General features: G+C 36.8%; 57 protein-coding genes, 1 other RNA gene and 2 other annotated features (2 of these 60 running past the window's edge). Of the genes, 7 read left to right on the top strand and 51 right to left on the bottom strand.

The genetic code is table 11. From position 1 onward, the window contains the following. The 12 genes from RUH95_RS05265 to RUH95_RS05210 form a co-directional block, all read right to left on the bottom strand. Nucleotides 1–1,726, bottom strand: partial view of a DNA internalization-related competence protein ComEC/Rec2 gene (locus RUH95_RS05265; RefSeq protein ID WP_313891785.1) — the 5' portion only. Its footprint begins 434 nt before the window's first position; only the first 1,726 of its 2,160 coding nucleotides appear in the window; its start codon is at nucleotides 1,724–1,726; its stop codon lies off the left edge, out of view. Between the two features lie 122 nt (nucleotides 1,727–1,848). After that, on the bottom strand, nucleotides 1,849–2,412 hold the full coding sequence (locus tag RUH95_RS05260) for a ComE operon protein 2 (RefSeq protein WP_313891784.1): 564 nt from the start codon (nucleotides 2,410–2,412) through the stop codon (nucleotides 1,849–1,851). 74 nt (nucleotides 2,413–2,486) lie between these two features. Further along, complete coding sequence (locus RUH95_RS05255) at nucleotides 2,487–3,116, bottom strand: helix-hairpin-helix domain-containing protein (RefSeq protein WP_313891783.1); 630 nt, start codon at nucleotides 3,114–3,116, stop codon at nucleotides 2,487–2,489. Between the two features lie 70 nt (nucleotides 3,117–3,186). Continuing rightward, nucleotides 3,187–3,924, bottom strand: a complete 738-nt coding sequence (locus tag RUH95_RS05250; protein WP_313891782.1) for a class I SAM-dependent DNA methyltransferase — start codon at nucleotides 3,922–3,924, stop codon at nucleotides 3,187–3,189. Then, nucleotides 3,924–4,277: a ribosome silencing factor gene (gene rsfS / locus RUH95_RS05245; RefSeq protein WP_313891781.1), complete on the bottom strand. Its 354-nt coding sequence runs from the start codon at nucleotides 4,275–4,277 to the stop codon at nucleotides 3,924–3,926. Before rsfS ends, RUH95_RS05250 begins: the two co-directional genes overlap by 1 nt. Further along, a complete protein-coding gene (yqeK, locus tag RUH95_RS05240) occupies nucleotides 4,274–4,849 on the bottom strand; it encodes a bis(5'-nucleosyl)-tetraphosphatase (symmetrical) YqeK (protein WP_313891780.1) in 576 nt (191 codons plus the stop codon). The genes rsfS and yqeK overlap by 4 nt, the downstream gene beginning before the upstream one ends. Then, nucleotides 4,839–5,411 carry a nicotinate-nucleotide adenylyltransferase gene (locus RUH95_RS05235; protein ID WP_313891779.1) on the bottom strand — a complete coding sequence of 191 codons (573 nt, stop codon included), beginning with the start codon at nucleotides 5,409–5,411 and terminating at the stop codon, nucleotides 4,839–4,841. Before RUH95_RS05235 ends, yqeK begins: the two co-directional genes overlap by 11 nt. Further along, nucleotides 5,408–5,713 (bottom strand): ribosome assembly RNA-binding protein YhbY, encoded by a 306-nt coding sequence (yhbY, locus tag RUH95_RS05230; RefSeq protein WP_313891778.1) that lies wholly within the window; start codon nucleotides 5,711–5,713, stop codon nucleotides 5,408–5,410. Before yhbY ends, RUH95_RS05235 begins: the two co-directional genes overlap by 4 nt. After that, nucleotides 5,700–6,530 carry a shikimate dehydrogenase gene (gene aroE / locus RUH95_RS05225; RefSeq protein ID WP_313891777.1) on the bottom strand — a complete coding sequence of 277 codons (831 nt, stop codon included), beginning with the start codon at nucleotides 6,528–6,530 and terminating at the stop codon, nucleotides 5,700–5,702. Before aroE ends, yhbY begins: the two co-directional genes overlap by 14 nt. Nucleotides 6,531–6,543: 13 nt before the next feature. Next, entirely contained in the window at nucleotides 6,544–7,647 is a 1,104-nt protein-coding gene (gene yqeH, locus RUH95_RS05220) for a ribosome biogenesis GTPase YqeH (protein ID WP_313891776.1), read from the bottom strand. Further along, nucleotides 7,644–8,165, bottom strand: coding sequence for a YqeG family HAD IIIA-type phosphatase (locus RUH95_RS05215; protein WP_313891775.1), 522 nt, complete (start codon nucleotides 8,163–8,165; stop codon nucleotides 7,644–7,646). The genes yqeH and RUH95_RS05215 overlap by 4 nt, the downstream gene beginning before the upstream one ends. A gap of 37 nt (nucleotides 8,166–8,202) precedes the next feature. Next, on the bottom strand, nucleotides 8,203–8,985 hold the full coding sequence (locus RUH95_RS05210; protein ID WP_313891774.1) for a phosphatidylserine decarboxylase: 783 nt from the start codon (nucleotides 8,983–8,985) through the stop codon (nucleotides 8,203–8,205). An 86-nt stretch (nucleotides 8,986–9,071) separates the two neighbouring features. On the opposite strand from RUH95_RS05210, the gene pssA reads away from it, so the two are divergent. Together pssA and sigK are read left to right on the top strand one after the other, a co-directional pair. Continuing rightward, on the top strand, nucleotides 9,072–9,611 hold the full coding sequence (gene pssA / locus RUH95_RS05205) for a CDP-diacylglycerol--serine O-phosphatidyltransferase (protein ID WP_313891773.1): 540 nt from the start codon (nucleotides 9,072–9,074) through the stop codon (nucleotides 9,609–9,611). Nucleotides 9,612–9,694: 83 nt separating this feature from the next. Then, nucleotides 9,695–10,423, top strand: coding sequence for an RNA polymerase sporulation sigma factor SigK (sigK, locus tag RUH95_RS05200; RefSeq protein ID WP_313891865.1), 729 nt, complete (start codon nucleotides 9,695–9,697; stop codon nucleotides 10,421–10,423). 6 nt (nucleotides 10,424–10,429) lie between these two features. On the opposite strand, the gene RUH95_RS05195 is transcribed toward sigK, so the two are convergent. The 18 genes from RUH95_RS05195 to cymR form a co-directional block, all read right to left on the bottom strand. Beyond that, a complete protein-coding gene (locus RUH95_RS05195; RefSeq protein ID WP_313891772.1) occupies nucleotides 10,430–10,558 on the bottom strand; it encodes a hypothetical protein in 129 nt (42 codons plus the stop codon). A gap of 79 nt (nucleotides 10,559–10,637) precedes the next feature. After that, on the bottom strand, nucleotides 10,638–11,330 hold the full coding sequence (gene mtnN / locus RUH95_RS05190) for a 5'-methylthioadenosine/S-adenosylhomocysteine nucleosidase (protein WP_313891771.1): 693 nt from the start codon (nucleotides 11,328–11,330) through the stop codon (nucleotides 10,638–10,640). Between the two features lie 60 nt (nucleotides 11,331–11,390). Next, complete coding sequence (locus RUH95_RS05185) at nucleotides 11,391–12,095, bottom strand: YrrS family protein (protein ID WP_313891770.1); 705 nt, start codon at nucleotides 12,093–12,095, stop codon at nucleotides 11,391–11,393. A 773-nt stretch (nucleotides 12,096–12,868) separates the two neighbouring features. After that, complete coding sequence (gene greA / locus RUH95_RS05180) at nucleotides 12,869–13,342, bottom strand: transcription elongation factor GreA (RefSeq protein WP_313891769.1); 474 nt, start codon at nucleotides 13,340–13,342, stop codon at nucleotides 12,869–12,871. 112 nt (nucleotides 13,343–13,454) lie between these two features. Further along, complete coding sequence (udk, locus tag RUH95_RS05175; protein ID WP_313891768.1) at nucleotides 13,455–14,093, bottom strand: uridine kinase; 639 nt, start codon at nucleotides 14,091–14,093, stop codon at nucleotides 13,455–13,457. Beyond that, nucleotides 14,093–15,352: a peptidase U32 family protein gene (locus RUH95_RS05170; protein ID WP_313891864.1), complete on the bottom strand. Its 1,260-nt coding sequence runs from the start codon at nucleotides 15,350–15,352 to the stop codon at nucleotides 14,093–14,095. Before RUH95_RS05170 ends, udk begins: the two co-directional genes overlap by 1 nt. 85 nt (nucleotides 15,353–15,437) lie before the next feature. Continuing rightward, nucleotides 15,438–16,367: a peptidase U32 family protein gene (locus tag RUH95_RS05165; protein WP_313891767.1), complete on the bottom strand. Its 930-nt coding sequence runs from the start codon at nucleotides 16,365–16,367 to the stop codon at nucleotides 15,438–15,440. Nucleotides 16,368–16,372: 5 nt separating this feature from the next. Beyond that, a complete protein-coding gene (locus RUH95_RS05160) occupies nucleotides 16,373–17,008 on the bottom strand; it encodes an O-methyltransferase (RefSeq protein WP_313891766.1) in 636 nt (211 codons plus the stop codon). Between the two features lie 109 nt (nucleotides 17,009–17,117). Beyond that, the gene (gene mltG, locus RUH95_RS05155) at nucleotides 17,118–18,236 is read right to left on the bottom strand and encodes an endolytic transglycosylase MltG (protein WP_313891765.1); all 1,119 of its coding nucleotides are present in this window, start codon (nucleotides 18,234–18,236) and stop codon (nucleotides 17,118–17,120) included. 98 nt (nucleotides 18,237–18,334) lie between these two features. Next, nucleotides 18,335–18,631: a DUF1292 domain-containing protein gene (locus tag RUH95_RS05150; RefSeq protein ID WP_313891764.1), complete on the bottom strand. Its 297-nt coding sequence runs from the start codon at nucleotides 18,629–18,631 to the stop codon at nucleotides 18,335–18,337. A gap of 12 nt (nucleotides 18,632–18,643) precedes the next feature. Then, entirely contained in the window at nucleotides 18,644–19,063 is a 420-nt protein-coding gene (gene ruvX, locus RUH95_RS05145; protein ID WP_313891763.1) for a Holliday junction resolvase RuvX, read from the bottom strand. 2 nt (nucleotides 19,064–19,065) lie between these two features. Beyond that, a complete protein-coding gene (locus RUH95_RS05140) occupies nucleotides 19,066–19,332 on the bottom strand; it encodes an IreB family regulatory phosphoprotein (RefSeq protein WP_313891762.1) in 267 nt (88 codons plus the stop codon). Nucleotides 19,333–19,409: 77 nt separating this feature from the next. Next, nucleotides 19,410–22,043 carry an alanine--tRNA ligase gene (gene alaS / locus RUH95_RS05135; protein ID WP_313891761.1) on the bottom strand — a complete coding sequence of 878 codons (2,634 nt, stop codon included), beginning with the start codon at nucleotides 22,041–22,043 and terminating at the stop codon, nucleotides 19,410–19,412. Between the two features lie 48 nt (nucleotides 22,044–22,091). Then, nucleotides 22,092–22,302, bottom strand: a binding site (T-box leader). A 36-nt stretch (nucleotides 22,303–22,338) separates the two neighbouring features. Then, nucleotides 22,339–24,756: an SF1B family DNA helicase RecD2 gene (gene recD2 / locus RUH95_RS05130; protein ID WP_313891760.1), complete on the bottom strand. Its 2,418-nt coding sequence runs from the start codon at nucleotides 24,754–24,756 to the stop codon at nucleotides 22,339–22,341. Nucleotides 24,757–24,780: 24 nt separating this feature from the next. Further along, complete coding sequence (locus RUH95_RS05125; RefSeq protein WP_313891759.1) at nucleotides 24,781–25,437, bottom strand: tetratricopeptide repeat protein; 657 nt, start codon at nucleotides 25,435–25,437, stop codon at nucleotides 24,781–24,783. Between the two features lie 14 nt (nucleotides 25,438–25,451). After that, nucleotides 25,452–26,564 (bottom strand): tRNA 2-thiouridine(34) synthase MnmA, encoded by a 1,113-nt coding sequence (gene mnmA, locus RUH95_RS05120; RefSeq protein ID WP_313891758.1) that lies wholly within the window; start codon nucleotides 26,562–26,564, stop codon nucleotides 25,452–25,454. A gap of 29 nt (nucleotides 26,565–26,593) precedes the next feature. Continuing rightward, nucleotides 26,594–27,727 carry a cysteine desulfurase family protein gene (locus RUH95_RS05115; protein ID WP_313891757.1) on the bottom strand — a complete coding sequence of 378 codons (1,134 nt, stop codon included), beginning with the start codon at nucleotides 27,725–27,727 and terminating at the stop codon, nucleotides 26,594–26,596. Nucleotides 27,728–27,737: 10 nt separating this feature from the next. After that, a complete protein-coding gene (cymR, locus tag RUH95_RS05110) occupies nucleotides 27,738–28,160 on the bottom strand; it encodes a cysteine metabolism transcriptional regulator CymR (protein ID WP_313891756.1) in 423 nt (140 codons plus the stop codon). 137 nt (nucleotides 28,161–28,297) lie between these two features. On the opposite strand from cymR, the gene RUH95_RS05105 reads away from it, so the two are divergent. Further along, nucleotides 28,298–29,581, top strand: a complete 1,284-nt coding sequence (locus RUH95_RS05105; RefSeq protein ID WP_313891755.1) for a replication-associated recombination protein A — start codon at nucleotides 28,298–28,300, stop codon at nucleotides 29,579–29,581. A 358-nt stretch (nucleotides 29,582–29,939) separates the two neighbouring features. Here the strand turns inward: RUH95_RS05105 and RUH95_RS05100 are convergent, their stop codons facing one another. Then, complete coding sequence (locus tag RUH95_RS05100; protein WP_313891754.1) at nucleotides 29,940–30,995, bottom strand: LLM class oxidoreductase; 1,056 nt, start codon at nucleotides 30,993–30,995, stop codon at nucleotides 29,940–29,942. A gap of 557 nt (nucleotides 30,996–31,552) precedes the next feature. Between RUH95_RS05100 and pdxR the strand changes: the two genes are divergently transcribed. Continuing rightward, the gene (gene pdxR, locus RUH95_RS05095; RefSeq protein WP_313891753.1) at nucleotides 31,553–32,947 is read left to right on the top strand and encodes a MocR-like pyridoxine biosynthesis transcription factor PdxR; all 1,395 of its coding nucleotides are present in this window, start codon (nucleotides 31,553–31,555) and stop codon (nucleotides 32,945–32,947) included. Nucleotides 32,948–33,184: 237 nt separating this feature from the next. Here the strand turns inward: pdxR and RUH95_RS05090 are convergent, their stop codons facing one another. From RUH95_RS05090 to hisS, 5 genes are all read right to left on the bottom strand, one after another. Beyond that, entirely contained in the window at nucleotides 33,185–33,376 is a 192-nt protein-coding gene (locus tag RUH95_RS05090) for a hypothetical protein (RefSeq protein ID WP_313891752.1), read from the bottom strand. Nucleotides 33,377–33,454: 78 nt separating this feature from the next. Continuing rightward, nucleotides 33,455–34,216 carry a tRNA threonylcarbamoyladenosine dehydratase gene (locus RUH95_RS05085; protein ID WP_313891751.1) on the bottom strand — a complete coding sequence of 254 codons (762 nt, stop codon included), beginning with the start codon at nucleotides 34,214–34,216 and terminating at the stop codon, nucleotides 33,455–33,457. 93 nt (nucleotides 34,217–34,309) lie between these two features. Continuing rightward, nucleotides 34,310–34,497, bottom strand: a non-coding RNA gene (ssrS, locus tag RUH95_RS05080) — 6S RNA. A gap of 59 nt (nucleotides 34,498–34,556) precedes the next feature. Continuing rightward, on the bottom strand, nucleotides 34,557–36,329 hold the full coding sequence (gene aspS / locus RUH95_RS05075) for an aspartate--tRNA ligase (protein WP_313891863.1): 1,773 nt from the start codon (nucleotides 36,327–36,329) through the stop codon (nucleotides 34,557–34,559). Beyond that, nucleotides 36,326–37,618 (bottom strand): histidine--tRNA ligase, encoded by a 1,293-nt coding sequence (gene hisS / locus RUH95_RS05070; RefSeq protein WP_313891750.1) that lies wholly within the window; start codon nucleotides 37,616–37,618, stop codon nucleotides 36,326–36,328. Before hisS ends, aspS begins: the two co-directional genes overlap by 4 nt. Before the next feature lie 58 nt (nucleotides 37,619–37,676). Beyond that, nucleotides 37,677–37,914: a binding site (T-box leader), on the bottom strand. A gap of 114 nt (nucleotides 37,915–38,028) precedes the next feature. On the opposite strand from hisS, the gene RUH95_RS05065 reads away from it, so the two are divergent. Next, entirely contained in the window at nucleotides 38,029–39,603 is a 1,575-nt protein-coding gene (locus RUH95_RS05065) for an N-acetylmuramoyl-L-alanine amidase family protein (RefSeq protein WP_313891749.1), read from the top strand. A 272-nt stretch (nucleotides 39,604–39,875) separates the two neighbouring features. After that, nucleotides 39,876–40,172 (top strand): hypothetical protein, encoded by a 297-nt coding sequence (locus RUH95_RS05060; protein ID WP_313891748.1) that lies wholly within the window; start codon nucleotides 39,876–39,878, stop codon nucleotides 40,170–40,172. Nucleotides 40,173–40,851: 679 nt separating this feature from the next. Here RUH95_RS05060 and dtd read toward each other — a convergent pair. From dtd to RUH95_RS05025, 7 genes are all read right to left on the bottom strand, one after another. After that, nucleotides 40,852–41,289 (bottom strand): D-aminoacyl-tRNA deacylase, encoded by a 438-nt coding sequence (gene dtd / locus RUH95_RS05055; protein WP_313891747.1) that lies wholly within the window; start codon nucleotides 41,287–41,289, stop codon nucleotides 40,852–40,854. Between the two features lie 16 nt (nucleotides 41,290–41,305). Beyond that, the gene (locus RUH95_RS05050; RefSeq protein WP_313891746.1) at nucleotides 41,306–43,498 is read right to left on the bottom strand and encodes a RelA/SpoT family protein; all 2,193 of its coding nucleotides are present in this window, start codon (nucleotides 43,496–43,498) and stop codon (nucleotides 41,306–41,308) included. 134 nt (nucleotides 43,499–43,632) lie between these two features. Next, nucleotides 43,633–44,145, bottom strand: coding sequence for an adenine phosphoribosyltransferase (locus tag RUH95_RS05045; RefSeq protein ID WP_313891745.1), 513 nt, complete (start codon nucleotides 44,143–44,145; stop codon nucleotides 43,633–43,635). Next, nucleotides 44,136–46,493 (bottom strand): single-stranded-DNA-specific exonuclease RecJ, encoded by a 2,358-nt coding sequence (recJ, locus tag RUH95_RS05040; protein WP_313891744.1) that lies wholly within the window; start codon nucleotides 46,491–46,493, stop codon nucleotides 44,136–44,138. Before recJ ends, RUH95_RS05045 begins: the two co-directional genes overlap by 10 nt. A gap of 639 nt (nucleotides 46,494–47,132) precedes the next feature. Further along, a complete protein-coding gene (locus RUH95_RS05035; RefSeq protein WP_313891743.1) occupies nucleotides 47,133–47,483 on the bottom strand; it encodes a LapA family protein in 351 nt (116 codons plus the stop codon). 92 nt (nucleotides 47,484–47,575) lie between these two features. After that, nucleotides 47,576–49,849 carry a protein translocase subunit SecDF gene (gene secDF / locus RUH95_RS05030; protein WP_313891742.1) on the bottom strand — a complete coding sequence of 758 codons (2,274 nt, stop codon included), beginning with the start codon at nucleotides 49,847–49,849 and terminating at the stop codon, nucleotides 47,576–47,578. A gap of 77 nt (nucleotides 49,850–49,926) precedes the next feature. Continuing rightward, entirely contained in the window at nucleotides 49,927–50,241 is a 315-nt protein-coding gene (locus RUH95_RS05025; RefSeq protein WP_313891741.1) for a post-transcriptional regulator, read from the bottom strand. A 92-nt stretch (nucleotides 50,242–50,333) separates the two neighbouring features. On the opposite strand from RUH95_RS05025, the gene RUH95_RS05020 reads away from it, so the two are divergent. Beyond that, nucleotides 50,334–51,860: a putative polysaccharide biosynthesis protein gene (locus RUH95_RS05020; RefSeq protein WP_313891740.1), complete on the top strand. Its 1,527-nt coding sequence runs from the start codon at nucleotides 50,334–50,336 to the stop codon at nucleotides 51,858–51,860. Here the strand turns inward: RUH95_RS05020 and RUH95_RS05015 are convergent. From RUH95_RS05015 to RUH95_RS04980, 8 genes are all read right to left on the bottom strand, one after another. Then, the gene (locus RUH95_RS05015) at nucleotides 51,844–52,482 is read right to left on the bottom strand and encodes a DUF421 domain-containing protein (RefSeq protein WP_313891739.1); all 639 of its coding nucleotides are present in this window, start codon (nucleotides 52,480–52,482) and stop codon (nucleotides 51,844–51,846) included. The genes RUH95_RS05020 and RUH95_RS05015 overlap by 17 nt on opposite strands. A 75-nt stretch (nucleotides 52,483–52,557) precedes the next feature. After that, nucleotides 52,558–52,818: a preprotein translocase subunit YajC gene (yajC, locus tag RUH95_RS05010; RefSeq protein WP_313891738.1), complete on the bottom strand. Its 261-nt coding sequence runs from the start codon at nucleotides 52,816–52,818 to the stop codon at nucleotides 52,558–52,560. A 41-nt stretch (nucleotides 52,819–52,859) separates the two neighbouring features. Then, on the bottom strand, nucleotides 52,860–53,999 hold the full coding sequence (tgt, locus tag RUH95_RS05005) for a tRNA guanosine(34) transglycosylase Tgt (protein ID WP_313891737.1): 1,140 nt from the start codon (nucleotides 53,997–53,999) through the stop codon (nucleotides 52,860–52,862). Beyond that, nucleotides 54,000–55,040, bottom strand: a complete 1,041-nt coding sequence (gene queA, locus RUH95_RS05000; protein WP_313891736.1) for a tRNA preQ1(34) S-adenosylmethionine ribosyltransferase-isomerase QueA — start codon at nucleotides 55,038–55,040, stop codon at nucleotides 54,000–54,002. It abuts the gene before it with no gap. A 14-nt stretch (nucleotides 55,041–55,054) separates the two neighbouring features. Next, on the bottom strand, nucleotides 55,055–56,068 hold the full coding sequence (ruvB, locus tag RUH95_RS04995) for a Holliday junction branch migration DNA helicase RuvB (protein ID WP_313891735.1): 1,014 nt from the start codon (nucleotides 56,066–56,068) through the stop codon (nucleotides 55,055–55,057). Between the two features lie 18 nt (nucleotides 56,069–56,086). After that, on the bottom strand, nucleotides 56,087–56,707 hold the full coding sequence (gene ruvA, locus RUH95_RS04990; protein WP_313891734.1) for a Holliday junction branch migration protein RuvA: 621 nt from the start codon (nucleotides 56,705–56,707) through the stop codon (nucleotides 56,087–56,089). 88 nt (nucleotides 56,708–56,795) lie between these two features. Further along, nucleotides 56,796–57,644: a phosphotransferase gene (locus tag RUH95_RS04985; protein ID WP_313891733.1), complete on the bottom strand. Its 849-nt coding sequence runs from the start codon at nucleotides 57,642–57,644 to the stop codon at nucleotides 56,796–56,798. A 3-nt stretch (nucleotides 57,645–57,647) separates the two neighbouring features. Further along, on the bottom strand, nucleotides 57,648–57,671 hold the 3' portion of the coding sequence (locus tag RUH95_RS04980; RefSeq protein WP_313891732.1) for a LysM peptidoglycan-binding domain-containing protein. Its footprint extends 933 nt past the window's final position; the window shows 24 of its 957 coding nt (coding positions 934–957); the start codon falls outside the window, past its right edge — the gene reads right to left on this strand; it ends in the stop codon at nucleotides 57,648–57,650.

Below are 57,671 nucleotides of genomic sequence, written 5' to 3'. Positions count from 1 at the left end.
CTCTTTTTTCAACTATTGGAATTTGTTGTTTTTTCGCTTCTGCTAGCAGTTCTGACATAACTTCTTTCTCATGCGAACCTGGCGAAATATGAATCTCTCGCACATGAACTTCCTCCAATACCTCTTCCGCACCTTCCATATGATCTGCATCTGCATGTGTAATAACTAATATATCAATTTTCGTTATCCCTCTACCTTTTAAAAATGGCACAACTACTTGTCTCCCTATTTCGTAAGCCTCTTTCGACTCTTTCCACGCCTCTTGTTCAAATCGGAGCAATCCTCCTGTGTCAATCACGATAACCTCTTTCCGATAAGGCATTTCAATAATAATGCAATCACCTTGCCCAACATTTAAAAAAGTAATTTTAGTCGTCGAATCAAAATAAGGCGAAAAGTGAATCATCGCTATCGGCAATAAAAGCAACGTACTGCTAAAAAAGAGGTTTTTTCCTTTTTCGAATGAAACAAAAAAGAACATCACTCCAATATACGCTAAAATAACGAATAAAAGCGTCGGTTTCATCGGATTCCACAGTTGATATGGTAAACTGCCAAGAAACAAAATTAGATCGCTTAAAAGAGCACGTAGCGGCTCATATATAGAAAACAATAAATCACTTATAAAAGGTGAAATGAATGTAAGCAATAAGAAAAAAATAGTAATTGGTAACGCGACAAATGAAAATATTGGAACGAAAACAACATTTGCAAAGAAGGAAGAAGTAGATATTTCATAAAATTGAACGAGCAAAATAGGAAATACAATGAGCTGGCATACAGTTGTTATGATTAATGACTGTTTTAAATAGGATGTGCTTTTTTGTAGAATAGCCGCACTATAAATAAGCGAGAATGCGGCTAAATAAGATAATTGAAATCCTACTTGATAAATAATCCAAGGCTGGTATAATACAAAACCAATCACACTTAAGGAAAATGCATCATTCATTGCAATTTTTCGATTGAGTAATGTAGCAATTAAAACAATTTCCGTCACAGAAACTGCTCTCCATACCGATGGTGCGCCACCTGCTAAAAACGCGTATAAAGGTAGCGCTACAATTAATAACCAGCTGGAGGTTCCTCTTCTAACTCTTACTCGTATAAGCAATTCATAAACAAGCAATACTACTAAAGCTACATGAAGCCCAGAGATAGCAAATAAATGCGTAATCCCTAATGCTAAATAGGCATTTTGCATATCCGAAGGCATTTGTTCTCGACTGCCGATTAATAACGCTTCTGCTTCTGCCTGTAACGATAAAGGAAATGTCGCTTGGATATGCTGTTTCATTTGAAAACGTTTCTCCGCCATAAAATATACAAAGCCTTGCTTTTCGTCTATTATTTCATACCGTTCCACTTCTAACTGACCAACTGCTCCATTACTTTTCAAATAGTTGTCCATATTAAAAGCATATTCATGAGACTTCGGGCGTTTTGTTGCTTCACGCGCTTCTACTCTAAAAACTTTGCCTGCGAGCGATTCATGCAATAAAGCAATTTTTTCATTTTCTGACGACATTTTCAGCTGTACATACCATTTTCCATCGTCATTTGCAGTAACAAATCCTCTTACATACTGCCCATTGATTTTGTACTGATCTGTCCATGTAATTTCGGTTATAATTACCTCTTGTGCAGGCTCAGGCATTGTTGCGACAAAATACATATAAGCCGCAGTTCCGAACATTATCGTAAATAGGATAAAAAAAGGATTCATTCTTTTATACAGTAACCAACTAAAAAGAACACAAAATAACAACAATAGCCTTACCGATTCATAAGCAGCTAGCGATGCAATGATGATGGATAAGGCTATGTATATATAATTACCTCGAATTGTTACAAGCCAAATAATTCCGTCACCTTCGTTTCATAAGGTGCCAATTCTTCACTACTTGCTCCTTTCTCACGCAGCTTTGTTAGAAGCTCCATATAAAGTGCAACTTTTTCATCGCTTAAAAAATCAATTTTACGTTCATCGAATGGTACATGAATTACTTCTATTCCCGCTTGTTTCAACAACTCTATTGCATACGTATTATTTTTATAATCTTGCGCATAATAAAGTCTTGAAATACCCGCTTGAATAATGGACTTCGTACAAGGTAAGCACGGAAAATGCGTTACATATAAATCTGCTCCGCTTACAGTAATTCCATACTTTGCACATTGAAGTAAAGCATTCATTTCTGCATGAATTGTTCTTACACAATGACTATCTACAACATAACAGCCATGATCAATACAATGGTCTCCACCAGAAATAGAGCCATTATAGCCCCCTGCCATAATACGGCGATCTCGAACAATCGTTGCACCAACCGATAAACGTGTGCATGTGCTTCTTAAAGCAAGTAAATGGCTTTGCGCCATGAAAAATTGATCCCAAGTAATACGCTCCATATATAATTACCTCCAAATATAATGCTTCTTCTAGTTTATTAGTTTGTCCACTGTAACGTCAATGTCACAGATTTTTACTTCGCTGTTAAAAGCGCTTCCAATTTCTCGTATGTTTTTTTACCGATTCCTGTTACTTTCATCAAATCAGCAGTTTCTTTGAAGGGACCATTTTCTTCTCGAAATGAGATAATGGCATCGGCTTTTGCTGGCCCAATGCCAGGTAAAGTTGTAAGAATAGAAGCATCGGCTTTATTAATATTTACTAATCCTCCGCCGTTGCTATTGCCAGGTGTTGAAATAGATGCTATTTGCTCTATTACTTCCCCTTCTAAAGGGACGTAAATAACCATCTCGTCTTCTACTTTTTGTGCGTGATTAATGCTTTTGGTATCACTTTGCGCCAAATAACCTCCTGCAAGTTCAATCGCACTTAATACGCGATCACCTTCAGAAAGTTCATATACACCTGGCTTATTTACTGCGCCTTTAACTTCAACAAAAACAGCAATATCCTCATATTCAGATGGCGCTTCTTGTTCTATAAATGTTTCATTCGTTGGGATTGGTTGAATTGAATCAGCTTTTGGGGGTGCTGATTTAAAATAAATTTGATAAAAGAAAAATAATACAAACATAATAACTGTCGTTGGGAGCAACAGTTTTTTCTTATATTTCTGCACGAAAGAAAGAATCAGAAATATCATCCTCTCCAAAAAGAGGTAATTAATATGGAGTTATAAAAACTATACTAAATTTACCTCTTGTTGGAAAGAATTATTTTACTGCATGTATAAAATATCTTTCTACTTCATCTTCCGGCTGCTCTTCAAAAACAGAGGTGGAAACAGAAATTGTAGAAAAACCGACTTTTTCTAAAAGATCCGTATACGTTTCTAGTGGAAAAGTTCGTTGAAAATGAGTCTCTTCAAATTTTTCATAATACCCGGATTCGTCTCGTACGAAAAAAGTAATATCATGATAAATGGAATGAGCTACATCTCCTTGCTCTGTATGCCAAATATACGTAACATCTTCGTCTTCATACGTAAACGGTCCGTCTGGATAAATGACATCCATCTTGTAAAGTGAATGAACATCGAAGAACAACTGCCCACCATCTACTAATGACTCATAAACATGGTGAAACGTTTGCTCAACATCTTCAAGCGTTTCCAAATAATTTAATGAATCAATAGCAATTACAGCAACATCCATATTTGCTATCCCGTCTATTTCCGTCATCGACTGACAAATAAGTGAAATAGAAGTATCGTTTTCGATGCTACGCTTTTGTGCCATCGTAAGCATTGATTCGGATAAATCCAGTCCAGTTACATCAAAGCCGTCTTTCGCAAATTGAACGCTTAAAACCCCAGTACCGCACCCTACATCTACTAGTTTTTTATAAGTAGATGTAGGGGCGTGCTTTTGAACCCATTCCGCATATTTGTCATACGGAATATCAGACATTAACGAATCATATATAAAAGCAAACTGGTCGTACATAGCCATTATGCGTCTTGACCTACTTCGATCATTGGTGCGTCTCCCCATAGTCGTTCTAAATTGTAATATGAACGCTCATCTTTTTGGAATACATGCGCGACAACATCACCCATATCTACAAGAACCCAACGTCCTTCGTCAAATCCTTCTAAACGTTTTACATTGTATCCTGCAATAGAAGCTTGTTCAGAAAGCTCTTTTGCAATAGCTTGCACTTGACGATCTGAGTTAGCATGACAGATTAAGAAATAGTCTGCTAATAGTGATACTCCTTGCATATTTAGGACAACGATATCCTCTGCTCGTTTGTCGTCTGCTGCTTTATAAGCAATTTCTATTAATGATTGTATTGAAGTCATTCCTTCACTTTTCCTCTCTTTTGTATCAAGTCATTGTAGCAATGAAATGAATCCGGAAATACCGGCTGTTTTTTTTCGATTAAAAATCTAATGCTATGCGTCACACAACTAATCATTGCCTCTTCCAAATCAGATGATACTTTCTCTCTTAACATTTCAATTCCTTGAAAGTCGCGGTTCGGTTCAATCATATCTGAAACATAAATTATTTTTTCCAGTTTAGACATACCTGCTCGGCCAGTCGTATGGAAGCGGATTGCGTCAAGAATCTCTTGATCATCAATCCCAAACTCATTTTTCGCTACATAACTACCAACCGGTCCGTGCCACAATTCGTGGTGAAATGATAATAATAAAGGATCCATCTTTTCTGAAATAATTTTCTCCTGCAACCATTCTTTATCCGCAAATTTCACGCTGTCATGCAAAATAGCTGCAACTTCGGCTTTTTCGGGATCAACTTGGTACTTCTCTGCCAAATTAATTGCAGTAATGGCAACGCCTTTCGTATGAACATAGCGCTTTTCTGGCATACGTTCTTTCATTTTCTCAAGCAAATGTTCAAATTTCATATAACTTCTCCTTTTGAATGAAATCTCTTACTCGTTCTGGTATTAGAAACATTGTCGTTTCTCCATTCGATAGTCGATTTCTTACAAGCGTTGAAGATAAATCTATTTGCGGGATATCCAATGTTAGTATAGGATATGCCGTTTCAATCATTGTATTTGGTCTTGGTACACCAACTAATTGTATTTTTTCCACCAGCTCATCAATTCGATACCATTTCGGTAAATATTCGACTTGATCCCCACCGATAATAAAGTAAAAATCCGTCGATGGTTCCCTCGCTTGCAAAAGCTCCATTGTGTCGAACGTGTAGGATGTCCCACCTCGTTCAATTTCAATCGTTTCAATAGACATATTTGGTATTCCCTGAATTGCTAACCTGACCATTTCCAGCCGTTCACCTTCTGAAATACGTTCGTCTTTCATTTTGTGGGGAGGAGTGGCATTTGGCATTAACCGAACTTCATCTAGCTTCAATGCGTGCAAGGCTTCGTTTGCAATCATTAAATGACCAATATGTGGAGGATTGAACGTCCCACCTAGAATTCCTACTTTTTTACTCATGAACGGCTCGCTTTTGGTAGCTCGATTCTAGGATTATTTTTAGACTGCTTGTACAATACAACAGTTAAGCCAATTAACTGTACGAGCTCCGCTTTACTTTCCTTCGAAAGTTGATCAGCAACTGTTTGTTTATCCACTTCACAGTTTTGTAGAATACTAATTTTGATTAGTTCTCTTACTTCTATCGCTTCTTCAATATGCTTAACCAGCGCATCATTTACTCCACCTTTTCCTACTTGAAAAATCGGTTGAAGATGATGTGCTTTACTACGTAAAAATCTTTTTTGTTTACCTGTTAACATAATTTCCTCCTAATTGCTTTGTTAATCGCTCCATCATTCCATCAGAATTTGGATACATTTCGTTCCAATATGAAAATGCAATTGCTCCTTGATGAACAAGCATCCCTAATCCATTTATCGTACGAACATTGTATTTATTTGCTTCCTCTAAAAAAGGAGTAACTAATGGATTATATACAATATCTGCAACAATTGCATGTTCTTTTATTTTATTTAGCTCAATTGGCAATGAATTCACTTCGTTTTTCATCCCCTGAGGTGTCGTTTGAATAATAATATCAAACTGCCCCAAATTGGCCTCGGCATCTGCAAGTGACGACACTTGTCCAATATTCACATCTTGTACTAATTTTTCTGCATTAGAAAGCGTTCGATTCGCAATCCATACATGCGTAAATCCTGACAGCTTCAAAGCATTTGCAATTCCTCTTGCAGCTCCACCGGCACCAAGCATCAGTATTTGGCTGTCCGGTTTAATCGGACCGAGCGATTTGATGAAACCTAATCCATCCGTATTATAGCCAACGAAACGATTATCCGCTGTTTTAACTACCGTATTTACCGCTCCACTCCCTTTAACAGATTCATCAATTTCATCTAATAAAGGAATGATTGCTTCTTTATATGGAATGGTTACATTCCAGCCACTGCAACCTAAAAGCTTCAAACTGTCTACAGCTTCCGCTAATTTTCCATCTTCCACATGGATTGGAATATAACTTGCGTCGATTCCATTTTCCTGTAGCCATGTATCATGCATAAGAGGTGATACAGAATGCGCTATGGGATTTCCAATAACAGCAAACCATTTTTTCATATCAATTCTCCTCCTAAATAAGAGATGGACGGATTGAAATTTCTACTCCAGCAGGTGCATAGGCAGCAATAACTACGTCACCATGTTGCACAGTAATCCAGCCTAATCCCGAAAAGACAACATCTGTTTTAGGGTCGTTAATTTTAAATTCATGGCGCACTAAAGCTGGTAACAAATCTGCAAACTGTTCTGTTGGTGGCGATAATAACTTACCTTTATGTTCTTTGTACAAATTATCGGCATTTTCTAGCTTCGTGCGGTGGATTGGAATATCATTCGCAATATGCAATGTAAATGCAGAACGTTTTCCTTTAATGAAATCAAATCGAGATAATCCACCCATGAACAATGTTTGCTCACTATTTAATTGGAATACTTTTGGTTTGATCTCTTTTTTAGGCATAATAAATTTAAGTTCTGTTGGATCTAAATAATGCGCCATTTGATGATGATTAATAATTCCTGGCGTATCATATAGAGCTTTTTTATCGTCTAAAGGTATCTCAATCATATCTAATGTAGTACCCGGGAAATGAGAAGTTGTAATAACAGCATCCTCCCCAGTAGCATGTTTAATAATGCGGTTTATAAATGTCGATTTCCCAACATTTGTACAGCCTACTACGTATACATTTTCACCTTTTCGGTAATGTTCAATCGCATCAATTGCTTCTGCCATACCTGTTCCTTTATGTGCACTAACAAAAAGAACATCTATCGGTGATAAGCCTAATTTTTTCGCTTCTTGCTTCATCCAGTTAATTACTTTATTTTTCTTAACTGACTTTGGCAATAAATCTGCTTTATTTGCGATTAAAAGAATAGGATTGTTCCCGACAAAACGGTGTAGTCCTGGTAACCAGCTTCCGTTGAAGTCGAATATATCAACAACTTTAACGATTAACCCTTTTTGTGTTCCTAAACCATTTAATATACGTAAGAAATCGTCGTCTGTTAAAGAAACAGGTTGTAATTCATTATAATTTTTTAGACGAAAACAACGTTGGCAAATAATATCTTCTTTTTCTAATGATGAAACAGGAGCGTACCCTGGATCACCTACATTTTCAGTTTGTATCGTTGTACCACAACCAATACATTTAGGTGCTTCTATCAATCTTCTTCCTCCCATGTCACTTGACCTTTTTTATCTAAATAGCGGAATATTCTTCGCTCTACCATCCGATTAAACTTTGTTACAAATCCATCTGATTTAGCTACAGGAATAACTAATATTGTATGGAGCTTTTGTATATTTCCACCAAGTACATCTGTTAAAAGCTGATCGCCAATAACTACTACTTCCTCTTTTCGGAAAGACATTTCTTTCCTTGCCTGACTGAAAGCTTTTCCGAGTGGTTTTTTTGCCCTAGAAATAAAGGGAATGCCTAGTGGTTCTGCAAATGCTTGTACACGCATTTCATTGTTATTTGAAACGATTGTTATTTGAATGCCTGCTTCTTTCATTGCTGCAAACCATTCGATTAGTTTTGGTGTCGCTTCTGGGCGATCCCATTCCACTAATGTGTTATCTAAATCTGTAATGATGCCTTTTACTCCTTTGTTCTTTAGCGTTTCAGGAGTTATATGAAAAACACTTCTTACAAATTCACTTGGTATGAAATATGAATACAACGACTAACACTCCAATTCAATGCTTTTTCTTTTACGATTATAGCATATTTGCTACTAACTCACCCATTCGCAGAAAATTGCCTTCTTGGATTGTCGGCGTAAATTCCATACTATCTTCTGTAAATAACATCACTACAGTCGATCCAAAAGAAAAATAGCCTACTTCTTCGCCTTTTTTCCAATCTGTAGATGTGTTTGTTAACTCAATTGAATTAACAAACATCGCTCCTACTTTTACATGAAAGCAATTTTTCCCATTTGGCATTTGCAATTCAGTAAGCAGTCGGTAATTTCCACTAATCGTATTTTTCCCGTATTGAAGTCCTAATTTGTTCACAGGATACGATTTCTTCCCTAAAGCATACTGCTTCACAACTTTTCCATCTACTGGAGCATGAATTCGGTGATATTCTGCCGGGCTTAAGTATAGAATAATATAGTTGCCATTTACATATTGTTTAGCCAATTGATCAGATCCAAGCATATTTTGTAACGTATAAGGCTTCCCTTTCACGAAAAATACCCCGTCATCTGTTATTTGACCAAATGTTTCTACCGTCGCATCAACTGGACTAATAATTCCTTTTTCCGCACAATCTACTGGTCTAGTATGTTCATTCACATGACGAACAAAAAATTCATGCAATGTGGAGAAGTCTTCTACTTCCTTTGGTATATCCTCAGTTGTTATATTAAAATACTTAATATAACGCGGAATAATTTTTTTACTAACCTTCGATTGAGCAAATCCTTTAATAGCAGTTGAACTCCATTTTCCGTTCGTTAATTCGATTAAAGATTGATATAATTTCTCTCTCATATTTTGCTCCTTTTAAAAATCTCTTACATTTTTAGCTTACTCGAAGTATAATGAACAAATATATTAATTGTAAAGGAGTGATTACAATGTATTTACAAACCATAATGTACAACACCGTAAAAAAATTGAAATCACATGTTGCTAATATGATTACGATTGCAAATCTTGCTTTTGGTGGTGCAGCGATAATGGCAACAATGAACGATAATTACACATACTCTGTGTTATTTATATTTATAGCTGGGTTACTCGATCGTTTTGATGGAATGGTTGCTAGAAAGTATAACCAAGAATCAGAATTAGGTAAGCAGCTCGATTCAATGAGCGATGTAGTGTCTTTCGGAGTCGCACCTGCACTATTAATTTATGCAATGGTTTTACAAGAATTTAGTGTAGCAGGTATGATTATTACAGTTATCTATATTGCATGTGGAGCATTCCGATTAGCAAGGTTTAATATATCTGAACCCGATGGATTTTTTACAGGACTTCCGATTACTGGTGCAGGCGTCATTTTAACGCTATCTTACTTTGCAGTAGACTTTATCCCCTCTGTATCGTACATGTTTTTAACAATCATACTCGCAATACTCATGATCAGTACATTCACATTAAGAAAAGTTTAACGACTGCTAATTGCAGTCGTTTTTTTCATACATCCCCATATTTCGACATACACTAAGTTTATAACTAGATGGAGGTGACTATAATCTCTGGTCTACTAACCGCCTTTATAAGCTTCGTTATGGATGTTCCTCTTGTTCTTGGTTACTTAAAAGGTCAGGCATTCCATCAACCTTTTACGCCTGAGGAAGAAAAAGTAATGATTGATCGATTTCTCGAAGGTGATTTGCAAGCAAGGGATGAACTCATTGAACGGAATATGAGGTTAGTTGCACATGTCGTAAAAAAATTCCATCCAAAGCACGAGCTTTTAGACGATTATATTTCCATAGGTACAATCGGTCTCATGAAAGCTGTAAATAGTTATACACCGACGAAAAAAACGAAGCTTGCAACGTACGCAGCAAGATGTATTGAAAACGAAATACTTATGTATTTACGATCTTTAAAGAAAGTGCAAAAAGACGTTTCGCTACATGAACCAATTGGCATGGACAAAGATGGTCATTCGCTCGAAATAACTGATTTACTTCAAGCATTCGATAAAAGTACGGATGACAAGCTTGTCGATCAAGAAGATATGAATAGACTATACAAACATTTATCTAACTTAGAAACACGAGAACTCGAAATAGTCATTCGTCGATATGGCTTACTTGGACATTTACCAATGACACAAAAAGAAATATCGAAGCAGTTAAAAATTTCTAGAAGCTATGTGTCTAGAATTGAAAAGCGCGCGCTAGTAAAGCTGTATCAATCGTATATTCATGAAAAAAACTCTTTTGATGTCTCAAACACCAAAAGAGCTTAGAGGATATTAATCTTCACTTGTCTCTGCTGTAATAATAAGTGCTAATGTCGCAGTAATTAAAATAGTCATCGCCATGATAAAAACCATACTATCTCCTCCTGTAACAGAATGAAAGCTTATTGATACCTTTATCATAGCATATGATACAAACAAACTAGTGAAAATAATAATGTGATGTTTGTCAAATTGATGACAAAATATTCACTAGATTAAGTTATAGCTTTTCGATTACACGTAGCACTATTTCTGTCGAATGTTTTGCTGCAGTCGGTAAAAACTCATCAAAGCTAATAGATGATTCTTTGCCAGCAATATCCGATAGCGCACGAATGACTACAAAAGGTACTTCAAATTGGTGACAAACTTGCGCTACTGCTGCCGCTTCCATTTCACAAGCCTTCATTTGTGGGAAATGATTACGCACCTCTTCCACTTTTTCAGGATTGTTCATGAAAATATCTCCCGTAGCGATTAGGCCAGTTGCCGCTTGATGCTCTCCAATTTCATTTACCGCTTCTTCTGCAATCTTCATCAAATGTGCATCCGATTTAAAAGCAGCTGGTAACTGTGGAACTTGTCCGATTTCATAACCAAAAGCTGTTACATCCACGTCATGGTATCTTACTTCATCCGAAATAACGATTGCCCCAACTTCTAATGAAGGATCATATCCACCAGCTGAACCAGTGTTAATCACGTAATCCGGCTTATATTCATTTAGTAAAATAGTAGTAGACATAGCCGCATTTACTTTCCCAATCCCACTTTTCAATAAAATCACTTCATGATTTTTATATGTACCCGCTGTGTATTCACTATTTGCTATTATGTTCGTTTGTGCATTCTCTATTTCATTTCTTAATAATTCTACTTCTTGCTCCATCGCACCAATTACTGCAATTTTCATTATTTATTCCGCCTCTCTTTAAAACACTACTTTAAAAATAAGACAAAGACGCCCTTAAAGTCAAGGGGCGTCTTCTATTGTTGTTAATTTCTCTTTTTTCGTTGGCTTCCAACCTTCACCGTCTACCCACTCTAAATAGATGCGATAAATTTCTTTACCATCTTTAGAAGTGACTGTACCAATTGACTTTTGAGGGCTTCCGCCATTGCCTAAACGTTTCACAAACATATTAGATGAGTCTAAACCAGAACCATAGGATAATGCTTGTACCTTCTCTTTGTAGTCCACAGATTTAGCATCATAGCTAGAAACATGCTCTCCTGACTGAGACGTCCCTATAGGAGCCCAGGATGGGTCCACAACGACATCCTCTACTACTGGGTCTTCTGAAGGCTCAGACACTACAACCTCTTTTTCTCCAGTTTCTGAAGATTCCGATTCATTGTTTTCTTCTTGTGAAGGAGTTTGAATCGTCGAATCTGTATTTTCTTCACTCGTATCATTCTCAGTTTCTGTACTATCTTCTTCTACTTCATCTTCTTCGTCGTCATTTGTTGAAGTATCTGCATCGGCTTCTTCACTTGCAGATGTACTATCATCAACTTGTGACGTCTCGGGCTCTTTATCTACTACAATATTGACAACTACTATAATGATTAAAAGCAACACAACTGCGATTAATGCATTTAAAATCATGTTCTTTTTTTTCTTTCTTTTTGGATGGTTTAATCTTGAATTTATTCTTCTATTATCGTTATTAGGCATCATATTCCTCCTTTATATATCCGAATGAAAATAAATCGGTCTATCATGTATAGACGAATAAGCAGATCATTTTGTTTCTCATTTCGTCAAAAAAACCTATTTACCACTACAGTTTCAGGCTCGCTTCAGGCTTCACATTAGGCTATACGATGAACGGAAAAGTTTAACTTGTTATAATTGGTTACGCCACTTACAACAAGTTTTTTAGTCGGTCTTCGTATGGCAAATGTTCGCCTTCCACTCACCAGAAACTCCCGTGCCAAGTGGTTAAATATTTTTGGTAATAGGAGAAGCAAGTCGATTCTATTTACTTTGCAGGCCGCCAAAGATACAATTTTGGCGGCACTTTGTAGGTTTTTAGAAAGAGACACTTCTTCATTTGAACATAAAGAAGAGAAATAGATAACAAATTTACTTCACACGAAAATTGTCGGTCTATTTCTAACTAGAAGTGTCCATGGACTTTTTCTCTTCCCCTTACGTGAAAGAAGTTAAGTAGAAAGAACATGAATGTACTCCCATAAGCAGGAAGGATGTAGTGAAAAGAGGCAACTCGAGTGGGATTAGCGGACAAGTGAGACTCCGCAGTGAAACGAGGAGGCCCACCGACCACCCCACCGAAAGCGTCCTCTTGTAACGAAATCCACTCCATCGATTCCTACTCCCTTCCCTTCTTTACGTAACTTAAGCTCAGTATTCATGACACATTTTGCCTTCCAAAAAAGGGATAAACAATTAAATGTTTACCCCTTTGTTGAAAAACGCTTTCATTATTAAGAAATTTTTACGATTTTTACATCCATTTCTCCACCTGGAGTAGTAATTTTCACTTTATCCCCAGTTGTTTTACCAAGTAAACCTTTTGCAATTGGAGAATCATTTGAAATTAGACCTTCAATTGGATCTGCTTCTGCTGAACCTACAATTGTATAAGTTTCTTCGTCTCCACCAGGAACTTCAACAAAAGTAACTGTTTTTCCTAATGAAACTACATCGTTATTTTCCTCTTCTTCAATAATTACAGCATTTCTAATCATTGACTCTAAAGTTGAAATTCTACCTTCTACAAACGCTTGATCTTCTTTAGCAGAATCATACTCAGAGTTCTCTGATAAATCGCCGAAACTTCTTGCAATTTTAATACGCTCTACCACTTCTTTACGCTTTACCGTGATTAATTGTGTTAATTCGTCTTGTATCTTTTGTTTACCAGCAACGGTCATTGGATATTTTTTCTCTGTTGACACTCCCATACACTCCTTTAAATACACACTTAAAACATACTCATGTACCATTCATATGCTCGAATTTAAAATGATATGAATTTCATGAAATAATTGTCAATCCACAATTATCATATTACACTATAGCATCTGTTTCAAGAATAGTTTTTATTTTCGTAACCATTAAATCAATTGCAACTTCATTTTGTCCACCTTCAGGGATAATAATATCAGCATATTTTTTCGTCGGCTCGATAAATTGATTGTGCATTGGTCGAACGACACTTAAATATTGTTCCACAACAGAATCTATCGTGCGGCCTCTTTGCTGAATATCGCGCAAAATTCGTCGAATAATACGTATATCTCCATCTGTATCGACAAATAACTTTATATCCATTAAATCTCGAAGGCGTTTATCTTCTAAAACTAAAATACCTTCTAGAATAATGACATCTTTAGGCTCAATTGTAACCGTTTCTTTTGCCCGTGTATGCTCAGCATAATCATATACTGGTTTTTGAACTGATTTTTTATTTAATAGATCCTGAAGATGTTCAATTAATAAATCATTATCGAAAGCAAACGGGTGATCATAATTCGTATTTAATCTTTCTTTGAACTGCAAATGGCTTTGGTCTTTGTAATAATAATCTTGTTCAATAACGACTACTGAATGATCTTTAAATACGTCACTAATCGCATTTGTAACGCTTGTTTTACCAGATCCTGAACCGCCAGTAATTCCAATAATAAGAGGAGTTCTATTTGACATTATTTCAACCCTTTCCTCATCATATTGTTTGGATATAATTTTACAGGACATTTAAATCGAACAATTTGCAGCGGATGTCTTGCTGCGTCCAAAACTTGTCCTTTTTCATCCGTAATTTCCTCAATTACTAAACGTATATTTTCTATTTCTGGACCAAAAAATTCTACTTCTTCACCAGGCTTAAAGTAATTTCGCTGCTGTAATGTAACAATTTCTGTTTCATCATTATAATCTAACACTAGCCCAACAAAGTCAAAGCCTAATTTTTTATCATGCACACCATACATTTGCTGTTCAAAGTTTGGTTCTCCTTCAAAAAACGCAGTATCTGCTTCACGATTTGCACATTTCTCTAGCTCATCCAGCCATTCTTGTTTCATTTGGAAGTTTTCTGGATCTGCACAATACGCATCGATTACTTTGCGGTAGACGCTTACAACCGTTGCGACATAGTGAATCGACTTCATACGTCCTTCAATTTTCAAAGAATCAATACCAAGCTCAATCATCCTCGGAATGGATTCCACTAACTTCAAATCTTTTGGACTCATTGCAAATGGCACTTCTTCTTCTTCAAATAAAGCCTGTTCTTGGCCATCTTCTTGCACGTATAGGTCATAATCCCAACGACAAGATTGACAGCAACCACCGCGGTTTGAATCACGCGCAGTCATATGGTTGGAAAGTGTACATCTGCCGCTATATGCAATACACATTGCCCCGTGGATAAATGTTTCGATTTCAATATCCACTTTTTCTTTCATCAGTTGAATTTCGTCACCGCTTGTCTCACGAGCAAGAACGACACGGTGCAGTCCTTCTTCTTTCCAATACTGAACAGCTTTCCAGTTCGATAATGATTGCTGTGTACTTAGATGAAGCTCCAATTTTGGTGCTGCTAAGCGGCATGTTTCAATAATTAATGGATCTGCTACAATAATACCTGTTACACCCGCAGATTCAACCCCTTGCAAATATTCCTCTAAGCCATCCATATTTTCGTTATGTGCAAAAATATTCGTCGTTACGTAAATTTTTGCCCCGTAACGATTAGCAAACTCAACGCCTTCACGCATTTCCTCTATCGAGAAGTTGCCAGCATTTGAACGTAACCCAAATTCTTGCCCTCCAATAAAAACAGCGTCAGCACCATAGTGAACGGCAATTTTTAGTTTTTCAAGACTTCCTGCAGGTGCTAATAATTCGGGTTTTTTCGTAATAACACGTTTGCCATCTATTATTTCACTTATTTTATTCATTGTTGGTGTTGTCACACGAAACCTTCCTTTCTTAACTGATCAGAACGCCATGCTTTTCTATTCAGTTATTGTTTGTGCATGCTTCTTAGTAAACTGTTTCTTTAAAGAAAAACCCAGTATCTAACGGTCTTAAAGAAGGTTGAATTTGTTCTATTTGTTGCAATAGTTCTTTTTTGATCGCTTTATATGCAGCTCTAGATTCACCATATGTATCAATTGCTTGACGATAGTAGCTTGTTACTTTCGTTACATAGGCAGGATCGTGTAAAATTCCATCTATTTTTAAGCTATCAATTTCAGCATCTAAAAACTCATCTAGTTCATCAATCATGCACATATCATTTGGACTAAAAATATGCGTACCATTCGTATCTTCAAAGATTGGATACTTGTTAGAACGTTCATTGTCATGCAAAAACATATTTTTATTTTTCGCACGATTTTCTACTTCCATTACTTTGTCGTTAAACAAAAAATAATTTCCAAGTAAAGATCGTTTTGATTGGAACATACATGTCATCCCATGTACTTGCACTTCTACTTGAACTTCTGCATTTTCTTTAATCTCGACGATTTCATCTAAGCTAAGCTCTCTTGCAAGAACAGCACGCGTTGCCCCTCTTTTACCCCAGTAGTTTGCTGTAAAATAGTTTGTTGCAGTTTGTTCTGTATTCCAGTGGAGTGGAATCGTCACATTTGCTTCACGTCTTGCAATAATGACAGAAGGATCACCAAATACGATACCATCTACCCCGATTTGTTGCAGTTTTTCCATATAAGGAGCAAGAAAATCTACCTTATCGTTATGGTAAAGTCCGTTCATCGCAACATATATTTTTTTATTATGTTCTTTTGCTAGGCCTGTTGCAACTTCGATGTCCTCCACTGTAAATTCTCCAGCTAAACGAAGTCCATAAAATTGCTCACCAACTAAAAATGCATCTGCCCCTGCTTCGATTAAATCTTCCATATGATCGATACTTGCTGGAGTTACTAAAAGTTCTGTTTTCTTCATGTGATTCACCTCTTAATACTTACTAACATTCCATCGCCAACTGGAAGAAATGCTGTATCATAGTCTTCATGGCTCATTAACCATTCCGTGAATTGATGTTGATTTCTTACCATTGTTCTTTTTCTTCTTGGTACTTCATTCATCGGTAGTTCAGACAAGCCATTTAACAATAAATTATCACAGTAAATAACGCCTCCATCATGTAAAAATGGTGCGTACTTTTCGAAAAACTTTTTATATTGCCCTTTTGCAGCATCAATAAAGATTGCATCAAATTTCTTCTGACCGAATTGATCGGCTTCTACTTCAAGCGCATCTCCGATAATAACTTCGATTCGATTTTGAAGATTTGCTCGTTCGATATATTGCTTTGCAAGAGTAGCTTTGTCTACATCTCTTTCAATTGTCACAATGCTTGCAGATTCCAATTTGGAAGCCATTCGCATGGATGAGTAACCTATTGCTGTGCCTAGTTCTAATATCGATTTTGGTTTTTGTAAGGATAGTAAATGCAGCAAAGAATCCATTCCCATCAATTGCATGATTGGTACATGGTTTTCTTTTGCATATTGTTCCATCTCTAAAAAAATGGCTGATCGAGGTTTTATCAGGTCTTTTAAAAATTCTTCACTTACGTCCATCAAACGTTAACCCCTTTTTCAATAAATAAGCTTTTTTCTCTTTAAAAAACAAACCTAATAATAACATAGCAGAAGAAGGAAAGCGATATCATTCCTTCTTCTGCCTTTTTTATTTTAAATATTGGTCGATTTTTTGAAGATGTTCTTCATACGTTTTGGAAAAATGATTTTGCCCAGTTTTATCTGCTAAGAAATAAAAATAATCTGTTTGCGATGGATCTACTACCGCATCCAAAGATGATTTCCCTGCATTAGCAATCGGTCCTGGTGGCAAACCTTTATTTTGATACGTATTATATGGATTGTCCACTTCTAAGTCTTCAAATAACACTCGGTCTTTATGACTACCAAGTGCGTACAATACCGTTGGATCCGTTTGTAGCATCATATCAGCATTTAAACGATTATTAAATATACTCGCAATGATCGATCGATCTGTTTGAGCTGTTGCTTCTTCCTCTAAAAGAGAAGCATATGTTAAAAGCCAATGAACTGACTTTTCTTCCGATTGAAGAATTTCATAATAGTTGGATACGATATTTTCCGTTGCAGTTAACATCGTAGTAACAATTTCCTCTAACGACGGATTTTCAGTGAAAAATGGATATGTCGCAGGATATAAATAACCTTCTAAAGCATATCGCACATTTTCTCCTTTTATCTCTTCTGTTAGCAAATTCGGATACTTAACAATCATTTTATCGACAAATGTTTCATCTGTCACAAGCTTAAAAAAGTCATCCGCAGAGTGGTTTGTTTTCTTTTCTACTACTGCCCCAATTTGCTCTAATGTTAGCCCTTCTGGAACAGTCATGGAGAAAACAGGATCTCGGTATACTTTTCCTGTTTTTAAGCTTTCAATCACTTCATCAATTGTCATTGCTTTTGTTAAGCTGTATTCTCCCGCTTGAAAATTCGATTCATTATTAAACTTTGCATAATACTTAAATATTTTTGCATTTTTAATAACACCGTTTTTTTCAAGTGTACTAGAAATCGTATCTAAGCCTGATCCTATCGGAATTTCTACGACAATAATATCTTCTGATGCAACATCAAGCGGTTCCAGTGCACTTTTCACATATTTGTAACCAGTATAACCAGCTATTCCACCAACAATTAATATAATTAGAAAAATGGCTAACACAATTCTTCTAACAATTTTCACTTCTTTTTTCTTATTTTTCATACGATTGAACATGATCTCTTTTTTCGACTCATTTCCCACGGGTTCGCCCCCTTTAATTCCATTTTATTATACAAGATTTTATCCAAAAAGAAAAAGGAGGAATGAGGGAACCTCTTTCCATCCTTTTTCTAGAAGAATTAATCTTCGTCTTCTTCGTCTTCCTCATCAAGGAATGTGTTTAACATTTCCTCAATCATTTCCCATTCTTCATCGGATTCGATTGGAAGTAATTCCCCGTCTACCCCGTCTGCATTAGGACTAAAAGATGATGCGTGAATTTCTATCTCTTCATTTTCATCTTCGTCTGCGCCTATTGGATAATAAAGTACATATGACTTTCCGAATTCATCTGATTCAAATGTAAATAGTACGTTACAAAGTTGCTCCGTTCCATTTTCGTCTACAACTGTAATATTTTCTTGACCGTGGTCCATTTGCAGTTCACCTCATCTATTTTTTCTATCAAGAAAGCCCTGTAAAATCATCACAGCAGCCATCTTGTCTATCACTTGTTTCCGTTTTTTACGACTAACATCCGCATCTATTAACATACGTTCTGCAGCCATTGTTGTCAATCTTTCATCCCACATTGCTACCGGAAAATTAAATTTCTCCGTTAATAATTTTGCATATTGCTCAGAAGCTTCTGCACGTGGACCGATTGTATTGTTCATGTTTTTAGGTAAGCCAACGACAAATTCTGATACGACATGTTGTTTGACCAGCTCTTCAATACGCTCTAAGCCAAACTCCAAATTTTCTTCGTTAATTTTAATCGTTTCTATCCCTTGTGCTGTCCAGCCTAGAGCATCGCTAATTGCTACTCCTACTGTTCTAGAACCGACGTCTAAACCCATTATTCGCATGCTTAAACCTCATTATTCTTTTTAATATAGAACTTCACTAATTCTTCTAGAATTTCGTCTCGCTCTAATTTTCGAATCATATTTCGTGCATCTTGATGGCGAGGAATATAAGCTGGATCACCCGATAGTAAATAGCCCACAATTTGATTGATTGAATTATATCCTTTTTCTTCTAGTGCTGAGTGCACTTGTAGCATCACATGTTTTACTTCTTGCTCCATTGATTCTTCAGGGAAATTAAATTTCATCGTTTTATCAAATGAACTCATGATCAGCACCTCGCTTTCAATTTTAATAGGTAATCTAACATATCTATATTTACAGTATAACCGAAGTTTGAAATAGTTTAAACAGATTTGATATATTCGTAAACTGAATGAAGAGCAGTTTCAAGTTTGCTACCGTCTTTTGCACCAGCCATAGCGAAGTCAGGTCTACCTCCACCTTTACCTCCACATTGCTCTGCTACTAGTTTGACGATATTTCCAGCATGATAGTTCCCGCCAACTAAATCTTTTGTCACACCTGCTGAAATCATTACTTTTTCCCCATCTACTGCACCGAGAACGATGACTGCTTTATCTAATTTTTGCTTTAAGTCATCCATCATTTGACGCAATTGATTATTATCTTTTGCATCTACTTTTACAGAAAGAACTGTAACATCATTTATCGTTTGAGCAGAAGATAAAACAGATGATGCTTGGCTGTTTGCAATTTTAGCTGATAATGACTCATTGTCTCTTTGACTATTTTTCAATTCGTTTAATGTTTGAGCAACTTTTGATACTAGGTCTTTTGGTTGTGCTTTTAAAATATTTGCAGCTTCTGCTAATATGGACTCTTCTTCTTTTACAACATCAAATGCACCTTTACCAGTTACTGCTTCAATGCGTCGCGTACCTGCACCAATTCCACTTTCCGATAGAATTTTAAAGAACCCGATTTCAGACGTATTTTTGACATGACATCCACCACAAAGTTCTAGTGAATATTCGCCCATTGTAACAACACGCACTATGTCGCCGTATTTTTCGCCGAATAAAGCCATTGCACCCATTTTTTTCGCATCATCAATCGAATGATTTCCGATGATAACGGGGATGCTATCCCAAACTTTTTCATTTACAATACGTTCGATTTGATCTAACTCTTCTTTTGTCACTTGTCCAAAATGGGAAAAGTCGAAGCGTAAACGGTCTGGTCCAACTTCTGAACCCGCTTGGTTTACATGCGTTCCTAGCACGTCTTTCAATGCTTGGTGCAGCACATGCGTTGCAGAGTGATTTTTAATCGTATGTCCACGAAGTGTTTTATCAACTGTTGCTGTCACTTCTGCACCAGATGTTACTTCGCCTGATTCTACGATAACTGTATGCAGGTTTTGTCCATTTGGAGCTTTTTGTACTTCTTTTACAAGCCCTCTAAATTTATCATTTTCAATTGTTCCATGATCCGCAACTTGTCCACCACTTTCAGCATAAAAAGGAGTTTTCGTTAAAATAAGCTTAATCTCGTCTCCTTCACTAGCCGATTTCACAAGTGAATCTCCGTGAATGATAGAAGCAACTTTCGTTGTAACAACTAATGTATCGTATCCAACGAATTCACTATCATCTTGAATATTACTAAATACTTCTGACTGAACTTGCATCGAATCTACATTTTGACGAGCAGCACGTGCGCGGCTTCGTTGTGCTTCCATTTCTTGTTTAAACCCTTCATGATCGACTGTCATATTTGCTTCTTCAGCATATTCTTCCGTTAATTCAACTGGAAAACCATATGTGTCATAAAGTGTAAATGATGTCGTTCCTGGGATAAACGATTCTCCTTTTGCACGTTGCTCTTCTATTACTTTTTCTAAAATAGAAAGACCGTCATGCAATGTTTCGTGGAATCGCTCTTCTTCTGTTTTAATAACACGCATAATGAAATCACGTTTTTCTGTCACTTCTGGATAGAAATCTTGCATGATTCCCCCAACTACTGGCACAAGCTCATGTAAAAATGGTTTCTCAATACCTAATTGTTTTGCGAAACGAACAGCACGACGAAGTAATCGACGAAGTACATAGCCTCTTCCTTCATTAGATGGTAATGCCCCATCTCCAATTGCAAAAGCAACCGTACGAGTATGGTCCGCAATAACTTTGAATGCTAAATCATGCTCTTCATTTATGTGGTACTCTTTACCGGATATTGCTTCGGTTTGACGAATAATTGGCATAAATAAATCAGTATCAAAGTTAGTTGGAACATCCTGTACTACACATGTCATACGTTCTAATCCCATACCAGTATCAATATTTTGTTTTGGCAGTGGAGTGTATGTATGATCCGGATTATGATTGAATTCAGAGAACACTAAGTTCCAAATTTCTAAATAACGGTCATTTTCTCCACCTGCATATAATTCTGGATCGCTTAAATCATTGCCGTATCCTTCACCGCGGTCATAGAAAATCTCAGAGTTTGGACCACTCGGACCTTCTCCAATATCCCAAAAGTTTCCTTCTAAACGAATAATTCTTTCTTCAGGAATACCGATTTCATCTTTCCAAATATTAAATGCTTCTTCATCTTCAGGATGAATCGTAATCGATAATTTTTCTTTCTCCAAAGCCATCCATTTTTCATCCGTTAAAAATTCCCAAGCATAGTGAATTGCTTCTTTTTTGAAATAATCCCCGATCGAGAAGTTTCCTAACATTTCAAAGAATGTATGATGTCTTGCTGTTTTCCCTACGTTTTCAATATCATTTGTACGAATCGATTTTTGTGCATTTGTAATACGTGGATTATCCGGCACTACACGGCCATCAAAATATTTTTTTAATGTCGCAACTCCACTATTAATCCATAAAAGAGATGGGTCATTTATTGGAACAAGTGGTGCTGATGGTTCTTGCGTATGTCCTTTTTCGATAAAAAAGTCTAAGTACATTTGTCTAATTTGAGAGCCTGTTAATTGTTTCATTCGTCGTTCCTCCAATTTTTTAATAAATAAAAAAAGCCCTCATCCCATAAAAGGGACGAAAGCTATTATTCGCGGTACCACCCTAGTTACATAATACAGATGTACTATGTCTCTCAAGAAGCCTTAACGCGGCTAGACGGCAGGTTTTAACTGCACTCAAGAGTAGCTTTCCGACTTGTTAGTTACTGAGGATTCTTTCAGCCGAGGAATCCTTCTCTTTTTCAGGTAACAAGCGTACTTTCTCTGTCATCATTTTACTATATGCATTTGATTATAAAAAACTATCGACGTTATGTCAATTATCCATTTCCATGAATTGATACGGTGTAATACCATTCATCCCAACTAGTGGGTCGATTAAATGGTAATTATCCGCCGTTAAATAGGTTGTGTCAACGACAACTTCCTCTATTGGCTGTTGATCTGGCTCAGCCTGTTGTTCTGTTTGTTCCAAGCTATTTGATAAACGATCCATTAGCGTCGTTAATCTTTGTAAATCATCTGTTCGCTGGACACCAAATGTAAACACTTCTGGATCTCCACATAATATTAAAAAGTTTTTCGCTCTTGTAATGCCCGTGTACAATAAATTTCGGCGTAACATTTTCATATAACTTCTCGTTACAGGCATAATGACTGTTTGGAATTCACTCCCCTGCGATTTATGGACAGAGCAACAATACGCTAATGTAATTTGGTTTAAATCATTTTTTTCATAAGTTACTTCCGTACCATCGAACGAAATGACTAGTATCTCTTTCTTTTCAGCCGTTTCAGCTGCTTTAAATATGCTAATAACTTCTCCCATATCGCCGTTAAACACATTGCTTTCAGGCTGATTAACGAGCTGAAGTACTTTGTCTCCGATTCGGTATATTGTTTCTCCAAATATCATTTCTTTTCGTTTTCCATCTGTATTTGGATTGACCATTTCTTGAATCATTTTATTTAATGCATCAATTCCTGCTGGACCTCGGTACATTGGTGCAAGCACTTGTATATCTCGAATAGAATGCCCTTTAGAAAGAGCACTTTTTAATACCTTTTCAACAACTACTGGAATTTGCTCAGTAGAAGCTTTTATAAAAGATCGATCCTTTGTTTTAGCTAATAAAGTTTCAGGAACCATACCTTTTTTCATTTCATGCGCTAATTCAATAATCGATGAACCTTCCGATTGACGATAAATATCTATTAGTTCGACTGTTGGAATGCGTTTAGACGCAAGCAAGTCTTTCAATACTTGCCCTGGTCCAACTGGTGGCAATTGATCTTGATCTCCTACGAAAATGACTTGAGCATCTTTAGGAATCGCTTTTAATAATTGGTGACCAAGCCAAGTATCGAGCATCGAAGTTTCATCAATAATGATTAACTTTCCTTCGATTTCTTTTCCTTCAACATCATTATTTTCTTGTCCATTGAACCCTAATAATCGGTGAATCGTCATTGCAGGAAGTTCTGTAGATTCGCTTAATCTTTTAGCCGCTCTTCCAGTTGGAGCCGCTAAAACGACTGGAAAAGGCTTTTTATCTTTCGCCCATTCTTTTGGGTCAAGAGATAAACCATGTAACTCGGCGTATAACTCTACAATTCCTCGTACAACAGTCGTTTTCCCTGTCCCCGGTCCTCCAGTAAGCAATGTCATACTTGAATTAAGCGCAGTTTCTATTGCTTGTACTTGCGTGTTTGCGTACTGTACTCCAAGTCTTTCTTCAATGCCGCCAAGATGCTTTTTCATTTCTGCTAATGGAAACTTATTATGAAAATCATTTTCCCCTAGCAACGTTTCAACTTTCGCACTAATCCCAACTTCAGAATAATAAAGAGAAGGTATATAAAAACGATTTACTTCTCCGACGATACGATCTTCTTCCGCCAACTCGAAGCAACATTTTGTAATCGATTCAAACGATATTTCCTCTCGCTGTGCACTTTCTAAAAGCTTTTTCACGGAATCTAATAATTGCTCTGCATATAAAAACACATGCCCTTCACTTAGAGAAGCAGCTTGCAATAAGTGAAAAATTGCAGCTTTAACACGATCAGGGTGATTTCCTTGTATGCCAAGTTTATATCCTAATTCATCTGCACGTATAAAGCCGACTCCATCTACTTCTTCGATTAGTCGATATGGATTTTTTGTTAATGTATCGATTGTTTCTTCACGGTAAGCTTGATAAACTTTCATCGCAATTTGAGGTCCGAAACCCCATTCATTTAACTGGATCATTACTTTTTCTAAGCCTAAATTTTGTTGTAAAACGGCACGTAATGTTTGTTTTTTATCGTCGCCTAGCTTCGGTACGATATCTAATGCTTCCGGATCATCTAATATTTTATTGATCGCATTTTGCCCAAGGATTTTGACAATTTGTTCGGCTGTTTTCCTCCCAATACCAGGGAACATATCACTAGACAAATAATGAACAATCCCTTGTTCGGTTGCAGGAACTTCTTTTTGAAACGTGTCCACTTGAAATTGAACACCGTATTTAGGATGATTTTTAATATGTCCAGTAAACTTATACGCTTCTTCTAAAACTAATTGCGGGAAATAACCCGTTACAATTATTTCTTTTTCTATGTATGTCGTGTTTGTCGATTTTACTTTTAACTTGATAATGGAAAATAAGTTTTGAGGATTATGAAAAATAGAGACGATAGGACGACCCGTTATAAATAATTTTTCGTTATTTGTTTCAATGGTCATTTTACCTACCGCCTCCTAAAGTGGTTAACTGCGAAGTGAAATCATATCATACACATATCTTGCTTGGTCATAGCTTGGTTGAATCGTAAATGCTTCTTTTAAGTGAAATAACGCAGCATCCGTATTTGTTGTAGAAACCGCATATAAAACACCTAAGTTATAATGTGCATCTGCATTTTCTTTATCTGCTTCTAAAATTTCTTTTAAAATCGGTTCTGCTTCATTGAACATCTCAAAGCTAGCAAGTGCAATTGCATACGTCAGCTTTATTTGGATGTCTGATGGTTCTAGTTCATACGCTCTTTGTAAGTATGGAAGAGAAAGTTTTGTTTGACCACTTTTCTCAAAGCTTTTTCCTAACATAAAGTAAGCATCTGCTCCCTCAATCCCGTTAGAAATAGCCTTTTCATATAATTTAGCCGCTTCTTCAAAACGCTCTGCATTATAGTATAAATTCGCTAGACTATAATAAGCTGTCGCTGCATTTTCATCTAATACAATCGCTTTTTGAAGGAATCTTTCTGCACGATCATTTTCATTCATCGATGATAAAAGATTTCCAAAGTTAATATAGCCAATTGCTTCCTCTGGATTTTCTTCAATCGCCTTTGTAAATAATTCGGCTGCTTTTTCATAATCCTCTTCTTGGATTGCTTGAATACCTAGTTCGTTATAATTCACTTTATTTCCTCCAATTAACCAACGTAATCTAGTTTTAGTCCATCTTTAAATACTTCATCAATGGTAGCTCCGCCTAGACATTCGTCTCCTTGATAAAAAACTACTGCTTGTCCAGGAGTAATGGCGCGCACAGGTTTATCAAATGTTACAGACACTTTCGTTTCCGAAATCATTTCTACATGAACACCAACATCTTCTTGGCGATATCTAAATTTAGCTGTGCAATCAAAACTTTTCGGGTGATCCAAAGTTGTTGTGAAAGATAAATCTGTTGCAGTAAGACTCGTTGAATAAAGAGCATCATTATCGATGTTTTGACCAACTAATAATACATTTCTTTTTAAATCTTTGCCGATAACAAACCATGGATCTCCTGCTCCACCAATTCCTAGACCATGTCGTTGACCAATTGTGTAATACATTAGACCATCATGCGATCCCATTGGCTTGCCGTCCATCGTTTCCATTACACCTTTTTTCGCGGGCAAATACTGACTTAAAAATTCTTTGAAGTTTCTTTCACCGATGAAACAAATTCCAGTTGAATCCTTTTTAGTCGCTGTTGCAAGCCCTTGTTCCAATGCAATTTCTCGCACTCGTTTCTTTTCAATATTACCAATTGGGAACATTACTTTTTCTAATTGTTCTTGGTTTAATTGGTTTAAGAAATACGTTTGATCTTTATTCGTGTCATTCCCTCGAAGCATACGTGTTTGACCATCTCTTACCTCTACTTGTGCATAATGTCCTGTCGCTAAATAGTCCGCACCAAGTGCTAAAGCATGCTCTAAAAATGCTTTAAATTTAATTTCTTTATTGCACATAACATCTGGATTTGGTGTTCTACCAGCCTTATATTCTTCTAAAAAGTACGTAAATACTTTATCCCAATATTGTTTTTCAAAATTGACAGCATAATATGGGATTCCGATTTGATTGCATACTTTAATAACATCTTCATAATCATCTGTAGCTGTACAAACGCCAAATTCGTCCGTATCATCCCAGTTTTTCATGAAAATACCGATAACATCGTATCCTTGTTCTTTCAATAAATACGCTGCAACCGATGAATCCACGCCACCTGACATACCAATAACGACACGAGTATCTTCTTTTTTCTTCATATAATATCACTCTTTTCAATTATTCATCATTACTTTAGAATAATTTTGCTTATTTTCTGTGCAGCCTCTATTGCTTGCTGCTCTGTATTACTTATACCAAAACTAAATCGAATGGAATTTCTAAGCTCTGGTGTATTTTCCCCGAACATTGCAACTAAAACATGTGAAGGATCAATAGAACCAGCAGTACAAGCACTTCCACTTGATGCATCAATTCCCGCAAGATCTAATTGCACTAAAAACGTTTCAATATCCGTTTTAGGAATACTAATATTCACAACATGCGGCAAAGATACTTCTACTTGGCCATTCACTTTAAAAGGAACTCCTTGTTCCTTCAACCGCTCCAAAAATAGTTGTTTTAATTGTTGAAAATAACCAATGCTTTGTTCCATGTTCTGTTGTTTTATCTCGACTGCTTTTGCAAAAGCCACGATAGCTGGAACATTTTCTGTACCTGCACGTTTTTTTCTTTCTTGCTGCCCACCATAAAATAATGGTTTCAACAACAGCCCTTTACGTTGATATAAAAAGCCAATCCCTTTTGGTCCATTAATCTTATGACTTGAAACACTTAACAAATCGACTTGTAACTCATTCACATCTAATGAAATGCTGCCATATGCTTGCACCGCATCCGTATGAAAATATGCAGGATGATCTTTTAATAGAGCACCGATCTCACGAATAGGTTGAATCGACCCAACTTCATTATTTCCATACATGACGGAAACTAAAATAGTATCTTCTCTTAATGAATTTTTCAAGTCATTGATATCGATAACCCCATTTTGGTTCACCGGCAGATATGTTACGTCAAAGCCTTCTCGTTCTAATTGTTCACAAGCATGTAAAACCGCATGATGTTCAATTTGAGTAGTTATGATATGTCGCCCATCATTTACTCGCGCATAAGCAGTACCGAAAATTGCGTAATTATCAGCTTCCGTCCCACCGCTTGTAATCGTTATTTCTGTTTCATGTGCAGCAATACTTGCCGCGAGTATATTTCTTGCATTATCAAGTTTTTTTCTCGCACGTCGTCCCGTTTGGTGGATACTCGATGCATTCCCGAATTCCGCATTCATTTCTTCTGTGTATAATTGAATTACTTCTTTTGCCATTGGCGTTGTAGCAGCATGATCTAAATAAATTCTAGTCATTGTAAACTCCTTATATATAGAACATATATCCAGCATTATCTGGATTTTCTTCTGTAAATTGAGCTAAATCTTCAATTGTTGTCGTATCAAGTACATCTTTAACCGCATCACGAATACGCATCCAAAGCTCTCGCTGTGGCGGCTCTTCATTTTCAATTCCTTCAACTGGTTGAATTGGACCTTCTAATACACGAATAACATCCCCAGCAGTTAATAAATTTGGTTCTTTGGCAAGCATATACCCACCGTATGCTCCTCTGACGCTTTTCACGAGTCCTGCGTTCCTTAAAGGAGAAACAATTTGTTCTAAATACGCTTCCGACAAATCATGGTCAGCCGCTATTTGGCGAAGAGCTATCGGTCCTTCTCCAAACTGTTTTCCGAGCGCTATCATAATTGTTAACCCGTAGCGTCCTTTCGTCGATATTTTCAATTTATTCACCTCATTGATTAGTAAAAAATTCTTTCATAAGTATAGCATAATTACAGGCTTGAACGACTTCAAAATGACTTTTTCGCCAAACTCCGTTATAATAAAAGAACAAACGTTTGAACATAGGAGTGATTTTTTTGAGCAATGAACCTTTAGCATATCGTATGAGACCTCAAACAATAGATGAAATTGCCGGACAGCTACATGTCATCGGCAGCGACACTGCTCTATATAAGATGATTAAAAATGGACATGTTCCTTCCATGCTTTTATACGGAGATCCTGGTGTTGGAAAAACTTCCCTTGCTTTCGCTATTGCTGGTACGACTAAGCTGCCTTTTGTTGCACTAAACGCAACGAAAGCGGGGAAAAAAGATGTAGAAGACGTCGTTGCGGATGCAAGAATTAGTGGGAAAGTCATTTTATTTTTGGATGAAATCCATCGTTTTAATAAATTACAGCAGGACACATTATTACCACATGTAGAAAACGGCTCGATTATATTAATTGGAGCTACTACGGAAAATCCATTTCACGATGTCAATCCCGCTATCCGTTCTCGTTGCGGAGAAATTAAACAATTAAAACGATTAACAACAGAAGATATCGACATGCTGCTACAAAGAGCCTTATCCGACAACGAAAAAGGCCTAGGAAAAGTACCGATCGAGATTTCTGATGAACAGCGCTTAAAAATAGCGGATGCTGCAAATGGCGATGCTAGAAAAGCATTAACATTACTTGAATCTACTATTTTCGCTAGTTTTGAAGAAGATGGTATTACTAGAGTAGATGATTCTATTTTAAATAGCCTTATCGACAGGGTTGGTGTATTTGGAGATAAAAAAGGCTCTCATTTTTATAATCTTTTATCTGCATTACAAAAATCCGTGCGTGGAAGTGATACGGATGCTGCGCTTTATTACTTGGCACATTTGCTTGAAAATGGTGATTTAGTAGCTGTGTCTAGAAGACTGCTCGTCATGGCGTATGAAGATATTGGACTTGCAAATCCTGCTGTTGGTCCTCAAGTACTCGCTGCTATCCAATCTGCTGAAAGACTTGGTCTTCCAGAAGCACGAATCCCTTTAGCAAATGCCATCGTACTAATGTGCTTATCTGAGAAATCTAATTCCGCCTACACTGCATTGGATGAAGCAATCGCCAGTATTCATCAAGGAAAAACTGGCGAAATTCCAAAGCATTTAAAAGATACGCACTACGCTGGTGCTGCGGAGCTTGGACATGGTGGTTATGTTTATCCGCATAATCATAAAGTAGGTACGTTTGGCGGTTGGGTGAAGCAAACTTATCTTCCTGATAAATTGGTTGGAACAAAGTTTTATACTCCTATTGACGCAGGGGAAGAAAGAAGGCTTTCCGCGATTTATCACCGTTTAGAAACATTCAAAATAGAATAATGCTCCAAGTTTTTTTAAAATACGCAAGTTTGTCGGCGCAGTTAAATAATCCCACTTTAAAGTAAAGACTTCCGGCTTTCACTGTAACAACAAGGAACCCATTTGAACAAAGATTAATCAAAATGGGTTCTGCTATTATAAATATAGAATTCTCTTTTGCAAACCATATAATTAGTAAATATACCTTAATTCCCGATAAAAGGTATATTAATTACAATCGAAATGCTATTTACCCAGTTGGCGATTTCTGCATACTAATATAAGTATCAATTGTCATTCCATCATACAGCAACTTCCTTATACAATAGAGTACACGAAAGTTGTCAAAGAGATTGAGTTATCACTGATTACACATAGGCTACCATTTAGTGTTAAGTGGATTGGGCCCAGCATGAGTCGGGAAGAACGGGAGCACTTCCTCTGCTAACTCCTGAATCACTTCAGCAGAAGGTCTACTAGAAAATTGAATACCTAAAGCAGCATGATTGACTCCTGCTGCTTGCCATTCTTCCAAAAGTTGAATCAGACCTTTACGACCTGTCCGTAAAATATATCCGTCTCGGATTGGTGTTCTAGGATAATCTGGATCTTCCACAAGATCAATCCATTCGTTAGTCATATGGGGCTTGAATTTCCCACCGGGTATTTTTTCACGCCAAGAGCCAATCTTTTCCGAAAGTCTCTGGGGGCCAGACGCATTTGCTGTCACGCCGGGATATGTGAGCCACCCGTCGCTATTCTCCGCGATCCATTCGACAGATTGTCGGCTGGATCCTGTAACTATGAGCGGAATATCACCTGTTATTGGTTTTGGAAGAATTTCTACCCCCTCAACTTGTCCGAGAGTTGATAGAATTGATGGTCGCTGAAATCGAATGAGGTTACGGAAAAACCCAACCGTCTTCCGAAACCGAACATCACGTTGGTTAGCATCGATTCCATACGCAGGAAATTCTATAGCCCGGTCACCTGAAGCAATCCCAAGGATAAGTCGCCCACCAGAAAGCACATCAATGGATGACGCCGCTTTAGCCAAATCGATAGGATGGCGTAGCGTAAAGATTGTACTGCCTGTTGCCAAAGATACATTCTTTGTTCTTGCAGCAAGATATGCTAAATAAACAAATGGATCAAAGACCTGACCGGCATCTCCAAAATTTGGATCAAACAATGGCACATCTCTTACCCAAATTGCTGCGAAGTTCTGTTGATCAATTATTTCCACCAATTCAGCTTGACCCTTTAAGTCATCCATACTACCTGCATAAAACTTAATAGGAAGGAATATTCCAAGTGTAAGCTTATTGGGTGCAAACATTCGGCGGTAGCCAGAATGTTCATTGAAGGTTCCAAATGACGACTCTAGTTGCTTTGTATCACGAAGTGTTTCATTATTACCTGATATTTTTTCCAATAAATTCTCCTCCTAAACAATAGGTATCTTCCTGTCTACAGATACAGTTCTTCTCTACCCTCTATCGAAAACTATCTATGAAAGAATCCCAAACCAAAAACTGATATACGACTTACAAAAAAGGATAGTTGTGCTCACTACACATTTCAAAATACTATAGAAGAATATACTCCTAAAACTTAAATGGTCTACTGGAAATACGCTAAATAGAAAATGAGTTCACAGTAATTTTGATTTAGCACATTGTCCTCGGTATCCATAATCCATACCAAAATTAAATGCCAAAAGTTGACCACACTTCTTGTATCTTTAGTAATGCAAGTAAAGAATGGGTTAGAATAATCCTTTAGTGTGAATTCTCTTTCTCATTCCCCCTTCTATTAATAAAGGAGAATAGCCTATAGTCGTATATTTGACTGACAGTGATATAATTGTAAACACCAACTGACTCTAAAAATAGTGGCAATTCTAAACATATTTATAGGGTCAGATTAGATTATTAGGAGGATATCATGATCGATATTACTTTATTACTGGAAGGAAAGTCCGGAGAACCTTTGTATTTCCAACTATATCAACACATAAAAAAAGATATTATTAGAGGCAAACTTACTGCTAAGACACGATTGCCTTCTATCCGTTCGCTGTCATCTCATCTTCATATTAGCCGTAATACAGTAGAATCGGCTTATCATAAGTTGATAGACGAAGGCTATGTTCAAAGTAAGCCGAGAAGCGGTTTATATGTAATTGAATTGGAACTCGATAAGTTGCCTTTGCCGTATCCAAATAAAAGGAAACCTTTAGAGGTTAGCAAACAAGTAGTCGCTACGAATCCAAAGATTCAATATGATTTTCGGTACGGCGATGTGGATAATGAACACTTTCCACTTGCTACTTGGCGCAAGCTATCCAATCAATGCTCACAACCCGAGCATGTGGAACTGTTCTCTTATGGTGATTCTCAGGGGGAGCATGGACTTCGTGTTGAAATCGCTAAATATTTGTATGATTCGAGGGGTGTAAATTGCTCGGCTGATCAAATCATTATTGGAGCAGGCATTCAATATCTGCTTAGCTTACTTTCGGCGTTGATGAGTACTGATAGCAACAGTATCGCAATGGAGGAACCAGGATATGATGTGGTTCGAAAGGTATTTCGTCATAACGGATTCCAAATCAATCCCATTCCTTTAGAAAAGGATGGACTTAACATTCAGAACTTATATGAGAGCAAATCAAGTATTGTCTATATTACACCATCTCATCAGTTTCCATACGGAATGGTCATGCCGATTGCCAAGAGAATGCAATTACTTAAATGGGCGGCAGATCACGATGGAATCATTATTGAAGATGACTATGACAGCGAGTTTAGATATGTCGGAAAACCAATTCCTTCCCTTCAGAGTTTGGATACGAATAACCACACTGTCTATCTAGGAACCTTCTCTAAATGCCTTCTTCCATCACTACGTATTGCTTATATGATACTGCCTCCAAAATTACTGGAGCTCTATAAAAAACAAGGCTATCGATTATATGATCAAACGGTATCATGGTTTCATCAGAAGACACTAGAACTATTCATGAGAAATGGACATTGGGAAGCCCACATTCGTAAAATGCGGAAAGTATATCATAGAAAGCAATCCCAGTTGATTGAGAAAATTAAGGAGTTAATGGGTGAACAGGTTACAATAATCGGACAGAATGCTGGACTCCACATTTTATTGCGTGTACATAACGGTATGATTGAAGAAGAGTTAATTAGAGCTGCAGCCGATCATGGAGTTAAAGTTTACGCAGTATCCCCATTCTGGGAGAAGCAAAGCCAAGCTGAGGCGTCAATGATTCAAATTGGTTTTGGTGGACTAAGCAGTGAAGATATCGTTACGGGTATCCAATCACTATACCGCGCTTGGTTTTATCCATCCAATACTAATCATTGACTTCATTGACGGACTTTCAGATTAAAATAATATCGCCAACTAAACCATTTTCCACTTTAGTTGCACCTTTACTTTTTAATATAAAAGCAATCCATTCGTAGATAATATCCAAGAAATAAAACAGCTCTACTTAATAAAACAGTAAATCCCCCCTTGAAGCTAGTGTTCATGGCATAGTCTAAATAGAAAATCCAGTCCGAGTTAATCTCAGACTGGATTTTCTATTGAAAGATTTAATTAAACACCCATTTTACGACGAGTGTTGCTTACTTTTTTCGTCATTTGGCTTTTAGCTTTTTGATTTGTCGCCTGACCATTAGCTTGCGCTTTACCACCAGCTGCTTGGTTTTTCTTTTCTTCTAACTTTTGTTTCACTGCTTCTTGCAACGTCATTTTCTTTTTAGGTTCTTGATTATTAGTTTCAGTCATGTGAAATTCCTCCTTCATTTGTTCTTAAATCCCTTGCTGTAATTATAGTATAGCGCACGAGGGAAAAACAACCATTACTTATTGCACCCTATTTATGTGAATTTCTCTCGTTATATCATTAATTACCCAACTTGCACAAATTAAACCTACTGATGATGGTACAAATGCATTGGAAGATGGAGGCATTTTCGCTTTACGAATAGCTGCATCTGGTTTACCTACTGTGCCTACCACATCTTCTCGCACAATAATTGGGCTTTCATCCGAAAACACAACTGGAATACCTTTCGTTATTCGATCTTCTTTACGCAATTTTGTTCTAATTATTTTCGCAAGTGGGTCCGTATGCGTTTTGGAAATATCGGCAATTTTAAAACGAGTTGGATCCGTTTTGTTCGCAGCACCCATACTAGAAATAATTTTTATCCCACGCTTTAAACATTCTTTCATCAGATGGATTTTATAAATTACCGTATCTGATGCATCAATAACATAATCAATATTCATCGCAAAAAACTGTTCATATGTTTCATCTGTATAAAACATATGCATATCGATTACTTCACATGCTGGATTAATATCTGCGATACGCTCTTTCATCACTTCAGATTTAGAACGGCCTATCGTTGATATGTAAGCAACTAGTTGGCGATTAATATTCGTAATATCGACATTGTCCTTATCGACTAAAATAATTCTACCAACGCCACTTCTTGCACAAGCCTCTGCTGCAAATGAGCCAACTCCGCCAACTCCTAAAATGGCTACTGTCGTATTTTTTAGTAAATCTATTCCTTCTGTTCCAACCGCTAGTTCATTCCTTGAAAATTGATGTAACATATAAAAACACTCCATTTATATCAAATTAGTAGGTATTTAACCGATGAAAAACCCTCCAGCAAAAACCGCTAGAGGGACACTTAAACATTTAGGACGAATCCCAATCGTGCCGTCAAATAAAGCTGTATCGTTTTGAGCCCGCACGCAGCAGGGGGGTGTTCTCTTTATAACTTTTGACGTCCCGTTAAGGCGTGCCATCCACTATAAAAGTTAAACTCCCAACGATAAAATTAATTGTTCGGTCAAAACTGATTGGCATGTAGCGAACACATCAGGATTCGTATTGCTTTAATAATAGCATACGTTTTTAGAAACTTCAATCAGTTTGATGTGTTATTTTTTAACTATTCTGATTAATGATACTTAGACTTAATTCCTTAAGTTGTGCTGATGCTACCGAACTAGGAGCTTGCGTTAACAAGTCACTAGCACTTGCTGTTTTCGGAAATGCAATTGTGTCGCGTAAATTCGTTGAACCTGACAATAACATAACGACACGATCTAGACCAAATGCTACTCCACCATGTGGAGGTGTTCCATACTCGAATGCTTCCATTAAGAAACCAAATTGAGCTTTTGCTTCTTCATCTGAGAATCCAAGTATTTCAAACATTTTTTCTTGCACATCTCTCGAATAAATACGCAATGATCCTCCACCTAGTTCATAACCATTCAATACTAAGTCATATGCTTGCGCACGTACCTTACTTGGATCAGTCTCCATTAATGGTAGATCCTCGTCAAATGGTCTTGTGAACGGATGATGTGCTGCATAGTATCTTCCTTCTTTTTCGTCATATTCAAATAACGGCCAGTTCACAACCCATAAAAATGCAAAACGACTTTCATCAATTAATCCAAGGTCCTTTCCAAGCTTCAATCGAAGAGCACCAAGTGTATCTGCTACAACAGATTTTTTATCAGCTACAAAAAGTAATAAATCATCTGCTGTTGCTTCAAGTTTTTCCATTAAGCTAGTAGCTGCTTCACCTTCAAAGAACTTAGCAATAGGTCCTTTTAGACCTTCTTCGTCTACTTTTAACCAAGCAAGTCCTTTCGCACCGTAAATAGCAGCGAATTCTCCTAGTGCATCAATGTCTTTTCTAGAGAAGTTAGCAGCTGCTCCTTTTACATTAATTGCTTTTACTTGCCCACCATTTTCAATAGCAGCAGTAAATACTTTAAAAGCACTGTCTTTCACTAGTACAGAAAGATCTACTAATTCTAAACCAAAGCGAATGTCCGGTTTGTCTGAACCAAAACGTCCCATTGCTTCGTCGTAATCCATACGTTGGAATGGAATTGTTACATCAATTCCTTTAACGTCTTTCATAATCTTTTGCATCATACGCTCATTCATTTCCAAAATCTCATCCATTGATTGGAAACTCATTTCCATATCAATTTGTGTGAATTCTGGTTGGCGGTCTGCACGTAAATCTTCATCGCGGAAACATCTCGCAATTTGATAGTATTTTTCAAAACCAGAAACCATTAACATTTGTTTAAATAATTGAGGTGATTGTGGTAAAGCGTAAAACTCTCCCTCATGTACACGGCTAGGTACTAAATAATCACGAGCGCCTTCTGGAGTCGATTTTGTTAAAATAGGTGTTTCTACTTCTAAAAACCCTTCATCATCCAAGAAACGTCGAACTGTTTTCGTAATGTCTGAACGCATTTTAAATACATCATACATAACTGGTCTTCTTAAATCTAAATAACGATATTTTAATCGAATATCTTCCCCAGCATCTGTTTGATTTTCAATTGCAAATGGCGGATTTTTCGCTTCATTAATAATAACTAGTTCTGTTGCATGCACTTCAATCGCACCAGAAGCTAAATTTTTATTCACTTGATTTGCAGCACGCGCAATAACAGTACCATGCACTTCAATAATAAATTCATTGCGAAGTTTGTTTGCAATTTGAATTGCAGCTTCAGAAATTTCAGGGTTAAAAACTACTTGTACAAGACCTGAACGATCCCTAACATCTACAAATATTAAGCCACCTAGATCTCTTCGTTTTTGCACCCAGCCGATTAACTGGACCGTTTCGCCAATATGTTGTTCGTTTAACTCGCCACTTGTATGTGTTCTTTTCATTATTTTTCTGCCTCCACCCATGTTGAAATACTATTTTTCACTTGCTCTGTTAATGTACTAAAAGGTACAAGTTGTTGGTTTCCAGTTGATAAATCTTTTAGCATTGCACTTTGTTTTTCAAGCTCATCGTCTCCAATTACGAGGACAAATTTTGCTTTTAAACGATCTGCTGATTTCATTTGTGTTTTTATTTTTCGGTCTAAAAAGTCTTGATCTGCTGTGATGTTATTTTGACGTAGTTCGTATACAAGCTCTACTACTTTTTTCTTTGCAGCTTCTCCCATACCAATTACATACACGTCCAGAGAAGAATTATCCGCCCATGTATTTTTTTCCGCTTCTACTGCAAGAAGTAAACGTTCAATACTCATGGCAAAACCAATGCCTGGAGATGAAGGGCCGCCTAAAACTTCTACTAGGCCGTTATATCTTCCACCACCTGCAAGCGTCGTAATTGCACCGAATCCTTCTGCAACGCTCATAATTTCGAATGCAGTGTGGTTATAATAATCTAACCCTCGAACTAAATTCGGATCTACTTCAAATGGAATATTTAATACGCTCAAGTATTCCTTCACTTTAGCAAAATAAGCCGCCGATTCTTCATTTAAATAATCCGTTAAAGAAGGAGCAGTTTTCATCAATGAATGCTCACGATCCACTTTACAATCTAAAATACGCAGTGGATTTTTTTGTAATCTATTTTGACAATCCGAGCAAAATTCATCAATATGTGGAGCAAAGTGATTCACAAGTGCTTCTTTATGTGACACTCGACTTTCTGTATCTCCGAGTGAATTGATCACAAGTTTTATCTGCTTCAGTCCTGCTTTTTGATACACAGACATTGCAAGCGAAATTACTTCCGCATCAATGGCTGGATCTGCACTTCCAATTGCTTCAATCCCAAATTGAACAAATTGACGATATCTTCCAGCTTGTTGTCTTTCATAACGGAACATTGGTCCCATATAATATAATTTCACTGGTTGGTCTGGATATCCAAACATTTTATGCTCGACATAAGAACGAACGACAGACGCAGTTCCTTCTGGTCGAAGTGTTAATGAACGATCCCCACGGTCCTGGAATGTATACATTTCTTTTTGGACGATATCCGTTGTATCTCCCACACTTCTCGTAAATAATTCCGTATGCTCAAAAATCGGTGTACGAATTTCTTTGTATTGATACATACGGCATGTTTCTCTAATTAGATCCTCTACTATTTGCCATTTTCCTGTTTCTGTTGGCAAAATGTCTTGCGTTCCTCTCGGCACTTTAATATCCATTTTTCAGGACCCCTTTCATAAGAAAAATAAAAAAAAGCCCTCATCCCTTGCATAAAATGCAAGGGACGAGAGCTTGTATAAGCTTCCGCGGTTCCACCCTAGTTGGCCCAAAACACTTGACCCTCTCTTATCTGGATAACGGCCAGCTCCGTTTTTGCCTACTAAATAATATCTTTTTCGACAAAAAACCTCTCGAATGTTGTTCGCTGGATTCGTCTGTAGGAAAGATTTCAGCCACGTCTTTCCTTCTCTTTTCATCCGTTTAAAACAGCTACTTTTTCGGTCATCGGTTTATTTTGATTTTTAATTATACCTTATCTTAATGACAGGAGGGAAATAAGTCAACCCTTTTCAATAAAAGGTAGAATTTTTTAGCAAGAGTATTTACAATGATACATAGGAGGGATTCAATGGGCGACAAACTATTACATAAAATGACGATGTTTTTACTTACTATTATGCTAGTTATTCCACTAATAGAAGTACATGCACAAGAAATGGAAGTCATTGTAGATACCTCTTCACTTAAAGTTCGATCAGGTCCAGGTCTAACATACGATATTATTGGAGCTGTACAAAAAGGCGACAAACTAGTAGTAATCGAAAAAGAGAACGATTGGTATCAAATTAATTACGGGACTTCTTCTGGCTGGGTTGCTAGTTGGTATACAACTGGTACAGCCGTTGAAATAACGAATAAGCAAGCAATATCCAAGGTCAATAAATTAAATATCCGAACAGAGCCTTCTCTGTCATCGGCTGTTATTGGTCAGCTACAAGAAGGAGAACAATTTACTTCCTATAAATCAGAGGGAGAATGGATTGAAATCTCTTATAATGATCGAAAAGGTTGGGTACATAGCGACTACGTAACATTTGTTAAACAATCTGATAGCCAAGAAAATCAGGAACAAGGGGTTTCTTCAAACGAATATTTCACTGTATCTGTAGATATATTAAATGTTCGCTCGAAAGCAGATCTTTCCTCGGACAAGATTGGACAAGTTGCTAGAAATCAACAGTTCAAAGTGTTATCAAAAGTTCATAATTGGGTCCAAATTGAATTAGAAAATGGCGAAAAAGGATGGCTTTATACTTTCTACGGTAATTTTACAGGCGCCCCTTCTACTGCTAATTCTAGCAATGCAGAAAAATCAATTACGATACTTTATAACGGAACAAACTTGCGCGCAGAAAGTACAACAAATAGTGAAGTTGTCGCACGAGTAGATGCAGGAAAATCTTTTAGTGTTTTGGAAGAACAAAATGACTGGTATAAAATTAAACTAGCCGATGGTTCAACTGCTTATGTAGCAAGTTGGGTAGTTTCTTCCACTGGTTCATCCGGTTCATCTAATCCTCCTGATACATCGACTAATAATTCTACAGAGTCCCCTGCAACTCCAACTCCACCAGTTGAAAAACGAAAAAGTGGAACTTTAAAAGGGCTGACAATCGTAGTTGATGCAGGACATGGTGGTAATGACCGTGGAACAACTGGTGCACTTGGAACGGATGAAAAAGATATTACGCTTTTAACCGCTGAACTACTTTCTTCAAAATTACAAGCAGCTGGTGCAAACGTTATTATGTCGAGAGAGTCTGATGTATATGTGGATCTTCGTAAACGTGTATCTATCGGACATCAGGCGGCTGCTGACGCATTTATTAGCCTTCATTATGATGCGGTTGATAATAGTAGTGTTCGTGGGTTTACGACATACTATATGCATGATTATCAAAAGAAATTGGCTTCCTATGTACACAAAGAGCTTGGCAATATGGTCGAATTAAAAGACCGTGGTACGCAACCAGGAAATTATTTAATTTTGCGAGAAAATAGACAAAAAGCAATTTTAATAGAATTAGGTTATTTAAGTAATCCTACTGAAGAAAGAAATGTGACTACAGCTCAATTTAGAGAACAAGCAACTCGCGGAATTTATAATGGAATTATTAACTATTTCGACTCACAGATTAAATAAGTTTCCGACTCGCTCCTGGCTTCACATGGGCTATACAATGAACGGTAAAATTTTTAAAGCATGTTGAAAGTGGCTGCGCCGCTTCCAACATGCTTTTTCTTCGGCCATTGTATGGCAAATGTTCGCCTTCCGCTCGCAGGAAACCTCAGTGCCAAGTAATTGTTAATTTTGAATGGCGTATTTTTCGAAAATTGAAACTTTTATTTATTTCGAACGTTCTAAAGTATGTGTGTGGAAAAGTTATTATTTAATTTCATATGAGGAGGTATTTAGTGGGAGTTTATGAACCAATTTATATTTTCTACTTTTTAATTTTACTCGGTTTGATTTATATACCAGTAACTTATTATACAATCTGTAAATTTAAATTTAATGTGATTGGACTACTATTTGTTATTTTGTCTATTTCTAGTTATTTGTTAATCGGTAGATATATGTTTGATGCTGGTGTTTATGCAGATGAACAATCTTCGTTATTTGGGATAGGTTTTCTTGAATTAACCCTTCTATCATATCCGTATATTTTTATTGGATTATCCGTTGTATTAGGAAAAAAAGGTGAGCGTTGACTATAGTTAATAAAAAGACAAACTTATTAAGCTAACGAACCAGGTTAGTTCTAATATTATAGTTTATGAATTAGTGTACTTAAACTAACGCAGGTGATATTACATCAAAAATGGGAAGGTGAAAAGGTTGAGAAAGGTTATATTTCCATTAATTTATGTAGGTGAATGGGTTTTATTCTTTTGTGTTCTTCTCTTTTTCTTTATATTCAATATGATCAATCTCTTTAACTTAATTTATGTAGATATGCCTTGGGAAGAGCCGATTTCACTAACTTCATCCTTCGAGAAGCCATTGTTTATCGTATTAGGAATAGGTTTGATAATTTACTTTTATATTAGGTATTTAACTGGTAATAGAGTCTATAAATTAATAAGGGAGGTTATTTGGGGGATTTTATTCGGATTAAACTCATTTAGTTGTATGCTTTGGCTCATTTACTATGGCTCTAATTTGTCTAAAGATGATCGTATCTTACTTCTACTAATTACTTTATTTTGCATAATCCTTACAATCCAAATTACATTAAAATTTCGTAGTGAAATCAAAGGCAAAGTGCTTCCCTCTTAAACAAACACAGTAGTATAGTTCAACAAGGTTTGAAAAGAATCACCCCTATGCCTATAAAAAAGGAGCAGCTGCAAATATGCAACGACTCCTTTTCATTAAACCAATATAAATTCACGCTTCTAACATAATCGTTACTGGACCATCATTTGTAAACGTGACATCCATCATCGCTCCAAAAACTCCTGTTTCTACAACAAAGCCCTTCTCTTGAAGCACTTTATTAAACTGCTCCCATAACGGTTTTGCTACTTCTGGGCGAGCTGCATCCGTAAAACTAGGGCGTCTCCCTTTACGCGTATCTGCATACAAAGTAAACTGCGACACAGAAAGAATAGCCCCTCCGTTTTCCACTATCGAATGATTCATTTTACCTTCACTGTCTTCAAATAAACGCAAACCCGCAATTTTATCTGCTAAATAATTTATTTCTTTTTCACTATCTGTTGCTGTAATGCCAACTAGCAATAAATAGCCATGATCAATAGCGCCAGTCACTTCACCATCGACCGTAACTTGAGCGTTTTTACAACGCTGAAGTAAAACCTTCATGATAATAAAAACTCCTTTAGTTAATAATTCGTTGAACAGAATACACATCCGGCAATTGTTTAATACGATCAGCTACTTTATGCAAGTGGGCAATATTTGTTATTTTAATCGTCATATTAATAGTTGCAATATCATTTTCAGACTTGCCACTTACTGCCGCTATATTTGTTTTCGATTCATTAACAACTTGCAATACTTCGTTTAATAATCCAGCGCGATCAAAAGCAAATATTTCGATATCTACTTGATAATCTTTTTTCATTGTCGTGTCGAATTCTTCCCACTCTACTTCAATAATTCGCGAGTGTGCCTCGTCATTTTGAACATTTGGACAATCGGCGCGGTGAACGGATACCCCTCTACCTTTTGTGATGAAACCAACGATATCATCACCTGGAACGGGGCTACAACATCTTGAAAGGCGAATAAGTAAATTTTCAATACCTTTCACGACTACACCAGACTCTGTCGATTTTTTAACAGCCGGCGCTTTCATTTCTGTTGTAATTTTTTCTAAAGCTTCTTCTTGATCTCTTATTTTTCTCATTTTCTCTGCCAGTCGATTAACTACTTGCTGTGCAGTAATTCCATTAAAGCCAACTGCTGCATATAAGTCTTCTTCTGCCGAAAATGCATATTTTTCACACACTCGTTTAATATTTTCAGCCGTAAGTACTTCCTTCAAATCAAACTCTTGTGCTTTAATTTCTTTTTCTACTTGCTCTTTCCCTTTGATCACATTTTCATCTCGAAGTTGCTTTTTGAAGAACTGTTTTATTTTATTTTTCGCTTGTGATGATTGTGCAATTTTTATCCAGTCCCTGCTTGGACCGAATGATTGCTTAGAAGTTAACACTTCAATAATATCGCCTGTTTTAAGCTTCGTATCTAACGGCACCATTTTACCATTTACTTTTGATCCAATTGTTTTATTGCCAACCTCGGAGTGTACACGGTAAGCAAAATCAATAGGAACTGAGCCTGCTGGTAGCTCAATTACATCCCCTTTTGGCGTGAAAACATATACCATATCAGAAAATAAATCGAATTTTAATGACTCCATAAATTCTTCTGCATTCGATGATTCTTGTTGGAATTCAAGTATTTCACGGAACCACGTAAGCTTCGAATCCATCGTTTGCTTATTTGCTTCTACTTTTTTACCTTCTTTATACGCCCAATGTGCTGCCACCCCATACTCAGCAATATTATGCATTTCCTCAGTACGAATTTGCACTTCAAGTGGGTCACCATTCGGTCCTATTACCGTCGTATGAAGTGATTGATAGAAGTTTTGTTTCGGCATGGCTATATAGTCTTTAAATCTGCCAGGCATCGGCTTCCATAATGTATGAATAACACCTAATACTGCATAGCAATCTTTTATGCTTTTCACGATAATTCGCATGGCTAATAAGTCGTAAATTTCGTTGAACTGTTTATTTTGAACGACCATTTTTCGATAAATGCTATAAATATGCTTCGGTCTACCTGATATATCCGCAACAACTTCCATCTCGGTTAATTGCTCTAGGATATCATCCATCACATTATCTAAATACGATTCACGTTCCGTACGTTTTTTCTTCATAAAATTAACAATACGGTAATATTGCTGTGGATTTAAATAACGAAGTGCTGTATCTTCCAGCTCCCATTTCACAGCAGATATTCCTAAACGATGTGCAAGTGGCGCAAAAATTTCTAATGTTTCATTCGAAATACGACGTTGCTTTTCTTCTGGCAAATGTTTTAAAGTTCTCATATTATGTAGACGGTCTGCAAGCTTGATCAAAATAATGCGTATATCTTGGGCCATTGCAATGAACATTTTACGATGATTTTCTGCTTGCTGTTCTTCTTTAGACATGTATTTAATCTTACCTAGCTTTGTTACACCTTCGACAAGAAGTGCTACTTCTTCATTAAACTCGTTTACTAAGTCTTCGCGCGTATATTCAGTATCTTCCACTACATCATGCAAAAAGCCAGCAGCAACAGTTTCAGGATCCATTTGAAGATCAGCTAAAATACCGGCTACTTGTATTGGGTGTAAAATATAAGGTTCACCGGAATTACGAAATTGTTCTCGATGCGCATGTTCTGCTAATTTATAAGCTTTTATTACAAATTCAACATGCTCTGCATTCATATAGCTTGCAACTGTTTCGAAAACATTTTCCGCTGTCTTCACTTGGTCTTTTGCCATGTCAAATCACCTGATTTCGTTTATATTTCTAGAATAGTATGTAAGGTATATTGTATAAAAAAAAAGATGGACTTGTAAAGTCCACCCTTAGATTGTTGACTTGAGAATTTTTCCCTTATCTACTTTAGGCTTTTTTAGTATTGGACTAATGTGCAAATATCATGACCTTCTAATTTGTCACGTCCATCAAGATAAGTTAGTTCGATTATAAACGCACAACCTACTACAACTCCACCAAGCTCTTCTACTAATTTAATTGTTGCTTCTATTGTACCACCAGTCGCAAGTAAATCATCAACAATTAATACTTTTTGACCTGGTTTAATAGCATCTTTGTGCATTGTAAGAACATCTTTACCATATTCTAGTCCGTATTCCGCTCGAATTACTTCACGTGGTAGCTTTCCTTCTTTACGTACTGGTGCAAATCCAAGCCCAAGCGCATATGCCACTGGACATCCAATGATAAACCCACGTGCTTCTGGTCCTACAATAATTTCTGCCTCTACTTTTTTTGCATATTCAACAATTTGGTCTGTTGCATATCTGTATGCTTCTCCATTATCCATAATTGTTGTAATATCTTTGAATCGAATGCCAGGTTTTGGCCAATCTTCTACTATTGTTATATACTCTTTTAAATCCATTGTTGTTGCTCCTCCTCAGGAACGGTTTGTTCTGCTCTACGCTCTTCAAACCATTGTTTCAGTTCAATATATGGTGCATATAACAACTTTTGCTCCAGCTCAATTTGTTTTGCACGCTGCTTATAGGATGGAGCTTCCGATAATTCCGTTTTCACAACAGTCTCATTTATAACCATCATCCCATTGTCTATTTTAACAAAATTAAGTTCAAAAAACACCTTCGACATAAAATTAATTGTTTTCTGACTCCAGCCAGTATGTTTCGATAGCTCTTGTATATTTTGTTTTAATGCAAATGTTTTTCGTTTTAACAAAAATGAATAATACCATTTAAACTGATCTCTTGTCGGCAAACTTTCAAAATAAGTCGTTTCATTCGCATAAAAATGCGCATACACTCGCGTCCAATTATGATAGTTTAACAGTTTTTTTAATATTTCTTCATCTTCTGGTAGGTCTAGAATTGCTACATAAGGCGATGTCACTTGCTGCTCAAGCAGTTCTGAATACGTCCAAATCTTCTCCTGAATAAATGACTGGAAATGGGCTATGGTTTCTTCGTGAAACGCAATAAAAGATGTTTTCTCTACTGGAATTGTAGGCAACCACCGATTCACTTGTCGAATACCTCGAATATCAAATAGCTGCCAGTCATTTGTTTTTGCATCTTGAATCATTAGCTGAGGCTTTTTGCGACCATTCCACTCATTTATTTGAATATCTCCGACAAATGAAATCTTTGTAGTAGGAGCAATTTCGTCTGCAAGCTCCCCTTTTCCAAAGCCTATTGCATCTAATGTAGTCGCACCTTCGCTTAACTCCATTTTCACATGATTTAAAGCCGAGCCAATTTTGCGTACAGATGAAATTTCCACATTTTCTATACAATATACTGGTTTTGCAAAATCCATTCCGAACGGAGCAAGTTTTTGAAGTGACTCAATAGATTCTGTCGTTATTTCATGTAATTCTAATGGCACATCGATTGAAATAACTGGTACTAATTGTTCCTCTGTTAAACATTCCTTTGCTTGCTCCACTAATCTTGCGCGCAATTGATCGACATTTTCTAACGGTAAAGTCAGTCCAGCTGCCATAGGATGTCCACCGAAATGAGGAACTAAATCACTATTTTTTGCGATTTCTTTATACAAATGAAACCCTTGAATACTTCTAGCAGAACCTTTTGCGACTTGATTTTCTTCGTCAAATCCTAAGACGATTGCTGGTCGATAATACTTTTCTACAAGCTTGGAAGCGACAATTCCGAGCACGCCTGCATTCCAACCTTCTTTCCCAACGATAATAACACTAGGACCTTCAAGATTAGTTTGTTTTTCGATCAATTCTATAGCTTCATCCGTAATTTGCTTAACAATGGCTTGCCGTTCTTTATTTTTATCATTTAGAGTATTAGCAATGGAAATAGCTTTAATAGGCTCATCTGTTAAAAACAGTTCCACCCCTGGCGCCGCTTCACTTAGCCTACCAATTGCATTAATACGAGGTCCAAACATAAATCCAATCGTTTCTTCGCTAATCGTCGAAACTTCTACTCCACTTACATTTGCCAGTGCTTCAATCGCTACTGAATTATTTCTTTTCATCAATTTAATACCTTGTTGCACAAAGTATCGATTTTCATCCGTTAAAGACACTAAGTCGGCAATTGTTCCAATCGCTACTAAATCGTATAAGTCTTTCGGTATTTCCCCTGTTAGGGCATGTGCAACCTTAAATGCAACGCCAACACCAGCTAAATAAGGAAATGGATACGATGAATTTGCTAGACGTGGGTGAATAATTACATCTGCTACAGGTAAAACTTCTCCTGGCTCATGATGGTCAGTTACAATTACATCCATGCCTAAATCTTTTGCAAACTGGATTGGCTTCAATCCAGAAATACCGTTATCGACTGTAATAATTAATCGAACACCTTCATCGAATGCTTCTTGAAACAGTCTTTCACTAGGGCCATATCCATCGATAAAACGATTCGGTATTTTGTATATTACGTCTGCACCTAATGATAATAATGTTTTCATAAGAACGGTTGTGCTTGTTATGCCGTCGGCGTCATAGTCACCATAAACCATTATTTTTTCTTGTGTTTCGATTGCTTTTTGTACACGTTCTACTAATTTATCCATTCCATTCAACAAAAATGGGTTATGTATACTTTGTTCATCTAATTTTAAAAAGGCTTCTGCTTCTTGAACTGTTTGAAATCCTCTAGATACTAAAACCTTTGCACATACACGCTGAATAGAAAGTTCTTTTTCTAATGTAGAAACTAGTGCATCATCTGGTCTAGAAATTTGCCATCTTTTTTGAGATTGAATCATTTTTTCACGTCCTTATGTTTTATTATACACGTTAGAAAAGCGCAAACGCCATTTAAGTACATATTCTCCTAACCTTGTTGTTTTCCAAAGCATACCGCTACGCTTTCCGCGGGCGAAGCATTTTGCCTCCTCGTCGCACTAAAAACATGTGCTCCTGCTGAGTCAAAGTGGCATCGCTTTCCCGCTGGAGTCGAGCGGACGCTTCTCCAAACACTAGAAAGCTTACTTGTATCAAACTACTAATTAGCCAGCTGTATTCAAATACGGATACTTAACATTTACACATCAAATAAGATGGAGTAGGTGACAAAATAGAAATCCTTCTAACATGTCTACGACTCAAGAAACCGTGAAGAATCCGTCGCTCCCTTAGATTTATGAATAAAAGAACAATGATCCTATCTTACTAAACAAAATGGATGAAGTGAAAAGCGGCGACTCCAGCGGGAATAGCGCGAGCTGAAAGCCCCGCAGGAGCATCTTTTTGCGACGAAGAGATTGAAGCCGTGCCCGCGGAAAGCGCCCGCTTGTAACGAAATCCAATTTATAAATTACTATATTATACACAAAAAAAACCTTTTGACATGAGAGTCAAGAGGTTTCTTGTTATCTAGAAAACAATTTTTATCCTTTTGTTCGTTAAATCGTCGTATTTTCATCGCTAACCGCAACGGGTTCTTCGATTAGTTCTACTTTTTTCTCTTGGGATACTAATAGCTCATTTTGCAAAGCACCAATAGACGTTTCTTTCTTTTGAAGCTCTTTTTCTAAATGCTTCACTTTGCGAGATAGAACAAAAGAACGGTAGATTGCAACTGTTCCACTTAACAGCGCACCTAATAAGGCAGAGCCCAAAATTACTAAAATAAGAGGCAATTCCGCTGTTCCAAATACATAGTTGACCGGTACAGCATCTACATTGTATACCGCAAATAAAGCAATAATAACTGCAAATAATAATCCGAATAATAATGACCATTGAAATTTCATGCCAACACCCCTTCTTTTTTCTTACTTTACCATAATAACGCATAAAAATGGAACAGATTATATGATATTCTCTGTTCCATCTTTTTTATTACTTATACGACAGGCTCGTCTGAACCCCATGTTTTCTCTTCTTTTTGTACATCAATACCACCTGATTTGCGTAACTCTTTTACTTTCAAGTCATACCACAGTTGGGCACCGATGAAAATAGAAGAGTACGTACCGGCGATTAAACCGATCAATAAAGCGATAGAGAAGTTACGAATTCCTTCTGCACCGAATAACAGAAGTGACACTACTACTAAAATAACCGTTAACACTGTATTAACCGAACGACCAAGCGTTTGTCTTAAAGATTTATTAACAATCGTTGCAAGTTCTTCTTCAGTCGTAATCTTTTTACTACGATGTAAATTTTCACGTATACGGTCAAATGTAACAATCGTATCATTTATCGAGTAACCAACAATCGTTAGAACTGCAGCGATAAATGTAATATCTACTTCTAAACGTAAAATACTAAATATACTTATCATTAAGAACGCATCATGCAATAACGAAACGACTGATGCTAGTCCCATTCTCCATTCAAAACGGAATGCTACATAAATGACAATTCCGAAAGCTGCAACAAGAAGTGCTTTAATTGCATTTTTAGCAAGTTCGATACCAACTGTTGGTGATACACTGCTTACAGCTGGATCAACTCCGAACTCTTTAGCAACTTCTATTTTTAATGTTTTAATTTCCTCTTGTGTAAAGTCATCTCCTACATACCGAATTACGGCATTCTCGCTCTTATCACCTGAAAGAACGATATCTTCGGAAGATAAACCAATTTTATCTAACTTTTCTGCTACAACCTCTTTGGTTAACGTTGAATCTGTTTGAATTTCCACTCGTGTTCCACTAGAGAAGTCTATTCCTAGATTCAATTTAACTGTAGTTAAAATTATTATTCCAGCAACAGTTAACGCAATTGATGCTATATAGAATACTTTACGGCTACGAACAAAATCAAAACGGTCAAATTTCGTCGTCAAATCTAACGTATCTATTTCCTCTTCAGGAGCATGGACACGCTTCTTCGGAATACCAAACCAGCCTGGCTTGTTATCGAAGTAACCACTGTGTACTAACAAACTTAATAATATTCTTGAAGCCCATACTGCAGTGATGAAAATAACAATAATACTAATAATCAGTAATGTCGCAAATCCTTTAACAGAACTTGTACCAAAGAAAAATAGTACACCCGCTGCTAAAAGAGTTGTAATATTTGCATCGAAAATAGCGCTGAAAGATGATTTCGCTCCTGTATCGAATGCTTTTTGCACAGACTTACCGACGCGCAATTCTTCCCTTATTCGTTCATAAGTCAAAATATTGGCATCTACTGCCATTCCGACTCCAAGTACAATCGCCGCAATACCTGGTAACGTTAATACTCCATTAATCCAATCAAATATGACTAAGATTAAGAAAATATAAACAACTAATGAAATTACTGCCACTAAACCTGGTAAACGGTAATAGAAAAGCATAAATATAAAGATTGCAGCAACCCCTACGATTCCAGCAAATACTGTGCTATTTAATGCTTGTTCACCAAACTGTGCACCTACAGATGTAGAGTAAATTTCTACTAATTTCACAGGTAATGCTCCAGCCTTCAAAATACCGGCTAAACTTTTTGTTTCTTCCAAAGTGAATGAACCTGAAATTTCAACACTATTAGAATTTATTGTTTCTTTAACTCTTGGATTAGATATGAATTTAGGCTCTTCTTTTAACACTTCAGCAGCGTAAGAATCCACACCTTCTTCGAAATCTAACCAAATAACTAAAACATTATCTGGTGCTGGTTTTGCTGAAATGGCAGCAGTTACTTCTGCAAATTTATTTGCATCTTTTAAATCCAGTGTAACAATTGGCGCACCTTGTTGGTCAAAAGCTGCTTTTGCTCCACCTTCTTTTAAATCTGCCCCGTCCAACATAATATTATCGTCTGAATCTCGAAATGTTAGATTTGCTTCCGTAGAAAGCATTTCTCGTGCTGAGTTTTGGTCTTCCACTCCAGCAAGCTGAACACGAATACGATGACCGCCTTCAATTTGAATACTAGGTTCATTTACACCTAGTGCATCAATACGGTTAGATAATGCCGCAGAAGTGTCACTAACTATCTCATCCGTAATTGTTTGTCCTTCTTTTAACTCTTCGACTTGATAAAGTACTTCAAATCCACCTTGCAAGTCTAAACCAAGTTTAATATTATTTAGAACTCCCGCTGCAGTAGGACTGATTGTCCCTGCAAAGATAACGAGAAGCAATAAAAACGCAACTATGCGCCCTCTAGTTTTCATATGTATATTTCCTCCTCAAAAAAAAGCAACATGTTTATTATGAAACACGATGCGTCTACTGTCAAATAACGGTTACGTCATTCATCCTCAATTTTATGATTTAATAATAACTGCAATTCTTCCTGATTGATTTCTGAAAACCAGTTGGAAGTCTTGAATTGATCAATTTGCTCGAAGGTCATAAATTCAGCGGGAGAAATAGTCATCACATCGTTCACGATTTGATGCAGAGCTAATTCCGCAATATCTTTTTTTCTCCATTTTTTTGAAATGCAATATTTCCAAATGTCTTTTTCGGTAACTGTGTTGTACTGATAAACTTCAAATTCACTTTTTTTACTTTCTAAAGCAGGTAGTACATGTGTATAAATTTCTTCGTAACGGATTTCCACAATACCACACCCCAATTAAAGAATAATGTACCAAGCAATTTGCATATTATTATTGTATACGAAGTTCCTGTATTTGAGAAGGAAGTGTTTTTATGTCTACTTTTTTAAGAGGTTCCATTTTATTGATGATTGCCATTTTTTTGTCCAAGTTTTTAGGTTTTATTTATCGCATGCAATTTGTTCGTCTAACTGGGGAAGAAGTCGTTGGTATTTATATGACTGCTTATCCAGCGTTTATCTTCTTTCTATCCATTATTCAGCTTGGACTACCAATTGCTATTTCTAAAATTGTTGCTGAATTACGCACCAAAAACGCTGTTTCCGATTATTTTTCAGTTATGCGAACATCTGTCTTTCTTACTGTCATTGCCATTCTTATTTTCACACCACTATTTCTTTTCGTCACTCCATTTATATCTGAAAACTTATTAAAAAATGATGCTATAACGATGACACTATACGTTTCCATTGCAATCGCACCTATTGCAGCTGCTGGCGGCTTATTAAAAGGCTTCTTCCAAGGTATTGCTCGAATCGAAGAAACGGCTGTGTCACAATTAATGGAGCAATTAGTACGGATATTGCTCATTAGTTTCGTATTACCTTTTTTATTGACTTCGGCTTCACCAAAAGAAGCTGCTGCGTATGCGATGATCATGTCATTGCTTGCAGAGGTCGCTGCTTTACTTTACTTAAGATGGAAATACGGAAAATGGAAAGCAAAGCAAACACGGAAAAAAGCGGATGGTTTTTATCCTATTTCTCCAATTCTTTCAGTTGCATTACCTTCTTCAGGCAGTAGGCTTTTTGGATCTTTTACATGGTTTTTAGAGCCAATTATCTTCATCAAAGCACTTGCTATTACCGGCATTACAAGTATCGCCGCTACAACGCTTTACGGTGTTATTTCAGGTGTATTGGTACCATTATTACTTTTTCCTTCTTTCATTCCGTATGCACTATCGATTGTCCTTATCCCTGCAGTTAGCGATGCTTATGCTCGAAAAAATTATTCGTTATTGAGAGAACGAATTCATCTTTCTTTAAAATTCTCGACTTTAACTGGTTGCTACGCCGCTACTTTGTTTTATTTACACGGTGGAGAACTCGTGTCTACATTATTTCATGTGGATGATGCGGAAATTTATATGAAAATCCTTGCTCCTATTTTTTTCTTTTATTATATCCAAAGTCCTTTGTTTTCAATACTTCAGGCACTTAATAATTCAAAAGCAGCATTTTTTAATTCTTTATATGGTGGAATAGGAAAATTATTATTACTATTTTTCCTTGCATCTCAAGCAGCTATACAAGAAAAAGGAGCAATAGTCGCTATTGGCTTTGGTGTGTTAATCACTTCTTTTTTACATATCGCTTCTATCAAACAAAAAAAGGAAGCACAAATTGGCTTCTCCTTTTTCATCATCCCTTATGCGGTATTTTTGCTGACGATTATTTCTCGTCCTCTCTTCATGAGTATCGGAGGCCGTTCATTAATCGTCGATTGTACGATTACCCTATTGTTCCTAACGACGGGACTTGTTTTATTTCGACAAATAAAACGAAAAGAAATCAATGTCATCCTGCAAATTGTTCGAACGTCTAAAAAGAGGTTTTAAGCTGTATATATAGACATTCATTTTCATAGCTACAATAAAATATTTTTTGTACGTCTTGTATTAATTGTTTTTCGAGCTCCGCTTCCAACCATTTGATGTTTTTGCCAATCATATGAAGATGACTTTCTTGAATATCCCCGTCAATAATTAAAGGAAACACATATTGATCGCTTTCTTTTTTAAAAACAGATAAATTGCCTGAAGGTTCTAGAAATGCATAAGAAACGACTTGCACAGAGCCAATTTGCTGCTCTCGTAATTGTTGCAGTAAATCATCTAAATTATACCGTTGCTTTCTCATTTCTTTCTCGATAATAACGCCGTCTTTTATAAGAATAGACGGGACTCCTTCCATTTTATCGCGAAATTTTTTACTTTTTAATGAAATATAAGACACCGTAATTTGGATGAGTAATAAAATAATCATAGGAATGATGGAGTGAATAAAGTTATCGTTAGGGTCATCTAATGCAAATGCAGCAACTTCTGCAATTAATAAAAAGACAACTAAATCAAAAAGACTTAGCTCACCAACTTCTCTTTTTCCCATCAGCCGAAGAATACCCAATATTAGCCAATACAGTATGAACGTTCGAATAATAATGATGAGAATATCGTTCATCTTATCACCTCTATATTTACTGTACCCCAAAAAAAAGAACTTACTCATATGAGTAAGTTCTTTTTTTATACTATTCTACTCTGAAATAACTCGTCCAACTGCTACGCGCTCGAATTGTAAACGAGTGCCGTCAGCTACTACAACGAAAATCGTTGCATCATCTACTGCATCTATCTTCCCGTGTAATCCACCTACTGTAATGATTTGGTCTCCACGTTTTAGATTATTTTGCATTGAAGCTGTACTTTTCTGACGTTTTTGTGCTGGTCGAATGATGAAAAACCACATCACAGCAAACATCGCAATTATTGGTAATAAACCTACCAATGTATCCATATATATAATCCCCCTTTCCTTACTTTACTAGTATACAAGAATCAGAAATTTTTTGCATTCGGTTTATTATAGCCGTATTCTTCAAAAAATTCTTCTTTAAAGTCTAACAAGCGATCTTCACGTATAGCTTGGCGAACTTCCTTCATTAAATTCATTAAGAAATGAAGATTATGATAAGACGCTAAACGCAGTCCAAAAGTTTCATCCGCTTTGAATAAGTGACGAATATATGCTCTTGAATAATTTTTACATGTGTAGCAATCACATTTGTCATCGATTGGTCCAAAATCACGAGCAAATGCTGCTCCTTTAATAACTAATCGACCTTTTGATGTAAAGAACGTACCATTACGCGCAATACGTGTAGGCAATACGCAGTCAAACATATCAATACCGCGAATAGCACCGTCTATTAATGAGTCAGGTGATCCTACCCCCATTAAGTATCTTGGTTTATTATCAGGCATTAATGGCGCAGTAAAATCAAGCACGCGGTTCATCACATCTTTTGGTTCCCCTACAGAAAGACCACCAATTGCATATCCAGGGAAATCTAACGAAACTAAATCTTTTGCAGATTGTTTACGTAATTCTTCGTATTCCCCACCTTGGATAATTCCGAACAGACTTTGTGTAGAAGTATTCGTATGTGCAGTTAAGCAACGCTCTGCCCAGCGAGAAGTACGTTCTACAGATGCTTTCATGTACTCAAAGCTTGCTGGATATGGTGGACATTCATCAAATGCCATCATAATATCTGAGCCTAATGCATTTTGAATTTCCATTGATTTTTCCGGGCTTAAAAATAACTTATCTCCATTTAAATGATTGCGGAAATGAACACCTTCTTCTTCAATTTTGCGCATATCACTTAAACTAAATACTTGGAATCCACCAGAATCCGTTAAAATAGCACGATCCCAGTTCATAAACTTATGCAATCCGCCCGCCTCACGAATAATATCATGACCTGGTCGAAGCCATAGATGATACGTATTACTTAATATAATACCTGCATCCATTTCTTTTATTTCTTCTGGAGCCATTGTTTTTACTGTAGCTTGTGTTCCTACAGGCATAAACGTTGGTGTTTCAAAAGAACCATGTGGTGTATGCACAATGCCTAGACGTGCACCTGTTTGTTTATCTTTTTTGATTAATTCATACGTAACTGCTGTCATTTAATAATTCCTTCCTTTTATAAACATTGCATCACCAAAGCTGAAAAATCGGTAACGTTGTTCAATTGCTTCTTTATATGCATTTAACATAAAATCTCGTGATGTTAGTGCACTAACTAACATGACAAGCGTCGATTTCGGCAAATGAAAATTAGTAATCATGGCGTCAATACATTTAAAATCATACCCTGGATAGATGAAGATAGACGTCCAACCACTATCTTCCTCGATTATTCCATCAAATTTAGACGCAACCGTTTCTAACGTTCTTGTAGAAGTAGTTCCAACTGAAATAATTTTCCCGCCGTTTTTTTTCACTTCATTAATCATCGTCGCGGTTTCTTTTGTCACTCGATAAAATTCCGAGTGCATTTCATGATCATCAATCGAATCTACGCTAACTGGGCGGAATGTTCCAAGACCTACATGAAGCGTAACAAAAGCGATATGAACACCTTTTACGCGAATTTCTTCTAAAAGTGCCTCCGTAAAATGTAATCCCGCAGTAGGTGCTGCAGCAGAGCCTTGTTCTTTTGCATATACCGTTTGATATCGTTCCTTATTTTCAAGCTTTTCATGAATATAAGGAGGAAGCGGCATTTCTCCTAACTGATCTAATACTTCAAAAAATAGTCCATCGTATTCAAAGCGAAAAACTCGTCCACCATGATCTTTTGTTTCTGTACAAATAGCTGTTAGTAACCCTTCACCAAATGTAAGCTTCGTGCCTATTTTCACGCGTTTAGCCGGCTTTACTAGTGTTTCCCAATGGTCACCTTCTATTTGCGTGAGAAGAAGCACTTCCACATTTGCTCCTGTTTCTTCTTTTACGCCCATCAAACGAGCTGGCATTACTTTCGTATCGTTTAATACAAGACAATCCCCTGCATTTAACTCATCTAAAATAGCCGAAAAAGTTTCATGTTTATAAGTTTTTTTCGGATAATCCGCTATGAACAATCTACTGCTTGTCCGATCTAATAACGGTGTTTGTGCGATTAACTCCTCAGGTAAATCAAAATCAAAATCTTCCACTTTCATATATCGTACATCCTTTATAAGTCATTTCTTTCAATCGGTAATGGAATACCAAAATGTTCATACGCTAAATTTGTAACGATTCTCCCTCTAGGCGAACGTTGAATAAATCCAATTTGCATTAAATATGGCTCATACACATCTTCAATCGTTGTCGACTCTTCTCCAATACTCGCAGCAATTGTATCAAGTCCAACTGGACCACCTCTAAAACGTTCGATCATGGCAGTAATAAGCTTATGATCAATATGGTCTAAGCCTCTTGGATCTACTTGAAGTAGCTCTAATGCCTCCTGAGCCATATCAATAGATATATGCCCATTACCTCTTACTTGTGCATAGTCCCTTACTCGCTTCAGCAATCGATTCGCAATACGCGGAGTCCCTCTTGCACGACTTGCAATCTCACCTGCCGATTCATGATCAATAGATGCATTAAATAACTCTGCACTTCTTGTAACAATTGAAGTTAGTGCCATTTCATCGTAATAATCAAGCCTTAATAACACACCGAAGCGGTCACGTAATGGAGCAGATAAAGCTCCGGCTCTAGTTGTAGCTCCGATTAACGTAAATGGTGGTAAATCTAATCGTACACTGCGAGCAGAAGGACCTTTTCCAACAACTATATCTAAGCAAAAGTCTTCCATTGCAGGATATAATACTTCCTCAATCGAACGATTCAAACGATGTATTTCATCTATAAATAAAACATCCCCTGGCTCAAGCGAACTCACAATAGCCGCTAAATCACCTGGACGCTCAATGGCTGGCCCACTAGTCATGCGAATTTGTACATTCATTTCATTCGCAATAACAGCAGCTAGAGTAGTTTTACCAAGTCCAGGAGGTCCATACAATAGACAATGATCTAAGCTTTCACTTCTCATTTTTGCCGCTTCAATAAAAATTTCTAAATTATGCTTAATCTTTTCTTGTCCAATATATTGCGATAAAAATTGCGGTCGCAGCGACTGCTCGAACGGCTCATCAAACATGGAAATTTCACTTGAAATAACTCGTTCCGTCATCGTTTGAACCTCCTTTTCTTATTTCCCAGAAAATAATAATTGAAGTGCTTTTTTCATGAAATCATCTGTCGTTTGCAAAGTGTCATTTCCTTTAAGCAATGGTCTTATTTTCGACAATTCTCGCTCGGAGTATCCAAGTGCCGTTAACGCTAACATCGCTTCTTCTAAATCATGCGTCGATTGACCATCGTCAAACAAAGTCGGTCCGTCGCTTTCAAAAGTAAATTGCTCTGCATCCATTAAATCATTTAACTTGCCTTTTAAATCAAGAATCATTTGCCTAGCGGTCTTCTTCCCTACGCCGGGAAACTTCACTAAAAAGGCTTCATCTTCTCGTTCAATCGCTTGTATAACATGAGAAGGAACTCCACTCGCCAAAATTGCAAGTGCCCCTTTAGGTCCAATTCCCGAAACAAGAATTAGCTTTCTAAATAATTCTCTTTGAGATAAGTCTAGAAATCCCATAAGCTGCTGTGCATCTTCTCTCACATGAAAATGTAGAAATACTTGTATTTCTTCCTCACTTTTTCGAAAAGCAAATGGGTTTGGCGTTAATAATTGATAGCCAATCCCTTGTTGCTCTAATACTACATACTCTGGTGTTACACGAGTAACTTGACCTTTTATGTAATCATACACGGATGCATCCCTCACATTCAACGACTATAGTGTATCACAACAAAGAAGGCCGCTCTTTGCCCGAGCGACCAACTCTCCAATCAACCTTTTACATATGACTTAAATTATAGCATAAATTCGGCCATTCCGTTAACGCTTTGTTCGTATAAGGTACTAACTGTTCGATAAATTTTAGTTTTCTTTCTTGCGGTAAAGCAAATGCATATAACCATTCCCGATACAACTCGTTCGGATAAATGAGCGCTTCTCGATGTTTCAAAACAACTTCTTCTAAAGCGGGGAATTCTTCCAACAAAAACGAAATATTATAGTCAATCGTCGGCAAGACACGATGTATCCACAATATTTCTTCCACTTCTTTTGGCCCTAACACCGCAAGATCAAAATCAATCATTTTATATGCAACTTCATTGGATAAAAAATTATGATGCACGACATCTCCATGTAACAACGTCATTTCATCACGAGAAAATGGTTTCATCTGACTAAGTGCATACTCACCGTACTCTAAAAGCATTGCAATTTGCTCTTTTTCCAAATAAAACGCTAAAAAATACGAAATATCTTTCATTTTTTCAAATCGATTTTTCCATTTTCCGATTAAATCAAAATGTGGAAGCAATCTATTTTCTTTCCAATCCACGTATTGAATTGTTTCATGCAAACCTTTTAATAATTCATGCACATGTTTCCTATCTTCTTCATTCGCATAATCCACGGAATGCGTTCCTTTAAACCATGGTTGTACGATAAAGTCAGATTGCGCTGTCTCGATTACTGGTAATATAAACGGAACTTTTAAGTAGAGTAATTCTTGATGAATAGACCGTATTTTTTCTGCCTGTTCTATTGTTGGATATTTTTTTACAGAAAATAACCCATTCTCATTTTCCCATTTCCAAACATTCTTTTTTATTTGCCGAATATAGTAACTCACTTTCTAAAACGGCTGAAATGGGGGACA

The sequence above is a fragment of the Psychrobacillus sp. genome (assembly GCF_032154225.1).
Taxonomy (GTDB): domain Bacteria; phylum Bacillota; class Bacilli; order Bacillales_A; family Planococcaceae; genus Psychrobacillus.
Note: the sequence above shows the minus strand (reverse complement) of the source record. Positions and strands in the feature narration are given on the sequence as shown.

Coding starts and splice junctions, on each gene's coding strand:
- alaS (WP_313891761.1), bottom strand. CDS start 22,043: ATGAAACAATTAACAGGCTCTCAAATTAGACAAATGTACTTAGACTTT.
- RUH95_RS05165 (WP_313891767.1), bottom strand. CDS start 16,367: ATGAAGAAAACAGAACTTTTAGTAACTCCAGCAAGTATCGATCATATG.
- RUH95_RS05255 (WP_313891783.1), bottom strand. CDS start 3,116: ATGATATTTCTGATTCTTTCTTTCGTGCAGAAATATAAGAAAAAACTG.
- secDF (WP_313891742.1), bottom strand. CDS start 49,849: ATGAAAACTAGAGGGCGCATAGTTGCGTTTTTATTGCTTCTCGTTATC.
- RUH95_RS05115 (WP_313891757.1), bottom strand. CDS start 27,727: ATGACTAGAATTTATTTAGATCATGCTGCTACAACGCCAATGGCAAAA.
- yqeK (WP_313891780.1), bottom strand. CDS start 4,849: ATGAAATTTGAACATTTGCTTGAGAAAATGAAAGAACGTATGCCAGAA.
- dtd (WP_313891747.1), bottom strand. CDS start 41,289: ATGAAGGTTTTACTTCAGCGTTGTAAAAACGCTCAAGTTACGGTCGAT.
- tgt (WP_313891737.1), bottom strand. CDS start 53,999: ATGACAGCAGTTACGTATGAATTAATCAAAAAAGATAAACAAACAGGT.
- recD2 (WP_313891760.1), bottom strand. CDS start 24,756: ATGACCATTGAAACAAATAACGAAAAATTATTTATAACGGGTCGTCCT.
- yajC (WP_313891738.1), bottom strand. CDS start 52,818: ATGGATACATTGGTAGGTTTATTACCAATAATTGCGATGTTTGCTGTG.
- RUH95_RS05260 (WP_313891784.1), bottom strand. CDS start 2,412: ATGGAGCGTATTACTTGGGATCAATTTTTCATGGCGCAAAGCCATTTA.
- RUH95_RS05185 (WP_313891770.1), bottom strand. CDS start 12,095: ATGCCTAATAACGATAATAGAAGAATAAATTCAAGATTAAACCATCCA.
- RUH95_RS05020 (WP_313891740.1), top strand. CDS start 50,334: ATGTCTACTTTTTTAAGAGGTTCCATTTTATTGATGATTGCCATTTTT.
- yhbY (WP_313891778.1), bottom strand. CDS start 5,713: ATGTTAACAGGTAAACAAAAAAGATTTTTACGTAGTAAAGCACATCAT.
- RUH95_RS05210 (WP_313891774.1), bottom strand. CDS start 8,985: ATGAGAGAGAAATTATATCAATCTTTAATCGAATTAACGAACGGAAAA.
- aroE (WP_313891777.1), bottom strand. CDS start 6,530: ATGAAAAAATGGTTTGCTGTTATTGGAAATCCCATAGCGCATTCTGTA.
- RUH95_RS05085 (WP_313891751.1), bottom strand. CDS start 34,216: ATGTTACATCAATTTTCAAGGAATGAACTAGCGGTTGGAACAGAAGGA.
- RUH95_RS05250 (WP_313891782.1), bottom strand. CDS start 3,924: ATGGCTATGTACGACCAGTTTGCTTTTATATATGATTCGTTAATGTCT.
- hisS (WP_313891750.1), bottom strand. CDS start 37,618: ATGGATATTAAAGTGCCGAGAGGAACGCAAGACATTTTGCCAACAGAA.
- ruvX (WP_313891763.1), bottom strand. CDS start 19,063: ATGCGAATAATGGGTTTAGACGTCGGTTCTAGAACAGTAGGAGTAGCA.
- rsfS (WP_313891781.1), bottom strand. CDS start 4,277: ATGACTTCAATACAATCATTAATAGAAATTGCTTATAAAGCAGCAGAC.
- RUH95_RS05160 (WP_313891766.1), bottom strand. CDS start 17,008: ATGGACGTAAGTGAAGAATTTTTAAAAGACCTGATAAAACCTCGATCA.
- mnmA (WP_313891758.1), bottom strand. CDS start 26,564: ATGAAGAAAAAAGAAGATACTCGTGTCGTTATTGGTATGTCAGGTGGC.
- udk (WP_313891768.1), bottom strand. CDS start 14,093: ATGTCAAATAGAACTCCTCTTATTATTGGAATTACTGGCGGTTCAGGA.
- RUH95_RS05015 (WP_313891739.1), bottom strand. CDS start 52,482: ATGAACGATATTCTCATCATTATTATTCGAACGTTCATACTGTATTGG.
- recJ (WP_313891744.1), bottom strand. CDS start 46,493: ATGATTCAATCTCAAAAAAGATGGCAAATTTCTAGACCAGATGATGCA.
- RUH95_RS05235 (WP_313891779.1), bottom strand. CDS start 5,411: ATGAGTAAAAAAGTAGGAATTCTAGGTGGGACGTTCAATCCTCCACAT.
- RUH95_RS05195 (WP_313891772.1), bottom strand. CDS start 10,558: ATGATAAAGGTATCAATAAGCTTTCATTCTGTTACAGGAGGAGATAGT.
- RUH95_RS05035 (WP_313891743.1), bottom strand. CDS start 47,483: ATGAAATTTCAATGGTCATTATTATTCGGATTATTATTTGCAGTTATT.
- pssA (WP_313891773.1), top strand. CDS start 9,072: ATGTATTTACAAACCATAATGTACAACACCGTAAAAAAATTGAAATCA.
- RUH95_RS05140 (WP_313891762.1), bottom strand. CDS start 19,332: ATGAGTTCATTTGATAAAACGATGAAATTTAATTTCCCTGAAGAATCA.
- mtnN (WP_313891771.1), bottom strand. CDS start 11,330: ATGAAAATTGCAGTAATTGGTGCGATGGAGCAAGAAGTAGAATTATTA.
- RUH95_RS05065 (WP_313891749.1), top strand. CDS start 38,029: ATGGGCGACAAACTATTACATAAAATGACGATGTTTTTACTTACTATT.
- RUH95_RS05170 (WP_313891864.1), bottom strand. CDS start 15,352: ATGAATAAAATAAGTGAAATAATAGATGGCAAACGTGTTATTACGAAA.
- queA (WP_313891736.1), bottom strand. CDS start 55,040: ATGAAAGTGGAAGATTTTGATTTTGATTTACCTGAGGAGTTAATCGCA.
- RUH95_RS05050 (WP_313891746.1), bottom strand. CDS start 43,498: ATGGCAAAAGACCAAGTGAAGACAGCGGAAAATGTTTTCGAAACAGTT.
- RUH95_RS05090 (WP_313891752.1), bottom strand. CDS start 33,376: ATGACTGAAACTAATAATCAAGAACCTAAAAAGAAAATGACGTTGCAA.
- ruvB (WP_313891735.1), bottom strand. CDS start 56,068: ATGACGGAACGAGTTATTTCAAGTGAAATTTCCATGTTTGATGAGCCG.
- RUH95_RS05150 (WP_313891764.1), bottom strand. CDS start 18,631: ATGGACCACGGTCAAGAAAATATTACAGTTGTAGACGAAAATGGAACG.
- RUH95_RS05045 (WP_313891745.1), bottom strand. CDS start 44,145: ATGGATTTAAAAGAGTATATAACAATAGTAGAAGATTGGCCAAAACCT.